The 54,195-nt window shown below is 66.1% G+C and carries 60 protein-coding genes; 34 read left to right on the plus strand and 26 right to left on the minus strand.

Annotated features, from left to right (window positions below):
- From NLR35_RS23985 to flaF, 3 genes are all read left to right on the plus strand, one after another.
- A partial coding sequence (locus NLR35_RS23985) for a flagellin (RefSeq protein WP_257169005.1) occupies positions 1–319 on the plus strand: 319 nt, incomplete at its 5' end.
- Positions 320–551: 232 nt separating this feature from the next.
- Positions 552–2,120 (plus strand): flagellin, encoded by a 1,569-nt coding sequence (locus NLR35_RS23990; protein WP_257169006.1) that lies wholly within the window; start codon positions 552–554, stop codon positions 2,118–2,120.
- Positions 2,121–2,497: 377 nt separating this feature from the next.
- Positions 2,498–2,863 (plus strand): flagellar biosynthesis regulator FlaF, encoded by a 366-nt coding sequence (gene flaF / locus NLR35_RS23995; protein WP_257169007.1) that lies wholly within the window; start codon positions 2,498–2,500, stop codon positions 2,861–2,863.
- 484 nt (positions 2,864–3,347) lie between these two features.
- Here the strand turns inward: flaF and NLR35_RS24000 are convergent, their stop codons facing one another.
- The 4 genes from NLR35_RS24000 to NLR35_RS24015 form a co-directional block, all read right to left on the minus strand.
- Positions 3,348–3,734 carry a hypothetical protein gene (locus NLR35_RS24000; protein ID WP_257169008.1) on the minus strand — a complete coding sequence of 129 codons (387 nt, stop codon included), beginning with the start codon at positions 3,732–3,734 and terminating at the stop codon, positions 3,348–3,350.
- A gap of 221 nt (positions 3,735–3,955) precedes the next feature.
- The gene (locus NLR35_RS24005) at positions 3,956–4,441 is read right to left on the minus strand and encodes a hypothetical protein (RefSeq protein WP_257169009.1); all 486 of its coding nucleotides are present in this window, start codon (positions 4,439–4,441) and stop codon (positions 3,956–3,958) included.
- A 55-nt stretch (positions 4,442–4,496) separates the two neighbouring features.
- Positions 4,497–4,907, minus strand: a complete 411-nt coding sequence (gene flgJ, locus NLR35_RS24010; RefSeq protein WP_257169010.1) for a flagellar assembly peptidoglycan hydrolase FlgJ — start codon at positions 4,905–4,907, stop codon at positions 4,497–4,499.
- Positions 4,907–6,031 carry a flagellar basal body P-ring protein FlgI gene (locus tag NLR35_RS24015; RefSeq protein ID WP_257169011.1) on the minus strand — a complete coding sequence of 375 codons (1,125 nt, stop codon included), beginning with the start codon at positions 6,029–6,031 and terminating at the stop codon, positions 4,907–4,909. Before NLR35_RS24015 ends, flgJ begins: the two co-directional genes overlap by 1 nt.
- 271 nt (positions 6,032–6,302) lie before the next feature.
- On the opposite strand from NLR35_RS24015, the gene NLR35_RS24020 reads away from it, so the two are divergent.
- A complete protein-coding gene (locus tag NLR35_RS24020) occupies positions 6,303–6,716 on the plus strand; it encodes a flagellar assembly protein FliX (RefSeq protein ID WP_257169012.1) in 414 nt (137 codons plus the stop codon).
- A 93-nt stretch (positions 6,717–6,809) separates the two neighbouring features.
- Here the strand turns inward: NLR35_RS24020 and NLR35_RS24025 are convergent, their stop codons facing one another.
- A complete protein-coding gene (locus NLR35_RS24025) occupies positions 6,810–7,184 on the minus strand; it encodes a helix-turn-helix domain-containing protein (RefSeq protein ID WP_257169013.1) in 375 nt (124 codons plus the stop codon).
- Between the two features lie 145 nt (positions 7,185–7,329).
- Here NLR35_RS24025 and NLR35_RS24030 point away from each other — a divergent pair, with 145 nt between their 5' ends.
- The 5 genes from NLR35_RS24030 (at position 7,330) to NLR35_RS24050 (ending at position 13,024) form a co-directional block, all read left to right on the plus strand.
- Positions 7,330–7,941 (plus strand): NAD(P)-dependent oxidoreductase, encoded by a 612-nt coding sequence (locus tag NLR35_RS24030; protein WP_257169014.1) that lies wholly within the window; start codon positions 7,330–7,332, stop codon positions 7,939–7,941.
- A gap of 237 nt (positions 7,942–8,178) precedes the next feature.
- Positions 8,179–8,544 (plus strand): RNA polymerase-binding protein DksA, encoded by a 366-nt coding sequence (dksA, locus tag NLR35_RS24035; RefSeq protein ID WP_170323279.1) that lies wholly within the window; start codon positions 8,179–8,181, stop codon positions 8,542–8,544.
- A 277-nt stretch (positions 8,545–8,821) separates the two neighbouring features.
- Entirely contained in the window at positions 8,822–10,894 is a 2,073-nt protein-coding gene (locus NLR35_RS24040; protein WP_257169015.1) for a sensor histidine kinase, read from the plus strand.
- Positions 10,895–11,041: 147 nt separating this feature from the next.
- On the plus strand, positions 11,042–12,070 hold the full coding sequence (locus tag NLR35_RS24045; protein ID WP_257169016.1) for an aldehyde reductase: 1,029 nt from the start codon (positions 11,042–11,044) through the stop codon (positions 12,068–12,070).
- 162 nt (positions 12,071–12,232) lie between these two features.
- Positions 12,233–13,024, plus strand: a complete 792-nt coding sequence (locus NLR35_RS24050; RefSeq protein ID WP_257169017.1) for a 2-keto-4-pentenoate hydratase — start codon at positions 12,233–12,235, stop codon at positions 13,022–13,024.
- A gap of 119 nt (positions 13,025–13,143) precedes the next feature.
- Here NLR35_RS24050 and NLR35_RS24055 read toward each other — a convergent pair whose 3' ends face one another.
- The 6 genes from NLR35_RS24055 to flgF all read right to left on the minus strand — a co-directional run bounded on the left by NLR35_RS24055 (position 13,144) and on the right by flgF (position 17,642).
- Entirely contained in the window at positions 13,144–13,440 is a 297-nt protein-coding gene (locus NLR35_RS24055; RefSeq protein WP_257169018.1) for a helix-turn-helix transcriptional regulator, read from the minus strand.
- A complete protein-coding gene (locus tag NLR35_RS24060; protein ID WP_257169019.1) occupies positions 13,437–13,817 on the minus strand; it encodes a type II toxin-antitoxin system RelE/ParE family toxin in 381 nt (126 codons plus the stop codon). The genes NLR35_RS24055 and NLR35_RS24060 overlap by 4 nt, the downstream gene beginning before the upstream one ends.
- Before the next feature lie 375 nt (positions 13,818–14,192).
- A complete protein-coding gene (flgH, locus tag NLR35_RS24065) occupies positions 14,193–14,972 on the minus strand; it encodes a flagellar basal body L-ring protein FlgH (RefSeq protein ID WP_257169020.1) in 780 nt (259 codons plus the stop codon).
- 5 nt (positions 14,973–14,977) lie between these two features.
- Entirely contained in the window at positions 14,978–16,045 is a 1,068-nt protein-coding gene (gene flgA, locus NLR35_RS24070) for a flagellar basal body P-ring formation chaperone FlgA (protein ID WP_257169021.1), read from the minus strand.
- A gap of 18 nt (positions 16,046–16,063) precedes the next feature.
- Positions 16,064–16,852, minus strand: coding sequence for a flagellar basal-body rod protein FlgG (gene flgG, locus NLR35_RS24075; protein WP_257169022.1), 789 nt, complete (start codon positions 16,850–16,852; stop codon positions 16,064–16,066).
- A gap of 25 nt (positions 16,853–16,877) precedes the next feature.
- Complete coding sequence (gene flgF, locus NLR35_RS24080) at positions 16,878–17,642, minus strand: flagellar basal-body rod protein FlgF (RefSeq protein WP_257169023.1); 765 nt, start codon at positions 17,640–17,642, stop codon at positions 16,878–16,880.
- 377 nt (positions 17,643–18,019) lie between these two features.
- On the opposite strand from flgF, the gene fliL reads away from it, so the two are divergent.
- From fliL to NLR35_RS24105, 5 genes are all read left to right on the plus strand, one after another.
- On the plus strand, positions 18,020–18,514 hold the full coding sequence (gene fliL, locus NLR35_RS24085; RefSeq protein WP_257169024.1) for a flagellar basal body-associated protein FliL: 495 nt from the start codon (positions 18,020–18,022) through the stop codon (positions 18,512–18,514).
- Between the two features lie 19 nt (positions 18,515–18,533).
- On the plus strand, positions 18,534–19,736 hold the full coding sequence (fliM, locus tag NLR35_RS24090) for a flagellar motor switch protein FliM (RefSeq protein WP_257169025.1): 1,203 nt from the start codon (positions 18,534–18,536) through the stop codon (positions 19,734–19,736).
- Positions 19,733–20,218, plus strand: a complete 486-nt coding sequence (locus NLR35_RS24095) for a DUF6468 domain-containing protein (RefSeq protein ID WP_257169026.1) — start codon at positions 19,733–19,735, stop codon at positions 20,216–20,218. Before fliM ends, NLR35_RS24095 begins: the two co-directional genes overlap by 4 nt.
- Positions 20,215–20,985, plus strand: coding sequence for a MotE family protein (locus tag NLR35_RS24100; RefSeq protein ID WP_257169027.1), 771 nt, complete (start codon positions 20,215–20,217; stop codon positions 20,983–20,985). The genes NLR35_RS24095 and NLR35_RS24100 overlap by 4 nt, the downstream gene beginning before the upstream one ends.
- Positions 20,986–21,089: 104 nt before the next feature.
- Positions 21,090–24,842 (plus strand): tetratricopeptide repeat protein, encoded by a 3,753-nt coding sequence (locus tag NLR35_RS24105; RefSeq protein WP_257169028.1) that lies wholly within the window; start codon positions 21,090–21,092, stop codon positions 24,840–24,842.
- 299 nt (positions 24,843–25,141) lie between these two features.
- On the opposite strand, the gene fliP is transcribed toward NLR35_RS24105, so the two are convergent.
- Together fliP and NLR35_RS24115 are read right to left on the minus strand one after the other, a co-directional pair.
- The gene (gene fliP, locus NLR35_RS24110; protein ID WP_006614450.1) at positions 25,142–25,897 is read right to left on the minus strand and encodes a flagellar type III secretion system pore protein FliP; all 756 of its coding nucleotides are present in this window, start codon (positions 25,895–25,897) and stop codon (positions 25,142–25,144) included.
- Positions 25,894–26,931, minus strand: a complete 1,038-nt coding sequence (locus NLR35_RS24115) for a flagellar biosynthetic protein FliO (RefSeq protein ID WP_257169029.1) — start codon at positions 26,929–26,931, stop codon at positions 25,894–25,896. Before NLR35_RS24115 ends, fliP begins: the two co-directional genes overlap by 4 nt.
- A 357-nt stretch (positions 26,932–27,288) precedes the next feature.
- On the opposite strand from NLR35_RS24115, the gene flgB reads away from it, so the two are divergent.
- The 10 genes from flgB to NLR35_RS24165 all read left to right on the plus strand — a co-directional run bounded on the left by flgB (position 27,289) and on the right by NLR35_RS24165 (position 36,484).
- Positions 27,289–27,696, plus strand: a complete 408-nt coding sequence (gene flgB / locus NLR35_RS24120) for a flagellar basal body rod protein FlgB (protein ID WP_257169030.1) — start codon at positions 27,289–27,291, stop codon at positions 27,694–27,696.
- A 29-nt stretch (positions 27,697–27,725) separates the two neighbouring features.
- Positions 27,726–28,151, plus strand: a complete 426-nt coding sequence (gene flgC / locus NLR35_RS24125; protein ID WP_006614994.1) for a flagellar basal body rod protein FlgC — start codon at positions 27,726–27,728, stop codon at positions 28,149–28,151.
- 16 nt (positions 28,152–28,167) lie between these two features.
- Positions 28,168–28,524: a flagellar hook-basal body complex protein FliE gene (gene fliE, locus NLR35_RS24130; protein WP_257169031.1), complete on the plus strand. Its 357-nt coding sequence runs from the start codon at positions 28,168–28,170 to the stop codon at positions 28,522–28,524.
- Between the two features lie 140 nt (positions 28,525–28,664).
- Complete coding sequence (fliQ, locus tag NLR35_RS24135) at positions 28,665–28,928, plus strand: flagellar biosynthesis protein FliQ (protein WP_257169032.1); 264 nt, start codon at positions 28,665–28,667, stop codon at positions 28,926–28,928.
- Positions 28,929–29,161: 233 nt separating this feature from the next.
- Positions 29,162–29,929, plus strand: coding sequence for a flagellar biosynthetic protein FliR (gene fliR / locus NLR35_RS24140; RefSeq protein ID WP_257169033.1), 768 nt, complete (start codon positions 29,162–29,164; stop codon positions 29,927–29,929).
- A gap of 14 nt (positions 29,930–29,943) precedes the next feature.
- Positions 29,944–31,023, plus strand: a complete 1,080-nt coding sequence (gene flhB / locus NLR35_RS24145; protein WP_257169034.1) for a flagellar biosynthesis protein FlhB — start codon at positions 29,944–29,946, stop codon at positions 31,021–31,023.
- A 155-nt stretch (positions 31,024–31,178) separates the two neighbouring features.
- Positions 31,179–33,749 (plus strand): cell cycle histidine kinase CckA, encoded by a 2,571-nt coding sequence (cckA, locus tag NLR35_RS24150; RefSeq protein ID WP_257169035.1) that lies wholly within the window; start codon positions 31,179–31,181, stop codon positions 33,747–33,749.
- Between the two features lie 155 nt (positions 33,750–33,904).
- Positions 33,905–34,873: a Tim44 domain-containing protein gene (locus NLR35_RS24155; RefSeq protein WP_257169182.1), complete on the plus strand. Its 969-nt coding sequence runs from the start codon at positions 33,905–33,907 to the stop codon at positions 34,871–34,873.
- Between the two features lie 161 nt (positions 34,874–35,034).
- Positions 35,035–35,721, plus strand: coding sequence for a lectin (locus NLR35_RS24160; RefSeq protein WP_257169036.1), 687 nt, complete (start codon positions 35,035–35,037; stop codon positions 35,719–35,721).
- Between the two features lie 58 nt (positions 35,722–35,779).
- Complete coding sequence (locus tag NLR35_RS24165; protein WP_257169037.1) at positions 35,780–36,484, plus strand: glutathione S-transferase; 705 nt, start codon at positions 35,780–35,782, stop codon at positions 36,482–36,484.
- A gap of 272 nt (positions 36,485–36,756) precedes the next feature.
- Here the strand turns inward: NLR35_RS24165 and NLR35_RS24170 are convergent, their stop codons facing one another.
- The 3 genes from NLR35_RS24170 to NLR35_RS24180 all read right to left on the minus strand — a co-directional run bounded on the left by NLR35_RS24170 (position 36,757) and on the right by NLR35_RS24180 (position 38,065).
- A complete protein-coding gene (locus NLR35_RS24170) occupies positions 36,757–36,969 on the minus strand; it encodes a hypothetical protein (protein ID WP_257169038.1) in 213 nt (70 codons plus the stop codon).
- Positions 36,970–37,131: 162 nt separating this feature from the next.
- Positions 37,132–37,611 (minus strand): hypothetical protein, encoded by a 480-nt coding sequence (locus NLR35_RS24175; protein ID WP_257169039.1) that lies wholly within the window; start codon positions 37,609–37,611, stop codon positions 37,132–37,134.
- A gap of 136 nt (positions 37,612–37,747) precedes the next feature.
- Positions 37,748–38,065: a hypothetical protein gene (locus tag NLR35_RS24180; RefSeq protein ID WP_257169040.1), complete on the minus strand. Its 318-nt coding sequence runs from the start codon at positions 38,063–38,065 to the stop codon at positions 37,748–37,750.
- A gap of 108 nt (positions 38,066–38,173) precedes the next feature.
- Between NLR35_RS24180 and NLR35_RS24185 the strand changes: the two genes are divergently transcribed.
- The 5 genes from NLR35_RS24185 (at position 38,174) to NLR35_RS24205 (ending at position 41,824) form a co-directional block, all read left to right on the plus strand.
- On the plus strand, positions 38,174–38,512 hold the full coding sequence (locus NLR35_RS24185; RefSeq protein ID WP_257169041.1) for a hypothetical protein: 339 nt from the start codon (positions 38,174–38,176) through the stop codon (positions 38,510–38,512).
- Positions 38,509–38,793 carry a type II toxin-antitoxin system RelE/ParE family toxin gene (locus tag NLR35_RS24190; RefSeq protein WP_257169042.1) on the plus strand — a complete coding sequence of 95 codons (285 nt, stop codon included), beginning with the start codon at positions 38,509–38,511 and terminating at the stop codon, positions 38,791–38,793. Before NLR35_RS24185 ends, NLR35_RS24190 begins: the two co-directional genes overlap by 4 nt.
- A 195-nt stretch (positions 38,794–38,988) precedes the next feature.
- Positions 38,989–40,644, plus strand: coding sequence for a fumarate hydratase (locus NLR35_RS24195; RefSeq protein WP_257169043.1), 1,656 nt, complete (start codon positions 38,989–38,991; stop codon positions 40,642–40,644).
- A gap of 40 nt (positions 40,645–40,684) precedes the next feature.
- Positions 40,685–41,128, plus strand: coding sequence for a MaoC family dehydratase (locus NLR35_RS24200; RefSeq protein WP_257169044.1), 444 nt, complete (start codon positions 40,685–40,687; stop codon positions 41,126–41,128).
- Between the two features lie 27 nt (positions 41,129–41,155).
- Positions 41,156–41,824 (plus strand): DUF429 domain-containing protein, encoded by a 669-nt coding sequence (locus tag NLR35_RS24205; RefSeq protein ID WP_257169045.1) that lies wholly within the window; start codon positions 41,156–41,158, stop codon positions 41,822–41,824.
- A 989-nt stretch (positions 41,825–42,813) separates the two neighbouring features.
- On the opposite strand, the gene NLR35_RS24210 is transcribed toward NLR35_RS24205, so the two are convergent.
- The 5 genes from NLR35_RS24210 to NLR35_RS24230 form a co-directional block, all read right to left on the minus strand.
- Positions 42,814–43,110: a hypothetical protein gene (locus tag NLR35_RS24210; protein WP_012028651.1), complete on the minus strand. Its 297-nt coding sequence runs from the start codon at positions 43,108–43,110 to the stop codon at positions 42,814–42,816.
- Positions 43,111–43,249: 139 nt separating this feature from the next.
- Positions 43,250–43,798, minus strand: a complete 549-nt coding sequence (locus tag NLR35_RS24215) for a septation protein IspZ (RefSeq protein ID WP_257169046.1) — start codon at positions 43,796–43,798, stop codon at positions 43,250–43,252.
- Positions 43,799–43,852: 54 nt separating this feature from the next.
- Positions 43,853–44,437, minus strand: a complete 585-nt coding sequence (locus NLR35_RS24220; RefSeq protein ID WP_257169047.1) for a hypothetical protein — start codon at positions 44,435–44,437, stop codon at positions 43,853–43,855.
- Between the two features lie 230 nt (positions 44,438–44,667).
- On the minus strand, positions 44,668–45,261 hold the full coding sequence (locus NLR35_RS24225) for a septation protein IspZ (RefSeq protein ID WP_257169048.1): 594 nt from the start codon (positions 45,259–45,261) through the stop codon (positions 44,668–44,670).
- 63 nt (positions 45,262–45,324) lie between these two features.
- A complete protein-coding gene (locus tag NLR35_RS24230; protein ID WP_257169049.1) occupies positions 45,325–46,731 on the minus strand; it encodes a carotenoid oxygenase family protein in 1,407 nt (468 codons plus the stop codon).
- A 109-nt stretch (positions 46,732–46,840) separates the two neighbouring features.
- Here NLR35_RS24230 and NLR35_RS24235 point away from each other — a divergent pair, with 109 nt between their 5' ends.
- Together NLR35_RS24235 and NLR35_RS24240 are read left to right on the plus strand one after the other, a co-directional pair.
- Positions 46,841–47,563 carry a TetR/AcrR family transcriptional regulator gene (locus NLR35_RS24235; RefSeq protein WP_257169183.1) on the plus strand — a complete coding sequence of 241 codons (723 nt, stop codon included), beginning with the start codon at positions 46,841–46,843 and terminating at the stop codon, positions 47,561–47,563.
- 45 nt (positions 47,564–47,608) lie between these two features.
- Positions 47,609–48,328 (plus strand): DUF6321 domain-containing protein, encoded by a 720-nt coding sequence (locus tag NLR35_RS24240; RefSeq protein ID WP_257169050.1) that lies wholly within the window; start codon positions 47,609–47,611, stop codon positions 48,326–48,328.
- On the opposite strand, the gene NLR35_RS24245 is transcribed toward NLR35_RS24240, so the two are convergent.
- A complete protein-coding gene (locus tag NLR35_RS24245) occupies positions 48,325–48,951 on the minus strand; it encodes a hypothetical protein (RefSeq protein ID WP_257169051.1) in 627 nt (208 codons plus the stop codon). The genes NLR35_RS24240 and NLR35_RS24245 overlap by 4 nt on opposite strands.
- A 145-nt stretch (positions 48,952–49,096) precedes the next feature.
- Here NLR35_RS24245 and NLR35_RS24250 point away from each other — a divergent pair, with 145 nt between their 5' ends.
- Positions 49,097–49,792, plus strand: a complete 696-nt coding sequence (locus tag NLR35_RS24250) for an SET domain-containing protein-lysine N-methyltransferase (RefSeq protein ID WP_257169052.1) — start codon at positions 49,097–49,099, stop codon at positions 49,790–49,792.
- Positions 49,793–49,818: 26 nt separating this feature from the next.
- Here NLR35_RS24250 and NLR35_RS24255 read toward each other — a convergent pair whose 3' ends face one another.
- The 3 genes from NLR35_RS24255 to NLR35_RS24265 form a co-directional block, all read right to left on the minus strand.
- A complete protein-coding gene (locus NLR35_RS24255) occupies positions 49,819–50,436 on the minus strand; it encodes a bifunctional 2-polyprenyl-6-hydroxyphenol methylase/3-demethylubiquinol 3-O-methyltransferase UbiG (RefSeq protein WP_257169053.1) in 618 nt (205 codons plus the stop codon).
- Between the two features lie 123 nt (positions 50,437–50,559).
- Complete coding sequence (locus NLR35_RS24260; protein ID WP_257169054.1) at positions 50,560–50,958, minus strand: hypothetical protein; 399 nt, start codon at positions 50,956–50,958, stop codon at positions 50,560–50,562.
- A gap of 27 nt (positions 50,959–50,985) precedes the next feature.
- On the minus strand, positions 50,986–51,210 hold the full coding sequence (locus tag NLR35_RS24265; RefSeq protein WP_257169055.1) for a hypothetical protein: 225 nt from the start codon (positions 51,208–51,210) through the stop codon (positions 50,986–50,988).
- A 104-nt stretch (positions 51,211–51,314) separates the two neighbouring features.
- Between NLR35_RS24265 and NLR35_RS24270 the strand changes: the two genes are divergently transcribed.
- Both NLR35_RS24270 and NLR35_RS24275 read left to right on the plus strand, forming a co-directional pair.
- Positions 51,315–52,130 (plus strand): helix-turn-helix domain-containing protein, encoded by an 816-nt coding sequence (locus NLR35_RS24270; protein ID WP_257169184.1) that lies wholly within the window; start codon positions 51,315–51,317, stop codon positions 52,128–52,130.
- Between the two features lie 80 nt (positions 52,131–52,210).
- Complete coding sequence (locus NLR35_RS24275; protein ID WP_257169056.1) at positions 52,211–52,873, plus strand: DsbA family oxidoreductase; 663 nt, start codon at positions 52,211–52,213, stop codon at positions 52,871–52,873.
- On the opposite strand, the gene NLR35_RS24280 is transcribed toward NLR35_RS24275, so the two are convergent.
- Positions 52,851–54,011, minus strand: a complete 1,161-nt coding sequence (locus NLR35_RS24280) for a GNAT family N-acetyltransferase (RefSeq protein WP_257169057.1) — start codon at positions 54,009–54,011, stop codon at positions 52,851–52,853. The genes NLR35_RS24275 and NLR35_RS24280 overlap by 23 nt on opposite strands.
- Positions 54,012–54,195 lie beyond the last annotated feature (184 nt).

Here is a 54,195-nt window from a genome sequence, read left to right on the forward strand (position 1 = left end):
CTCGAACCTGACCTCGGGCACCGACTTCCTCGACAACAACTCGGCGAACAAGGTGATCACGCTGCTGAACAGCGCCAGCTCGACGCTGCGCTCGGAAGCCTCGACCTTGGGTTCGAACCTGTCGGTGGTGCAGATCCGTCAGGACTTCAACAAGAACCTGATCAACGTTCTGCAGACCGGTTCGTCGAACCTGACCTTGGCCGACACCAACGAGGAAGCGGCGAACAGCCAGGCGCTGTCGACCCGCCAGTCGATCGCGGTGTCCGCGCTGTCGCTCGCCAACCAGTCGCAGGCCAGCGTGCTGCAGCTGCTCCGCTAAGGCTAAGGCGTTCTCAAACAAACATCGGAAGGCGGCGGGGGAAACCCCCGCCGCTTTTTTTGCGCCTGGTTCAAGGCCTTGGCCCGTATCAATACTGGTTGGAGAGCAGGGGGGAGACCGCGGCCACCGCCGTAACCAGGCGTTAAGCAAGAAATTTAAAGTGCCATTAACCATGTTTTAAAAGTACCTGTTCTAGAACCGCCTGGTGAATAACTAGGAAGGTTTCACAAACATGTCCGGTATCGTTCTTTCGGCTTCGGTTCGCCAAAACCTGCTGGCGCTGCAAAACACTGCATCGCTGCTGGCCACGACTCAAAACAACCTGGCCACCGGCAACAAGGTCAACACGGCGCTCGATAACCCCACCGAATTCTTCACCGCGCAATCGCTCAACAACCGCGCGAGCGATATTGCGAATCTGCTCGACAGCATCGGCAACGGCGTCCAGGTTCTGCAGGCGGCGAATACCGGTCTGACCTCGCTCCAGAAGCTGGTCGACAGCGCAAAGTCGATCGCGAGCCAGGTCCTCCAGGCGCCCACAGGTTACACGACCAAGTCGAGCGTCACCTCCGCCGTCATTCCGGGCGCCACAGCCAACAACCTGCTGGGCAGCTCGTCGAACAAGTTCGTGGTCGGCAGCGCCGTCAATAACGACAACACCACGCCGGTCGCCATCACCGGCACGACAAGGTTGTCGGGTACGCCGGGCTCGAGCTCGAACGATCTGGCGAGCAGCGTCACGACGGGCGACACCCTGGTGGTCAACGGCGTGGTCTTCACCTTCGTCGCCGGCTCGGTCTCGGCCGGAACCAATATCGGCGTCGGCGACACGGTCAGCAATCTGCTTGCCGCGATCGACTCGGTGACGGGCGCAACTGCGACGCCCTCCTCGGTAACCGGCGGCCAGATATCGGTTGCCACGGGTACGGCACAGGATCTGACGATATCGGGTACGGCCCTGGCCAAGCTCGGATTGACGGCCGGAACGACCACACGCAACCCGCCTGCATTGTCAGGACAGACACTCACCATCGCCTCGACAGGAGGCGGCGTCGCCACGAACATCACATTCGGCACGGGCGCTTCGCAGATATCGACTCTGGCGCAGCTGAACACTGCACTCGCCACGAACAATCTGCAGGCGAGCCTGAGCACGACCGGGCAACTGACGATCCTCACCACCAACGAGGCAGCGTCGTCGACGATCGGCGCAGTGGCCGGCTCCTCGACAGCGGCAAGCCAGGCGTTCAACGGCGTGACGGCGTCCACCCCGGTGGCGGACACCAACTCGCAGACGACCCGCGCAGGCTTGATCGCGCAGTACAACAACGTGCTGGCGCAGATCAACACCACGGCGCAGGACGCATCGTTCAACGGCATCAACCTGCTGAACGGCGACACGCTGAAGCTGACCTTCAACGAGACCGGCCGGTCGACCCTGAACATCACCGGCGTGACGTTCAACAGCACCGGCCTCGGCCTCTCGGCGCTGGTGGTCGGAACCGACTTCCTCGACAGCAACTCCGCCAACAAGGTGCTCACCACCTTGAACAGCGCCTCGACCTCGATCCGCTCCGAAGCATCGTCGCTCGGTTCGAATCTATCGATCGTGCAGATCCGTCAGGACTTCAACAAGAACCTGATCAACGTGCTGCAGACCGGCTCGTCGAACCTCACTCTGGCCGACACCAACGAAGAGGCCGCCAACAGCCAGGCGCTGTCGACCCGCCAGTCGATCGCAGTCTCCGCGCTGGCGCTGGCCAACCAGTCGCAGGCGAGCGTGCTGCAGCTGCTGCGCTAAGCGCTGCGGCGACGATCCCAACTCTTGCGAAGCGGCGGGCCTTGCCCGCCGCTTTTGCTTTTGCTCGTAGGCTCATGCTTTGCTGGCGCCGCGGGCGTATCCGTTCGCGGCCGAGATCCCTTCGCCTGTTGCGCGAACGCGTCTTATAGACGCTCCGTCGATCGTCATACGCGGCGAATGCGCGTCGACTTTTTTTCGAACAATTTGAATCGGTGCGTTCGCACCATGTTAAGAGATCTCGCAGGCACGGTTGTTTTCGGTATCTGCTGATATCGAGAGGCGAAATCCGCTAACAGCTGCTAACCATATTTTAAAGGCACGCAACGTACAAAATCCGTGCAGTTTGTTGGTGTCCCAGCGTCAGTCCGGAGTACTTGATGTCATATGCCGCTCAAGCCTATGCACGCACGTCGCAAACGACGGCATCACCACGGGAGATCGAAGCGCAAGCATTGTTGAAGGCGGCACGGCAGCTGCAGGAAGTCCAGGCCAATTGGAATGGTCCCGATCGCAGCATGTACAAGGCGCTGCTGTTCAATCGCCGCCTGTGGACGATCTTCATGAGCGCCATGGAAGCGGAGGACAATCCGAACCCGCTCGACATCCGGCAGAACATTGCCAATATCGGCGTCTTCGTCATGAAGCAGACGATCGAGATGCAGATGGACCCGGATCCGGCGAAGCTGAAGTCGCTGATCGATATCAACTGCCACATTGCTGCGGGCCTCTCCGGCCGCAGCTGATCGACGGACGGGGCAGGGGCGGCATCGCCGTGGCTGAGATCACCAGCATCCTGTCCGCCTCCAGGAAGTCGAACGTGCTCGGCACGGCGCACAGCACCAGCAGAATGTCGACGTCGATCCGGCGCTCTGTCGGACCAGCCGGCGCGGCTAACATGCCACCGAGAGGCCCTTCATGCGGACGATCTCCGAAATGGAGGGCTTGTGGGCCAAGGTTCGCCAAGCGAGCGACGGCGTGAGCAAGTCTCCGGACGTGCTGATCAAGGACGGCGCGTTCAGAGCTGGGATACGACGTTCACGCTGGGGGGCGAGGAGCCCGGCCCGGGTCAAGAACGTGGTGACTGACGCTGCTCCCGGTGAGAGCCGTCTCGGCGTCTCTTACGCGCCCCGGACGAGCTCGAGGGACATCGCGGCCTCATCATGACTGCACCGCCCATCGGGCGGCGCGCAGGTGGGCGTGGCGTGCGCGCACGCCCCGAGGCTCGTGTCAGGCGGTCCGGTCGGTCGGCATCACCCGCGGCGTATCTTCCTTTTGCAGATCCTTCTGCATATCGAGCGTATTGAAGTAGGCCCGACGGCGAAGCACGGCTTCGTCCGGATATTGCGCCACGACCTGGTCGTTCCTGCGGTTGACCACCTGGAACACCATCGCTGCCGCTGCCCGGTCGTAATAGGCCTGGTGCGACACGAACAGCTCGTTGGCGGCATGCGCCGGCACGTCGTTGCGCACCGGGACGCCGCTGTCGGCGGCGGTCACGGTCTGGCTTGGAGGCAGGTCCGTGGGAACAGCGCTCGCCACCGCCTGACTCGACGGTTGGATCAACGGGGCCGCCGCAGGCGCCCCTACTGGTCTCACGCTGAAATCGGAACTCATGGCAGCCTCCTCATGGCCATCGAGTCAATTCCCAACCCTATCCCGTTGCAACTATGCCGATGACCAATCAACGTTATGTTAGGAAATAGAATGAACGTCGCGTTGTGTGGCGCGCCGGCCTTTTAAGCTTATTCGAGTGTTAAACGGCGAAAGCCGCGCGGCCCCTTGGGGCGGCACGGCTCTCAAACGTGGAGTGGAGGGCGGCTCGGCGCCGCCGAAGGTCAGAGTGTGCGGCTGACCGCGAGCGGGGTGAGGTGGCGCGCGCCGGGCGCGGCGCGGCGGCCGCCGGCGGTATAGGTGCTCGGGATGTTCTTGCGCTGCACCTCGGCATTGACGCCGCGCACGATCTTTTCCGAGATCGCATGCGCCGTGGCGAGGACGGTCAGGTTGACCTGCAGCATCGCCCTGAACGTGTCATGGTGGCGGTGGAGAGTCGCGAGCAGCTCCGGCGCGGTCTGCTTCATGAAATTCTGGCTGGCCTTGAGGCGGCCGACGGTGGTGACGTAGTGACGCGAGAGCTCGGTCTTCTTCGGACCGAACGCCATGCCTTCGGCCAGCTTGCCGGCGCGGACCAGCTCGGTCTCCTGCTCGATGACCGCGATCAGCTCGCTCATGACGCTGACCATCTCATCTGCGAGCGTGCGCGCCTCCGCCGCGCTCGCGGCGGCCGTGTAGGTGGTCTTCTTCGCCGGGCCCTGTGCGCTCATTCGAAACTCCTGTCGGCGTGGGGCGCTGCGACCCCCGCGATGTCTACGCTTACGGTTACGGTCTGGCTGTGCCGGCGCTGCTGGCTGAGTTGCTGCCGGAGTTGCTGTTCTTGGCTTGCTGCAGGATCAGGGTACGGAAGACGTCGTTGGAGATGCCGACGCCGCCCGCCTTGGCGAAGTTCTTCGAATATTGTTCGGTCAGCATCGAGCGCCAGACGCCGGTGCCCGGCGTATCGCCGAACGGGCCCTCGCCCTTCACGCCGCTCGTCATCTGCGAGAACATCGAGTTGAGGAACATCGCTTCGAAGTCGGTCGCGGTGGCCTTGGCCTTGGCCTGGGCCTTGGGGGAGACCTTGGTCAGGGCTTCCGAGAGCTCGATATCGGTGCGCGGCGTCGTCCTGGCGGCGGCAGACGGCATGCTGAGTGGCACGCGGCCGGCATAGGAGTCGACGAAGGAGGTGGCCATCACATCACCTCGATGTCGGCTTCGATCGCGCCGGCGGCCTTGATGGCCTGCAGGATGCTGATCAGGTCGCGCGGGCCGATGCCGAGTCCGTTGAGGCCGTCGACGAGCTGCTGCAGGGACACGCCGTCCCTGACGATCGCGAACTTCTTGCCGTCCTCCTGGACGCCGACGCTGGTGCGCGGCGTGACCACGGTGCGGCCGCGCGACAGCGGGTTGGGCTGGCTGACCTGCGGGCTTTCGGAGATCGTGACGGTGAGGTTGCCCTGCGCCACCGCGACGGTGGCGACGCGAACGTCGCGGCCCATCACGATGATGCCGGAGCGCTCGTCGATGACGATCTTGGCCGCCAGATCAGGATCGACCTGCAACTGCTCGATCTCGGTCAGGAAGGCGACGACATTGCCTTTGAACTCCGCGGGGACGCTGAGCTGCACCGTCGAGGGGTCGATCGGCTCGGCCGTCTTGACGCCGAGGAAATCGTTGATGGCGGCTGCGATCCGCTTCGCCGTGGTGAAGTCGGCGTTGCGCAGCGCCAGCCGCACGTTCGGCAGCCGGTTCAGCGCGAACTCGATCTCGCGCTCGATGATGGCGCCGTTGGCGATGCGGCCGACGGTCGGCACGCCGCGCACGATCTTGGCGGCCTCGCCCTCAGCCTGGAAGCCGGAGATCGCGAGCGACCCTTGCGCGACCGCATAGACGTTGCCGTCGGCGCCGAGCAGGGGGGTGACGAGCAGCGTGCCGCCCTGCAGGTTCTTGGCGTCGCCGAGCGCGGACACCGTGACGTCCATGCGCGTGCCCTGCGTGGCGAACGGCGGCAGGTTGCCGGTGACCATGACGGCGGCGACGTTGCCGGTGCGGATGGTGGCGCCGCGGATGTTGACGCCCATGCGCTCGAGCATCGCCTGCAGCGACTGCTTGGTGAACGGAATGTTGTTCAGCGTATCGCCGGTGCCGTTGAGGCCGACCACGAGGCCGTAGCCGATCAACTGGTTCTGGCGCACGCCTTCGATATTGGCGAGATCCTTGATCCGCGACGTCGCATGTGCGGACATGACAGTAGAGGCCAGCGCCAGCATGGCGGCGCAAGCGGCCTGAAACAGGCGCGTAAATCGGACGCGTCGCATCCTATGCTCCCCTCGAACTCTGCAAGTGATCAGGTGGCCACTCCCATGACCGCATGATCGGCGTTAACTATGCGAGGGCCGTGCCAGAGCGATGCTCCCGGCTAACTCATTGAAAGAGTGTGAAATCGATCTCGCGACTTGTTGCCATTCCGGGTGAGCCCGGAGGAACGAAGCTGCCGCCCCGGCAGAATTTGCCGGGCCATTTACGCACCGTTAACCACGACGCAGCCAATCTCCGCACCGACACGCGAGAGCCTGCGGGGAGCCACCGATGCGCATCTACGGACCGAACGGCACGACGCTGAACACGTCGACCAGCTCCACGCGGAAGACGTCGTCAGGCGGCTTCAAGCTGCCTGACGCCGGGACGACGCAGGAGACACGCGCGACCCTTGCACCGAAGCAGACCGCGAACATCGATGCGCTGCTGGCGCTGCAGGGCATCGAGGAGGATCCGGCCGAGCGCCGCAAGCGCTCGGTCCAGCGCGGCAAGCGCGCGCTCGACGTGCTCGATGACCTCAAGCTGTCTCTGTTGTCCGGCAAGCTCGACAGGACAATGGCGCTGCGGCTGCGCGACGCGGCGGCCGACCTGAAGCAGGCGTCGGGCGAGCCGGGACTGGATGCGATCCTCTCGGAGATCGAACTGCGCGTCGAGGTCGAGCTCGCCAAGGCCGGGCAGGGCTGAAGCGACCAAAGCGCGATGAGATCATCGCGCTTTGGGTCGTTGTCGGCGCATGATCTTGTCGGAAAACCGCTGCGCACTTTTCCGGATCATGCTCTAGGCTGCTTTCGACGTCGCCTGCGCATCGTAGCGCCGCTGGGCGGCCATGACGTCCTTCAGATGCTGCTCGGCCCAGTCGCGCAGGGGATCGACTGCCGCGGCCAAGGTCAATCCAAGCGATGTGATCGAATATTCAACCGTCACAGGAACGGTCGCGATCGCGCGCCGCCGCACCAGCCCGTCGCGCTCGAGGCTCTTCAACACCTGTGAGAGCATCTTCTGCGAGATGCCTTCGATCGAGCGGCGCAACTGATTGAAACGCAACGGCTCGTTGCGCAAGAGGATGAGGATCAGCACGGCCCATTTGTCGCCGACGCGATCGAGGATCTGTCGGGTGGGGCACAGGGCCGAATAGACGTTCGGGGCTCGCATCGGTTACTCCGGCGTGACCTGGTGATCTCAAAGTGCGCTCTTAACACCAGCATTCGTTCCGCTATCTAGTTACTATCGGATACCAAGAGGGCCTCGTCCAGAGCCTCCGGTCCGAGCGAACGATCGCTAACGAAGGAGTTGCAGCATGAAGATCGCCGTTGCCGGCGCCTCGGGCCGGGCCGGGTCGCGTATTACCGCCGAGCTCGCCAATCGCGGCCATCAGGTCACCGGCATCGTCCGGAATCCCGACAAGATCGAAAAGCACGCCAACGTCACGGCCGTGCAGGGCGATGCCAAAGACCGCGCCGCGCTCGCGAAGCTGTGGGCCGGCCATGACGTTGCGATCAGCTCGATCCACTTCCTCGCGAGCGATGCCGAGGCGCTGATCGGCGCCGCCAAAGATTCAGGCGTATCTCGTTACCTCGTGGTCGGGGGCGCCGGCTCGCTCGAGGTCGCGCCCGGCGTGCGGCTGGTGACGACGCCGAACTTTCCGGCCATCTACAAGGCCGAAGCGGAGAAGGGCGCGGCGTTCCTCGACCGCCTGCGCCAGGAGAAGGATCTCGACTGGACCTTCCTGTCGCCGTCCGCGATGATCGATTTCGGCGCCCGAACAGCCAAGTTCCGCCTCGGAACGGACCAGTTGCTGGTCGACGCCGAGGGCAAGAGCTTCATCACCTTCGAGGACTTCGCCGTGGCGATGGCCGACGAAATCGAGCGTCCGGCGCATCGGCGGGCCCGTTTCACGGTCGGTTACTGAGGTAGCCCCAAGGACCCTGGCGCGCCCCGCCGGCCGGCCGCAATTTGGGCTGGACAACGGCAGGACGGCGGGGCGCCCGTGTCGATGGAAATATTGTCTGTCACAAGACGCCGCTATATAACGCGGCCGCGAACGGGCGTATTCCGTCCGCCGGTGCCGAGACCGGCGCCAGCACGTACAGATGGGCTGACCTTGGAAAAGTTGAAGAACTACAAACCTTCCGAAAAAGAGCCTTTCATGAACGAACGCCAGCGCGACTACTTCCGCGCCAAGCTGCTGGCATGGAAGGAGGAGATTCTGCGCGAATCGAAGCTCACCCTGCAGGCTCTGCAGGAGGAGAACGTGAACCATCCCGATCTCGCCGACCGTGCGTCGTCGGAGACGGACCGGGCGATCGAGCTTCGCGCCCGCGACCGCCAGCGCAAGCTGATCTCCAAGATCGACGCCGCGCTCCAGCGCATCGAAGACAACACCTACGGCTATTGCGAGGAGACCGGCGAGCCGATTTCGCTGAAGCGGCTCGAAGCCCGTCCGATCGCGACGCTCTCGGTGGAGGCGCAGGAACGCCACGAAAAGCGTGAAAAGGTCTACCGCGACGAATAGGTCGCGGTACTGACCCGACGAGCAGGAATTGCGGCCGCCTGCCGGGTGCGGCCGCAGTTGCCATATATGGTTGTCGCCACGCCATGGGCCGCGTGTCGAATAGACGATGCACTGTATGGCTGGGCGACAGCTGGGGTGCGGACAACGTCTCTGTCGTTCTTTCTTCCCGCCGCCAAGGAACTTTTCCGCACGTCCGGAATTGATCGCGGTTCCTTCTTGGAACGAGCCGCGGGGGACCATGCGGGAACTGGACATACCGGAAAGCGTGGGCGGAGGCTTGCTGGCCACGCTCCAACGCTCCTATGGCGGTTTGAGCATCAAGGGACGCCTCTTGTTGCTCGCCGGCATTCTGTTCCTGCCCTGCGTCGGGCTGATTGCCTATGTCATCGTCTCGATGGCTCAATCCGCCGACGTCTCGATCCGCCGGGGCCTGTCCTATGCGGCCCAGACGATTTCGGGCGCGGTCGATGCCGAAGTCCGGCGCTACATCGCGCTGGCCGAGGTGCTGGGGACGTCTCCCGATCTGAACGCAGACAATCTGGCTGACTTCGAGGCCGAGGCACGCCGGGTCGGCCTGGTGACCGGCGACTCCTGGATCATCGTCTCCGATGCCGACGGGCGCTTGCTGCTCAATACCCTGGCCGCCCCCGGCAAGCCGCTCGGCCAGCGCACGTCGGAAGGCCTGCGCTCGCAGCACCGCGCCTTCGAAACCGGGCGGCCCTCCATTTCGGACGTGTTCACCGGTCCCAATTCGGGTGAGTGGGTCGCCACCGTCGACATTCCCGTCTTCAAGGACGGCAAGCCATTCCGCTGCCTGTCGATCGCCATGCCGGCCGCGAACTACACGCGGCTGCTCGCCCAGCAGGACTTGCCGGCCGACTGGCTGGTCGGCATCATCGATGCCAACGGGCGGTACATTTCGCGCATCCCCAAGAACGCGACGACGACGGGGCAGCCTGCATCGGCCGGCTGGCGGGCGAACGCGAAGGTGGACGGCATCGCCGAATTCCCCTCGATCGAGGGCGACCGCATCATCAACGCCAATGCGCATCCGCAGCTGAGCGGCTGGACCGTGGGCGTCGGCATCAAGCAGGGCGCCTTCGCGCAGGCCATCTCTTCAACGGTCAAGACGGCCACCATTGCGGCGACGACCATCTGCGCGCTGGCGCTGCTGCTGGCCGCCGGAATCGCGGCCAGCATCGCCCGGCCGCTCGACAGCATCGCGGTCAAGAGTGCGGTCCCCGGCGCGGCGGCGCCGTCCGATCCGCCGGAGGTGCGTGCGCTGAACGCACGCCTTGCGGCTGCCGAGCAGGCCCAGGCCGAGAGCTCGCGCATCATCCAGGATAATTTCCGCCTGCTCGCCAAGGCCAAGGATGACGCCTCGCGCACCGCCGAGCAGCTCAAGCTGGCCGCCAAATACGGACGGCTTGGCACCTTCACCTGGGACGGCAGGACCGGCGCCAGCCACTGGTCCGATGAGATCGAGGAGCTCTATGGCCTTGCGCCGGAGACGTTCCCCGGGACCTATGATGCATGGCTGGCACTTGTGCACCCCGAGGACCAAGCGCGTGCCGACCGGGACAACAAGCAGGCGCTGATCACCGGGGAGCTCGATTCAGAATGGCGGGTGCCGCTGCCCGACGGCTCGATCCGGTGGATCGAGGCGCGCGCCCGCATGCTGGGCGGCGAAGGCGGCAGCGATCCGTACATGATCGGCGTCAACATCGACGTCACCGCGGCCAAGGAGGCCGACCGCAAGCGCGAGCTCTTGGTGCACGAGCTCGCCCATCGCGTGAAGAACAGCCTCGCCGTGGTGCAATCGCTGGCGCATCAGCTGCTGCCGCGGCACGACGCCAAGGTCCGCGACTTCACCTCGCGGCTGCATGCGCTGGCGACGGTGCACACCAGCCTGGCCGAGAACGACTGGCAGGGCGCCGATCTCGCCGCGCTGATCAGGAGCCAGGTGGCGCCGTTCGCCAGCGCGCCGGATCAGCTGTTGCTGAGCGGCCCGACCATCCTGGTTCCGGTCGAGCTGACCACGCAGCTTGCGCTCGTCATCCACGAGATGGCCTGCAATGCCAGCAAATATGGCGCGCTCACCACCCCCGACGGCCGTGTCGAGGTGGGCTGGTCGCTTGGGCCGGACGCACTCCATGTGCGCTGGCAGGAAACCGGCGGACCGGCGGCGCAGGAGCCGCCGGTGGTGGGCTTCGGCAGCCGGCTATTGACCCGCACGGTCAGGCATCTGCAGCGCACCTTCTCCGAGACCGGGCTGACATGCCAGTTCGAACTACCCTGGCTGGAGAACCGCGGGGAGGGCGCTGCTGCGGCGCTCAGCGAAGCGAACTGATCGGCCGGCAATCAGCGGGCAGCCAGACTGCAGAGGTCCGGGCGTCGAGCTCGAACCATCCTGACATGGCCCCGCCATCACGCTCTGCCATGCTTTGACCAGCGGCCAAGAGGTGGGCTCACAACGCGGGCTCAAAGGGTGCGTGCGATGAGCGAGGTTCTGGTCACCGGCGGCTCCGGCTTCATCGGAACGCGCGTCATCCTGCAACTGCTTGACGCTGGCCACCGCGTCCGCGCCACCCTGCGCAGCCTCGATCGGCAGAGCGAGGTCCAGGCCATGCTTGCGGGGGGCGGCGCGGCTGATGCCGGCGCGGTCTCGTTCCATGCCGCCGACCTGACCCGCGATGACGGCTGGTCAGCCGCGACGCGGGGCTGCGACCATGTCCTCCACGTCGCCTCGCCGTTGCCGGATTACGTTCCGAAGGACGAGAACGAACTGATCGTGCCGGCGCGCGACGGCACCTTGCGGGTGCTGCGGGCGGCACGCGACGCCGGGGTCAAGCGTGTGGTCCTGACCTCGTCCTTCTCCGCCGTCGCCTACGGCCATCGGCAGCGCGCAACACCGTTCGACGAGGCCGATTGGACCGATCTCGACGGTCCCGACGTGCAGCCCTACCCGAAGTCCAAGACCCTGGCGGAACGTGCCGCCTGGGAGTTTCTCGCCCGCGAGGGCGGCGCGCTCGAGCTTGCGACCATCTGCCCGGTCGCCGTGCTCGGCCCGGTCCTGGGTCCGGATTTCTCGCCGTCGATCGCGCTCGTGCAGGCGCTGATGCAGGGCCGGGCGCCGCTCGCGCCGAAGATTCATCTCGGCCTTGTCGATGTCCGCGACGTCGCCGACCTGCATCTGCGGGCGATGACCGACCCCGCCGCGAGAGGCGAGCGGTTCCTGGCGGTGGCCGGGCCGCCTTTGTCGATCATCGAGATCGCGGCCGTGCTGCGGAGGCGGATGGGCGAAGCGGGGCGGCGCGCGCCGCGGCTGGAGATGCCGAACTGGCTGGCCCGGCTCGCGGCGCTCGGCGTTCCCCAGTTGCGCGACGTGAAGCCGCTGCTCGGACTGCGCCGCGCCGCCTTGAGCGACAAGGCGCGTCGGCTGCTCGGCTGGAATCCGCGACCGAATGATGAGATCATCACCGCGACCGCGGAGAGCCTGCTGAAGCTCGGCCTGGTGCGGCCGTGAGGCGGTTCAAGCACCGTCTGAACGGCGGGGCGGGCGCTTCCAACGCGTGCGAAGCGGCCGCGACAAAGGATGAGCGGGCAGCAAAAGCTGCGTCGTGACAGGCCGTTAACCATAAATTCTGAGAGGCCGCTTCGGGCGGCCGACAGCGGGAGTTGAACGATCATGGGAGCAGACGAGGTCCTGGCCGCCGCGCAATTGATCGTGGCCGCCCGCCGCGGGAGGACGCCGCTGGCGGCGCTGCCGTCTCACCTTCAGCCGAAGGATGAAGCCGCCGGCTATGAGATCCAGCATGAGGCTCACTGGCTGCTCGCCGAGCACGCCGGCGATTTCGCCGGCTACAAGATCGGCTGCACCAGCAAGGTGATGCAGGACTACATTGGCATCCCGCATCCCTGCGCCGGAGGCGTGTTTGCGGGCGGTGTGCACGCCTCGGGCGTGACGCTCCGGGCGGCCGACTTCGTTCGTGTCGGGGTCGAATGCGAGATCGCGGTGCGGCTCGCCAAGGACCTGCTGCCGCTCGACGCGCCGTTCACGATCGCCCATGTCGGTGACGCGATCGGCGACTGCCATGCCGCGATCGAGATCGTCGACGACCGCTACGTGCAATGGGAAACCATGGGCGCCCCGACCCTGGTGGCCGATGATTTCTTCGCCGCAGGCTGCGTGCTCGGCCCCGCCGTTCCGCGCGATGCGGCGGGAGACCTCGCGGCGGTGCAGGGCCGCGCCTTCGTGAACGATGCCCTGGCCGGGCAGGGCACCGGCGCCGACGTGCTCGGCCACCCGCTGCACGCGCTCGCCTGGCTCGCCAACCATCTCGCCTCGCGCGGCGACGGGCTCGAAGCCGGACAGCTGGTGCTGACCGGCAGCCTGGTCAAGACGGTCTGGCTCAAGCCCGGCGACCGGGTGCGAATGGAGCTGGCCGGGCTGGGCGTGGTCGAGGCGGCGTTTGGATAGGCCGGGCTGACCTAGGCCTGGCGCGTTGGACCGCATCACTCATGCTGGCTCGTCCAAGCGAGCCCGCCGCGGAACGTCTCCGATTGTGCCGGTGAGGCGGTCGTCCAGGCGAAGGCCAATCAGACGAGCTCCATGCGCAGATGACGTCCTACAGCTCTGGCAGCGCGCGCCAGCGTACCGAGGGTGACGGACTCATTCTCAGGGTCGAGCAACCGGTCGAGCTGAGCCCGGCTGGTCTCCATCCGTGCAGCCAGTTCAGTCTTGGAGAGGGCCTCGCGCTGCATCAGCTCTTCGAGCTGCCGGACGAGCACGCGCTTGATCGCCCTCGCCGTCACAGTCTCGTAGAGACCGTCCTCCTTCAGAAAATCGTCAAAGGCGGAGCCGACCTTGCCGCTCTTCTTCGGTGTCCGCGTCATGCAATGTCCTTCATCCGCTTGATGGCCAACTCGATATCGGGGGCCGGCGTCTTCTGGCTCTTCTTGATGAAGGCGTGCAGCAGGATCATCCGGCCGTCTTGCTCACAGAAGATCACGCGAGCAGTCCGGCCTTGCGCGAGGTTGCTTCGCACCTCCCAAAGACCTTCCCGCAGAGGCCGACAGAGAGGCAACCCGATTGGCCAGGCGAATTCGACATCTTTGATGTCCTCGCCGATCGCCCGGCGATCCTCCATCGATAACTCCTTGAGCCAATCGCGTACCGGCTCGCGGCCGGAAGGAAGGGCGTAGAAGAATGCCGGCAATCGCTTCATCGGATTGTACCATTTTTGGTACGCAACGCAATTAACGTTCAGCATGAGGGAGCACTAACGTCCAAGCGCCGCAGGAACAAATAGTGAACTTTGGGGTATCTCCCGTCAAGCGCGCTCGTGTAGGTAAAACGAACACGGCCTCCGGCAGGGGAGCTACCGGAGGCCGCGTATACATTACCCGCCGCGCCTAGGTTCGCATTGGGCAATGTGGGAGCTCGTTTTCGGGAGAAGGGCGGCGGCTGCGGGGGTCATGCGCCATGACCGGTGTCGCGCTCGGCTCATCCCTTGTCCGACCCTCCCGGAGGGGAGGGATTTCGTCGTGACTCTGGTCCTCGCTTCGATGGCCGACGGGGAGGCGTCAGCGGCCTGGTTGAGCGACCGGGCGAGAGGCCCGCCCGGTCCTTGACGTTGGAGTTCGCCTCAGAACGGCAGCAGGATGTCCATGACCTGCTGGCCGTAGCGCGGCTGCTGGACGTCGGAGATCTGGCCGCGGCCGCCATAGGAGATGCGGGCCTGGGCGATCTTGGTGCTGTCGATCGTGTTGTCGCTTTGAATGTCCTCGGGGCGCACGATGCCGGCCACGATCAGTTCGCGGATCTCGTAGTTGACCCGGATCTCCTGCTTGCCTTCGACGACCAGATTGCCGTTCGGCAGCACCTGGGTCACGACCGCGGCGACGCTGGTGGTCAAGGATTCCGAGCGCTGGATGGTGCCCTTGCCGTCGGAGGACGAGGTGCCGTCGGCGGTGAGGATGCGGCCGGGCAGGATGTTCTTGCCGGTGGCGCCGAGCGTCTTCGAGCCGACGAAGTCGGTGATCCCTGAGTCTTCCTTGTTGGTGCGGCTGCGCTGGGTCTCGTTGGCGAAGTTGGCCTTGTCGGAGATGCTGACCGTGACGGTCAGGAGGTCGCCGACCTGGCGGGCGCGCTGGTCCTTGAAGAAGGCGCGCGAGCCGTTGCGCCACAGCGAGTTCGGCGCATAAGACACCGTCTCGGGCTTGGGCATCGGCATCTGCACCGGCTTGTAGCCCGGTTGCGTGGTCGGATTGTCGATCTCGGTCAGCTTCGGCCGCTCGCCGATCTGGCTGATGCGGTCGATCGAGGAGCATCCGCCGGCAACCGACAGCACCGCGAAGGAGACCGAGATCAGCGCAACCCGCCGCAGACCCGACACGCCCTGACCATCAAACTTGAACTTCGACATGAAACTTACTCGGCTTTCGGGGTGGCGGAGGTGGGCAGGCGGCTGGCGACGGAGACGGGGGCGGCGAGGTCGGCTTCGGAGGTCTGCGCCGGCTTGGCGACGGCGATGTCGACGGAGACCTGGCCGCGTCCGGTGACGCGGCCGGTCACCGTGCGCTTGGACTGCAGGTTGAGCACGTTGACGATGTCGCCCTCGGTGCCTGACTCCAGCGCCTTGCCGCGCGTGGTGAGATAGATGCCGGCGGTCTGGTAGATTAGCGTCACGGCCTGGTCGCGCTGCACCAGGTCCGGTTTGGCCAGGTCGGTGGTCTTCAGCGCCTGGCCTGCACGCACCGGGCGGCGCATCTGCATGCCGACAGCGAACTCGCGCGAGGCCGGCTCGGCGCCGCCGAGTTCGGCGCGCGGCCGCCGCTCGACCTGCAGGTCGCCGGAACGGATCATCTCGTTGCGGTCGATGTTGCGCGTCAGCACGACAGCCTCGACGGTCTCGATCGCGAAACCGCTGTAGCGCAGCTTGGTGGGGTTGGCGCCGCTGGTATTGCCGAGTTCGAAGGTGATGTCGAAGCGGCCGCTGCGCGGATCGAAGCGGACGTTGGTTGGCGCCAGTGCGCCGCTGCTCGACGCGTCGAACTTCAGGTCCTGCACCGGCTGGTCGAAGCTGATGCTCAGGTTGGCCGCATCACCGAGACCGTTGCGGTGATCGAGCGCCTGGGCGACCGCCGTGCTGATCTCCTTGGCGTCGACGGCGCGCGCGAGCCGCGTGACCGCAACCTCCTTGATGTCGCGGACATCGACGCCGATGACCTGATGGCTGCGCAGCGTCGCGATCACCTGCGCGGCGGACAGGACGCCGGTGGTGCCGAGATCAGGGGCGCGGTAGACGGCGACGTTCGCCGCGACGCCGGCATTCTCGATCAGGTCCCCGACGCGCACGATGTCGCCGGTGACGTTGACGGAGGCGCGCAGCACGGGCGCCTTGATCTGGTCGTCGGCCTCGCCGGCGAAGGCCGAGAGCGCGGTCGAGGCGAGCAGGGCGGCTGCCAGCAGGAAGGGACGGGCGGAGCGGGTCATCATCGTGATCTCCCTCAATGCTCAGCGGAACAGCGCAGTCGTGGACTGCATCATCTGGTCGGCGGCGGAGATGACCTTGGCGTTCATCTCATAGGCGCGCTGGGCGGCGATCAGCTCGCTCATCTCGCTGACGACGTCGACATTGGCCTGCTCGAGGCTGCCCTGGGTGATGCTGCCGAGGCCGTCCTGGTTGGCGACGCCGTCCTGCGGCGGTCCGGAGGAGGGCGTGTCGGTGAACTGATTGTTGCCGACCGGCTGCAGGCCGGCCTTGTTGATGAAGCGGGTGACCTGGAGCTGGCCGATGATGTTCGAGGTGGTCGAGCCCGGCAGCGTCACCGAGACCTGGCCCTGCGCGTTGACGGTGATGCCCGAGGCGTTCTGCGGGATCGTGATGGTCGGCTGCACCGGGTTGCCCTGTGCGGTGACGATGCGGCCCTGGTTGTCCATCTGGAAGGTGCCGTCGCGGGTGTACTGGAAGGTGCCGTCCGGCATCAGCACCTTGAAGAAGCCTTCGCCCGTGATCGAGAGATCGAGGTCGTTGCCGGTCTGCGACAGCGTGCCCTGCGTCATCGAGCGCGGCGTGCCGACGGTCTTGACACCGCCGCCGATGTCGATGCCGACGGGCAGGATCGTGCCCTGGTCCGAGGATTGTGCGCCGACCCGGCGCTGGTGATCGTAGATCAGGTCCTGGAACGCCACCGTCTGCTTCTTGAAGCCGGTGGTGCGGAGGTTGGCGATGTTGTTGGAGATCACCTGGACGTTGAGTTCCTGGGCCGCCATTCCGGTCGCAGCGGTGTGAAGCGCCTGCATCTTACGTCTCCTTCAATCTCTGCGGTCAGGCCGGAACGTCGGCGAGTTTCTCGATCGCGCTCTTGCGCATGTCGCTCTGGACCTGCAGCATGTTGGCGACCTGGGTGTAGGCACGCATCACTTCGACCATCTTGCTCATCTCGCCGACCGCGCTGACGTTCGACTTCTCGATGTAGCCCTGCTGGACGGTCGACTTGGTGTCCTGCTGCGGCGTGGCGCCGCCGACGGCGGAGTAGAGGTTGTTGCCCTGCTTCTGGGCGGCTTGCGGATCGGCGAAGTTCACGATGCGCAGCTTGCCGCGGATCGAGTCGGTGCGGTTGACGCCCTCGACCACGGTCACGGTGCCGTCGGGCGAGATGTTGATGTCGTGGTCGGTCGGCTGGAACACGATCGGGCCGCCGGTGCCGAGCACGGGGTCGCCGGCCGCGGTGACGAGCTGGCCGATATTGTTCATGTGCAGATTGCCGTCGCGGGTGTAGCGCTCGCCGGCGGCGGTTTGCACCGTCAGGAAGCCGTCGCCCGTGACGGCGACATCGAGCGCATTGCCGGTGCGCTCCATCGAGCCTTGCGTGAAGTCGCGGTAGGTGCCGCGGTCCTGGACGTAGGACACCTTGCGGGCGGCGCCCGGAAAATTGTCTTCGTGCGCGCCGGAGGAGAGATACTCCTCGAACAGCTGCTGATCGGCCTTGAAGCCGTTGGTGTTGACGTTGGCAACGTTGTTGGCAACGACGTCGAGTTGTCGCTCCAGCACCATCTGCCGCGACAATCCGATGAGAAGCGCATTCTCCACCGGTCGATCTCCCCTCTTAACGAATCCCGGTCGCGGCACCTCTCCCAAGGCGGTCTCGATCGGGTCTTCTATGAACCGTTCAGCTCTCCCAAGCCGGCGGGTTCACAAGGGGTACAGCGAAAGCCGTGCCAACTCCGAAATGGTATGGATATCAACGGGTTGGATTTTTGCCGGGGTTCGAAACGCCCGGCAATAACGTCTCGCTAACCATAATTGCCCGGCAAGATTTTCCCACTCCCTTAACAAAAGAAAGCTTCCGTTAACCATTGTTACCGTAGCGTTCCCTCAACAAAGCGCAGATGCGCTGGGAGCGTTTGTTTCGCGTCATCAAGCTTTCTGGCGGCATCGGCTCGATTTTCCGGAAGGATCCGAAAGCTATGGCCGAGAACGAAGCCGGAGCAGCCGAAGGCGAGGAGCAAGTCGGCTCGCCCAAGAGCAAGCTCAAGCTGATCATCATGATCGTCGGTGCGCTGGCATTGCTCGGCATCGGCGGCGCGGCCTATTTCCTTTTCTTCAGCCACAAGAACGATGAGCATCACGCCGAGGCGGCGCCGGCGCCGAAGCCGCCGGCCTTCGTCGAGGTGCCGGACCTGCTGGTCAACCTGGTCGGCAATCCTGGCGACCGCGTGCAATATCTCAAGGTGAAGATCGTGCTGGAGGTGAAGGAGGAGAAGCAGGTCGAGACGATCAAGCCGACGCTGCCGCGCGTCACCGACATCTTCCAGACCTATCTGCGGGAGCTCCGGCCGAGCGATCTGAACGGTTCGGCGGGCCTGTTCAGGCTGAAGGAGGAGCTCACGAAGCGGGTCAACGTCGCGCTGGCGCCCAACCAGGTCAACGCGGTGTTGTTCAAGGAAATCGTGATTCAGTAAGGCACGGACGCGCAAGATCATGGCAGGCAACGATCAAGTCGACCAAGATGCGATAGCCGCGCAATGGGAGGCCTCGCTCGATTCGGAGGATCCCACAGAGGCCGCGGAAGCCGCAGCAGCCAACGAACTCACGGAATCGATGGCCCTGCAATGGGCTGCGATGGTCGAGGACGGCAGCCGCGATTTCGGCGCCACCAAGAACGGCGGCGAGCGGGTGCTGTCGCAGGAGGAGATCGACAATCTCCTCGGTTTCACCGCGGGCGAGGTCAATCTCGACGACCATTCCGGCATTCGCGCCATCATCGATTCGGCGATGGTGTCCTACGAGCGTCTGCCGATGCTCGAAATCGTCTTCGACCGCCTGGTGCGGCTGATGACGACCTCCTTGCGCAATTTCACCTCCGACAACGTCGAAGTCTCGCTCGACCGCATCACCTCGGTCCGCTTCGGCGACTACATGAATTCGATCCCGCTGCCGGCCGTGCTCAGCGTGTTCAAGGCTGAGGAGTGGGAGAATTTCGGCCTCGCCACCGTCGACTCGACGCTGATCTATTCGATCATCGACGTGCTGCTCGGCGGCCGCCGCGGCAACACCCAGCTGCGCGTCGAGGGCCGGCCCTACACGACGATCGAAACCAATCTCGTCAAGCGCCTGATCGAGGTGGTGCTGAGCGACGCCGAGCAGGCGTTCCGGCCGCTGTCGCCGGTGCGCTTCACCATCGACCGGCTCGAGACCAATCCGCGGTTCGCCGCGATCAGCCGGCCCGCCAATGCCGCGATCCTGGTGAAACTCCGGATCGACATGGAAGACCGCGGCGGCAATATCGAGCTGTTGCTGCCCTATGCGACGATCGAGCCGATCCGGCCGGTCCTGTTGCAGATGTTCATGGGCGAGAAGTTCGGCCGCGATCCCGTCTGGGAAGGCCACTTCGCCACCGAGATCGCGCAGGCCGAGATCGCCGTCGACGCGGTGTTGTACGAGGCCGACGTGCCGTTGAAGCAGCTGATGAAGCTGAAGGTCGGCGACACGCTGCCGCTCGATATCCGTCCCGATGCGCTGGTCGCGGTCCGCTGCGGCAGCACGATGCTGACGGAAGGGCGGATGGGCCGGGTCGGCGACCGCGTCGCGATCCGTGTCACCAAGAATTTGCGCAAGCCGAATACGACGCTTGCGATGTTTGAAGGCGCCGAAGGCCAGAACAAGTTGATGGAGGCCCAATGAACCACTCCCTCGGATTGATCATCGAAAGCCTGGTGGCGGTCCTTCTGGTGCTGACCATCGGCTACTGCATGCTGCTGAACTCGAGGCTGAAGCGGCTGAAGGCGGACGAGCATTCGCTGAAAGCCGTGATCGCCGAGCTGATCACCGCGACCGAGATCGCCGAGCGCGCGATCGGCGGGCTGAAGCTCGCGGTGCGCGACGTCAACGACAATCTCGGCAATCAGCTCGCCGCCGCGACGCAGATGTCGGACCAGCTGCGCAAGCAGCTCGCCGAGAGCGACGGCGTGGTCCGCCGTCTGTCGCGCATCGCCAGCGCCGCCCGCCCGATCACCGCGCCCGAGGCCGCCTCCGAGCCGGTCGCCGCGCCCGCGCCGGTGCCGGCGATCACGACCGAGCCGGTACGCGTCTCCGGCGCCAAGGCGGTTGCCGCCGCGGCGCAGGCATTCTCTGAACGTCGAAGGACCGGTGGCCTCGCCGCATGAATGCGTTCCGTAACATCCGCGTCATTCCCGTCGTCCTGATCGCGGTGGCTTGCCTCGCGGTCCTGAAGGTGGCTGGCCTCGTCATCGATGGCGGCTACGTGTTCGACTATGACCCGCAAGCCTCGAAGCGGTCCTGGGCTCAGGAGAACCTGGGTTATCCGGGCCGCGAGGACAATGACATCATCACCGGTTCGACCCACGGCGCTCCGAAGGAGAAGAAGGAGGAGGCGCCCAAGCCCGCCGCTCCCGACACCAAGCCCGACGGCGTCGTGATCAAGCCTGAGGAGAACCAGCAGCAGGTCTCGCCGGCGGAGAAGGCGATCCTCGAGCGATTGCAGTCGCGCCGGCAGGAGCTCGAATCGCGCCAGCGCGAGATCGACATCCGCGAGAGCCTGTTGCGCGCCGCTGAGCAGCGCATCCAGTCCAAGACCGAGGAGATGAAGGCGATCGAGAGCCGCATCTCCGGTGCGCAGGCCGCCAAGACTGAGGCCGACAACGCCCGCTTCAAGAGCATCGTCACGATGTACGAGGGCATGAAGCCGAAGGACGCCGCCAAGGTGTTCGACCGGCTCGACATGTCCGTGCTGATCGAGATCGCCTCGCAGATCGCGCCCCGCAAGATGTCGGACATCCTCGGCCTGATGACGCCGGAGGCGGCCGAGCGGCTCACCGTCGAGCTCGCCCGCCGGGCCGGCGCCGACAAGCCGGAGGCGAGCGCCGAGCTGCCGAAGATCGAAGGCAAGATCGTGCCCGTGAGAAGCAATTGAGCCGCATGTTTAATGCGCCCTTAAACGCCGAATCCTAAACTTCCGGCGTGGCGGGGCAGGCGTATCCGTCAGTCCTGCGGATGTCGAACTGGAAGCTTGTGACCATGGCGCGCACGTCTCCCCTCGGATTGCGGTCGAAGGCCCGTGCGCGCGTGCGCGCCGGCCTCGCTTTGCTGTCGGCGATCGTCATTGGTCTCGTGCTGTCGACGGTCGCTGCCAGTGCGGCGCCGGTTCCCGGCGAGGCCAGCCTGTCGGCCCAGAACGGCTATGCGCGGCTGGTCTTGAAGTTCGCCGAGGACGTGAGCGCCGACGTCACGACCGCAGGCTCGATCCTGCTGATCCGCTTCGATCGTCCCGCCAGCGTTCCGATCGACCGCTGGGTCGATGCGGCGCCCGACTACATCTCCTCGGCGCGCGGCGATCCCGACGGCTCGGCGCTGCGGCTGTCGCTGTCGCGCAAGGTGCGCGTCAACACCATGACCGCGGGCGAGCGCGTCTTCATCGATCTCTTGCCGGACAGCTGGACCGGAGCGCCGCCGCCGCTGCCGGCCGAGGTCGTGCGCGAGCTCGCCGAGCGTGCCCGAGCGGCCGAGAAGGCGCTGCGGCTGCAGCGCGCCGAGGCGGAATCGAAGAAGCGGCCGCCGATCCGCGTCCGCGCCCTGGTGCAGCCGACCTTCGTGCGCTTCGTGTTCGAGATCCCGGACGGCGTCGGCATCTCCTCGGTCATGAACGACCAGAAGATGTCGCTGTTCTTCTCGGCGCCGCTCAGCTTCGATCTCGCCGACGCCAAGATCGTGTCGCCGCCGAACGTCGCCGCGATCAACCAGCGCATCGACGGCACCAAGACCGTGCTCGAGATCGGCCTGATCGGCGAGGTCGACGTCCACGCCTTCCGCGAGGACAAGAACTACAACATCGACATCGCTTATCAGCAGCCCGACAAGAAGGTCGCGGCGGTCTCTTCCGATACGCTGCCCGGCGCCAAGGCGGCCGCCGCCGAGAAGCCCAATGGCGAGAAGCCGAACGGCGAAAAGCCCAAGGCCGCGGCGCAGCCTGAGATCGTCCAGCCGACCTCCGAGACCATTGCCAAGGAGATGAAGGCGGAGGCCAAGCCCGCGATCGCAGCGCCAGCGACCGAGCCCGCAGCCGAGCCCAAAGCGGATGCCGCGCCCGAGATGGCCAAAGCCGAGCCCGCCAAAGCTGAGCCCATGAAGGCCGAGGCTGCGAAGACCGAGATGGCCAAGGCAGAGACGGCCATGCCCGAGGCCATGAAGCCCGAGCCGGCCAAACCTGAAGCAGCCAAGCCCGAAGCCAAGCCTGAAGCAGCCAAGCCTGAAGCCAAGTCCGACTCCAAGCCGGAAGCCGCCAAGCCGGCGGAGAAGCCCGCCGAGAAGGCGGCGAATGGCGCCGCAACGCTGGAGGCGCTGCGTGACAGCGAGGGCCTGCGGCTCACCTTCGGCTTCGGCCAGGTCACGCCGGCAGCGCTGTTCCGCCGCGGCGACACGGTGTGGATGGTGTTCGATTCGACCAAGCCTGTCGACGTCGAGCCGATCCGCGCCAAGGGCGGCGCCATCATCGGCGAGGTCAACCGGATGCCGCTCGACAAGGGCCAGGCGATCCGCATCCGCCTCAACCGGCCGCAGATGCATTCGCTCGGCAGCGACGACGGCGGCCGCAGCTGGACCTTGTCGTTCGCCGACAAGGGCCTGACCAGTCAGCAGCCGCTGATGGTGATGCGCAACGTCACCGATCCCGCGCTCGCCAATGTGATGATCCCGCTCGCCAACCCCGGGGCCGGGATGCTGCACCGGCTGACCGATCCCGACGCCGGCGACACGCTGCTGGTCGTCACGGCGCCGCCGCCGATCCGGGGCTTCATCAAGCGCCAGGACTTCGTCGATCTGTCGCTGCTCGATTCGATTCACGGCATCGCGGTGCGTCCGAACTCGGACGACGTCGCCGTCGAGATCGCCCCCGACAAGGTGATCCTGGGCCGGCCGGGCGGTCTGACGCTGTCCTCCATCGGCTTCTCGCCGGAGCGGGCGCCGACCGCGGTCAGGCCGATGTTCGACATCGACGAGTGGCAGCAGAACCAGACCCAGCCCTTCGTGCCGCGCCAGGATCTGCTGATCAAGGCGGCGGCAAGCGCCGAGCCGGAGCGGCGCGCCCAGGCGCGGCTGGCGCTGGCGCGCTTCTACATGGCGCGCGGCATGTATCCGGAGGCGCGCGGCATCACCAATCTGATGATCTCGGACGACGATCCGCGTACCGACGAGACCGCGATGCTGATGATCCATGCGGTCGCCAGCATCCTGATGGGACGTCCGGATCAGGGCCTCAAGGATCTCGCCACCTCCTCGATCGGCAACAATTTCGACTCGCAGATGTGGAAGGGCCTCGCCTTTGCGCGGCAGGGCAAGTTCGCCGACGCCCGCGAGAAGCTGAAGAATGTCGAGTTCGCGATCGCCTCGCTGCCGCTCGACCTGCAGCGGGTCGTGATCGCGGATGCGATGAAGTCGGCGCTCGAGATCAAGGATTTTGCCGGCGCCGCCAAGCGCCGCGCCGAGCTCGACGTGATCGGCGTGTCCGCGGACATGAAGCCCGACGTGGCCGTGCTGCGCGGCCGGCTCGCCGAGGCGATGGCGCAGGAGAAGGATGCGCTCGACGAGTATCGCGTCGCCGTCAACTCCAACGATCGCATGGCCGCGGCCGAGGCCAAGCTGTTCGAGATCAAGCTCTTGCAGAAGCGCGGCGAGATCAAGCCGGCGGATGCGCTGAAGGAGCTCGAGACCCTGCAGGCGACCTGGCGCGGCGACGCCATCGAGGTCCAGACGCTGCAAATGATGGCGCAGGCCTACGAAGAAGCCGGGCGCTATGCGGATTCGCTCGAAGCGGCGCGCCAGGCCACGCGGCTGATGCCGAACTCCGACATGGCGCGCCAGGCCCAGGACGCGGCGCAGCGGCTGTTCTCGCAGCTGTTCCTGAGCGGCAAGGCGGACGAGCTGCCGCCGGTCGACGCGCTCAGCATCTTCTACGGCTTTCGCGAGCTGACCCCGATCGGCCGGCGCGGTGACGAGATGATCCGCAAGCTGGCCGACCGTCTCGTCGGCATCGACCTGCTCGACCAGGCCGCCGAGCTCCTCCAATACCAGGTCGACCACCGTCTCGAAGGCGCCGCGCGCGCCCAGGTCGCCGCGCGCCTCGCGATGGTCTACCTCACCAACCGCAAGCCCGACCGCGCGCTGGAAGCGCTGCGCACCACCCGCATTGCCGATCTCTCCGGCGAGCTGCGCCAGCAGCGCCTGCTGCTCGAGGCCCGCGCCAACAGCGACATCGGCCGCCACGATCTCGGCCTCGACATCATCACCAATGTCGCCGGCCGCGAGGCGATCCGGCTGCGCTCGGACATCTACTGGGCGTCGCGGCGCTGGCGCGAGTCGTCCGAGCAGATCGAGCTGTATTACGGCGACCGCTGGCGCGATTTCCGCCCGCTCAATCCGGCCGAGCGCGGCGACATCCTGCGCGCCGTCGTCGGCTATGCGCTGGCGGACGATGCCATCGGCCTGGCGCGCTTCCGCGAGAAATATGCACCGTTGATGACCGGCGAGGCCGACAAGCTCGCCTTCGACGTCGCCAGCAAGCCGGCCAGCGGCTCCAGCGCCGAGTTCGCCCAGATCGCCAAGATGGCGGCGGGTGTCGACACGCTCGACGGCTTCCTGCGCGACATGCGCGCGCGCTTCCCCGATGCGACCGGCAAGGGACCGGACGCCGGCAAGGATGCCGCCAGGGCCCCGTCGGAAGCGACCGGCACCTTGCCGCGCATCCAGGGCGTCAAGCAGGCGATCGCGGGCCGCTGAGCGCAGCGGAGAGCTGATCAGACGGCGAACTTCGGTCGATGCCTTGAACGTCGAGCGAACTACTTCTCCTCTCCCTGAGGAATTCGCCGCAGGCGGGCGTCTCGAAGGGCGAGGCCTCGGCCAGGGCCTCATGGTTCGAGACGCGCCTGCGGCGGTCCTCGCCATGAGGAGTTGGCACCCAAGGGGGTCCTGCACACGGACCATGAGCACGCCGAGAGGCGTGTTGATGGAGGGGGAAAGAGCGAGGCCAGCTTTGTCCGGACGCTTGCCTTGTCGCGATGCGACTGGTTGCGTCCGCCTTATCCCCCGTAGCTCTGCACCAGGCTTCCCGCCACCAGCGACCAGCCGTCGACCAGGACGAAGAAGATCAGCTTGAACGGCAGCGACACCACCACGGGCGGCAGCATCATCATGCCCATCGACATCAGCACCGAGGCGACGACGAGGTCGATGATCAGGAACGGCAGGAACAGCAGGAAGCCGATCTCGAAGGCGCGCTTGAGCTCGGAGATCATGAAGGCCGGCACCAGGATGCGCAGCGACAGGTCATCCGGCGTTGCCGGCGGCGCCTCGCCGGAGAGGTCCACGAACAGCTTGAGGTCCTTCTCGCGGACGTTCTTCTGCATGAAGCCGCGCAGCGGCACCGAGGCGCGCTGGAGCGCGTCCTCGACGGTGATCTGGTTCTCGATCAGCGGCCGGATGCCGTCATCATAGGACTTCTGCAGCACCGGGCCCATCACGAAGGCGGTCAGGAACATCGCCAGCGCGATGATGACCGTGTTGGGCGGCGCAGTCGCTGTGCCCATCGCCGTGCGCAGCAGCGACAGCACCACCACGATGCGCGTGAACGACGTCATCATGATCAGGATCGACGGTGCGATCGACAGCACCGTCAGCAGCGCGATCAGCTGGATCGCGCGCTCGGTCACGCCGCCACCGCCGGCACCGCCGAGATTGATACTGATGTCCTGCGCAGCCGCGCTCCCCGCGAACGCACCGGCGGCAATCAGGACAGCAATGAAGACAACTCTACGCGGGAGGCTGCGCGATCTCACTGAGACGACTTCGGACGTCCGAGCAGCGAGGCCATCTCGTCCTCCAGGTTCTCGAAGCTGGTCTTGGCCGGCGCGGCTGCGGCGGGCATCGGCTCGTTGCGGGCAGGGCGGAGCGTCGGCGGGCCCCCTGCGGGAGGAGCTTCGGCCGTCGGACGCCGCAACGCGGCCTCAAGGCGCTGCGCCATCTCCGCGAGATTGGCTTCGGCGCTCTGATCCACCGGCGCGGGCGGCGGCGGTGGAGGCGCGGGCGGGGCAGGTGGAACCGGCGCGGCCACCCGCTCGGGCTGCTCGATCCGTTCCGCCCGTTCGGCGGCGCGGACCGGCGGCAGCCGGGGGCCTTCGGGCGGGCGCGGGGCTTCGGCCTGGCGCTGCGGCTCTGCGGCCCGCAACGGGCGCGGCATCATCGGCTCGCCACGGGGCGCGCCGCGCTCGGGACGCGGCTCCATCCGCGGCTCGTCGCCGCTCCGCGGCTCTGGGCGGACCTCCGGACGGGGCCCGGGACGACGCGGCGGGATCGGCGGCTCGGGCGGGAAGGAGGGCTGCGGTTCGCGCCGCTCGGCGGCTGCCGGCGCGGTCCTGCGGACCTCGTCGATGAACGACGGACGCTGCGGCCGGGGCGGCAGTTCCGGAACCGCCGGCTCGGACAATTCCACGGGCTCCGGCTTCGGCTCGTTGTCGCTCCAGGCCGGGACCTCCGGCGCAGGCGCGATGCGCGCGGCCGGCGGCTCGGCATTGATGCCGGGCCGCTGCGGCAGCTGCTCGCGCGCCGGCATCGCGCGCACGATGTTCGATTCGACGACGATGTCGCTCGGGCCGCCGATCATCAGGAGATGCTCTATGTTATCACGACGCACCAGCACGAGGCGGCGGCGGCCGTCCACAGCGGCGGCATCGATCACCGCGAGCCGGGGCATGCGGCCGCGATTCGGGTTCGTGCCGAGGCGGTTGCCCGCGAATCGCCGAACCAGCCATGCGGCCAGGCCAATCAGTGCCAGCACGGCTACGAATGCAAAAAAGAACGTCAGCGCCTGCATCTCTGTCCCCGGCAAATACCGCGTCCTTTCGAAGTCTCTCCTGTGTCCAACGCGACAGCGTCAGTGAACGAGGCCTTCAGAACCGGAACCAACCCGTTAACGCAAAACGGCAGGAAGTGCCGCTTGGTATCTTAATAACCCATGAATCGGCCGGGCCAAAATGACTTCTTGGCCGCGTCCTCCGTCCCGAATTGATGCATGGCTGCACGCCGGGGCCGCCACTTTCCTAAGAAATCGTCAAAACCCCGGGATAGTCCCGGGGTGCAGCGCATCGTTTCTTAACTGTTCATTAACCATACGCACGGCAATTTCTACCTACCGAAAACGTCCGGTAGTCGGACACAACCGAGCGACGCCATGTCCATCAACGATCTTCCCGTGCTGTCGGCGTTGCGCACCAAGATGCAATGGCACCAGGAGCGACAGCGTGTGCTGTCGGAGAACGTATCCAATTCGGATACGCCCAACTTCAAGCCGAAGGATCTGGTCGAGCCGAAGTTCAATTCGACGGGACAGGCCGTGGGCGGCTTTGCCGCGCTCCCGCTGACGCGCACCAGCACCGCGCACATCGCGCCTTCGTCGGGCGACAGCGCGAGCTTCGACCAGAATCGCAAGGTCGGATTTCAGACGAGGCCCGCCGGCAACGCCGTCAGCCTCGAGGAGGAGATGCTCAAGGTCTCCGCCAACCAGATGGACTATGCGGCGGCGACTTCGCTCTACGGCAAGAGCCTGCATCTGTTGAAGACGGCGATCGGCAAGGGCTGAGCCGGAGTTAAGGACGGAGACCGACAAGCATGGCAAACGACTCCAGCGATTTCCTGCGCTCGATGAGCATCGCGACGTCAGGCCTGCGTGCGCAGGCCGGGCGGATGCGCGTCATTTCCGAAAACATCGCCAATGCCGATTCGACCGCCGCCAAGGCCGGCGGCGATCCGTATCGCCGCAAGGTCCCGACCTTCACCACGGCGCTCGACCGCGCGCTCGACGCCAAGGTCGTCGCGCTCGGCAAGGTGGTGCCCGATCAATCTTCGTTCCGCGTCAAATACGACCCCAGTAACCCGGCCGCGGACGCGTCCGGCAATGTCAAGTACCCCAACGTCAATCCGCTCATCGAGATGACCGACATGCGTGATGCACAGCGGTCCTACGAGGCGAATTTGAACATCATCGGCGCCACGCGCCGCATGATTCAACGCACACTCGACATTCTGAAGACCTAGGACAGGAACGAAAGTCATGGCCTCCCCAATTTCCGCAGCGAATGCCTATGCGAATTCCGCCCGCGTGCTCGACACCAGCGGTTCGGGCAATGCCTTCGGCGGCCTTGCGCGTGTGCGCGATGTTCTCGGCAACGGTGCCGGGGCCGACAAGGGTGGTCCGTCGTTCAGCTCGGTGCTGAAGGATGCGATCGGCAGCGTCGTGGAGAGCGGACGCAAGTCCGACAGCCAGGCGGTCGCGATGGCCTCGGGCAAGGCCAACGTGATGGATGTCGTCACCGCGGTCGCCGAGACCGACGTGGCGGTGTCGACCCTGGTCTCGGTGCGCGACCGCGTGATCCAGGCCTATGAAGACGTGATGAAGATGACGATCTGAGCTCGCTTCCGATCGGATCGGACGTGACGCGAGAGGGCACGCGTCACGTCACGCGAGGTGCGGTGCCGGCTGATGCCGGGGCCGGGTGTAGAGGCAAGGGCGCCTGATCAGGTGCCGACGACCATGAGGGGCGACAGGACATGACCGGAGCTGAAACGCTCGACGTGGCGCGCGACGCGATCTGGACCATCGTGCTGGTGTCCTCGCCGCTGATGGTGGTCGGGCTCGTGGTCGGCGTGGTGGTGTCGCTGTTCCAGGCGCTGACGCAGATCCAGGAGCAGACGCTGGTGTTCGTGCCGAAGATCATCGCGATCTTCGTCACGCTGCTGCTGGCGCTGCCGTTCATGGCCGATGCGCTGCATCAGCACATGATGCGGATCTCGTCGCGAATCATCGGCGGATGAGGCAATGTCCGGTGCGGCAGAGCCGTCCTTTGCAAGGGCGCTGCGACCGGTCGTGAGGGGCGGCGCGGGGGGGCGCTGCTGCTTTCGACCGGGCGCGAGCGGCCTTTGCGCTCGGCTCTTCTCTGATCGCCGCTCTCTGGTCGCCACTTCGCTGGTCGCCAATCGGGAGGCGATCGATTCGCAGGCCGGCCTGCCGCTCACCTTTGCGGCCGTCCGGGCCGGGACCGCCGACGATGCGCATCGACATCTCGTTTCTTCCGACGCTGGCGGCCGCGTTCATGCTGGCCTTCGCCCGCATCGGCGCGATGGTGATGCTGATGCCGGGGTTCGGCGAGGTCAACATCCCCGTCCGCATCAAGCTCGCCATCGCGCTGCTGCTGACGATGGTCGTGCTGCCGCTGCACCGTCAGGCCTATCAGATCGATCTGCAGGCGATCTCGCCGCTCGTCGTCATGATGGTGCACGAGATCCTGATCGGGATCGTGCTCGGCGCGACCGCGCGGGTGACGCTGTCGGCGCTGCAGGTCGCGGGCTCGGTGATCGCCCAGCAGATGGGGCTCGGCTTCGTCACCGCGGTCGATCCGACGCAAGGACAGCAGGGCGTCCTGATCGGCAACTTCCTCACCATGCTCGGCGTGACCTTGCTGTTCTCGACCGACAGCCATCATCTGGTGATTGCGGCGCTGAGCGACAGCTACAAGATCTTCGCGCCCGGCGAGTTGATTCCGAGCGGCGACGTCGCCTCGCTGGCGACCAAGGCGTTTGCCGGCGCCTTCAAGATCGGGCTGCAATTGTCGGCGCCGTTCCTGGTGTTCGGTCTCGTCTTCAACATCGGGCTGGGTGTGCTGGCGCGGCTGATGCCGCAGATGCAGGTGTATTTCGTCGGCGCGCCGCTCTCGATCCTGATCGGCTTTCTCATCTTCGCGGCGGTGCTGACGGCGATGATGGGCTCGTTTCTCGGCTATTTCGAAGGCGTCCTTCACGAGATGATGCCGCGGTGAGGGGAGCCTGACCGATGGCCGATGAGGGCGATTCCGAGGACAAAACAGAAGACCCGACGCAAAAACGTCTCGACCAGGCGCTCGAGCGCGGCGACGTCGTCAAGAGCCAGGAACTCAACACCTGGTTCGTGATCGCGGCCGCGACGCTCGTGATGTCGATGTTCTCGGGCTCGATCGGCGCCGCCGTGCTGGTGCCGATGCGCAATCTGATCGCCAATTCCTGGATGATCCACACCGACGGCGCCGGCCTGCTGGCGCTGGCGCGCAGCCTGTCGTTCACCGTGATCGCGGCCATCGGCGTGCCGATCCTGATGGTGATGCTGGCGGCGATCGCCGGAAACATGATGCAGCACCGCCTGGTGTGGTCGGGCGAGCCGCTGAAGCCGACCTTCAGCAAGATCTCGCCGCTCTCCGGCGCCAAGCGGCTGTTCGGCAAGCAGGCGGCTGCGAATTTCGCCAAGGGCGTCTTCAAGCTCGTGCTGCTCGGCACGGTCATGGTGATGATCCTGTGGCCGGAGCGGCTGCGCCTGGAATCGCTGCTGCATCTCGACGTCAGCGAACTGCTCGGCGTCACCATCTCGCTGACTAAGCATCTGATGGGCTCGGTGGTCGCATTGCTCGCGCTGGTCGCGATCGGCGACTATCTGTTCCAGTACCGCCAATGGTACGAGCGCCAGAAGATGTCGCTGCAGGAGATGAAGGAGGAGTTCAAGCAGTCGGAAGGCGATCCGCACGTCAAGGGCCGCATCCGCCAGATCCGCCAGCAGCGCATGAAGAAGCGCATGATGGCCGCGGTTCCCAAGGCCTCCGTGATCATCACCAACCCGACCCACTACTCGGTCGCGCTGTCCTACGAGCGCGGCATGTCGGCGCCGGTCTGCGTCGCCAAGGGCGTCGACAACATCGCCTTCAAGATCCGCGAGATCGCCAAGGCCCACGACATCCCGATCGTCGAGAACGTGCCGCTGGCGCGCGCGCTGTATGCAACCGTCGAGATCGATGAGGAGATCCCGGTGGAACATTATCACGCGGTGGCGGAGATCATCGGCTACGTGATGGGGCTGCGGCGCAACCTCTCGGGGCGGCCGCGATGACAACCGAGCAGGTCCCGGAACGGGCCGCAAAATACGGATAAATCATGGAATATCGGCTTGACGGGCTTGCGCTTGACCCGTCGATTCAGGCAGGTGGAAGCGGGAGCCGCGTGAACGGGCTGGGGCTCCTAGCCGACAGGTCGCGTCCTCACGCCATGAGCGTCGATAAAGACAACGAAGCATCACCGGACCAGGTGAGCCTGCCGGAGCGGCCGCGCCGCAGCGGCAGCATTCTGCTGATCCTGTTGGTGGCGTTCGGCCTCGTCGCGGTGGCGATCGCGCTGATGACGATCGGCCGCAACCAGGCGCAGCCCTATATCCTCGGCCTGCTGTCGCTGCTCGCCACCGTCGGCCTGTTCAACCTGTTCGCCTTTGCCGCCGGCATCGTCCGCTTCGCCGACAAGGCGGTCGATGATCCCGTGATGGGCGCGATCGCCGATCACGCCTTCGACGGCCTCGCCGTGACCGATGCGCGGGGCCATGTGGTCTATGCCAACGCCGCCTATCTCAGCATGACCGGCGCTGCGGGGCCGCAGGAGGCGCGCCCCGTCGAGCGCGTCTTCATCGGCAATCCCGACGTTTCGGAGGCCGTGTTCCGCCTGCTGAAGGCCGCGCGCGAGGGCAAGCGGCAGCAGGAGGAGGTGCGCATCACCGCAGCCGAGGGCGGCCAGGGCCGCTGGCTGCGCATGCGCGTCCGCCCGCTCGGTCAGACCAAGCGCTACGCCCGCTACGCCGTGTGGTCGATCGCCGACATCACCCGGGATCGCGAGCGCCAGGAGGACGTATTCCAGGAACTGCAGCATGCGATCGAGTATCTCGACCACGCGCCCTGCGGTTTCTTCTCGGTCAATCCCGAAGGCAGCCTCGTCTACGTCAATGCGACGCTCGCCAACTGGCTGGACTACGATCTCGCCGAGATCGGTTCCGGTGGGCTCAAGCTCGTCGACGTCGTCTCCGGAGACGGCGCTTCGCTGCTGACCTCGATCGTCGCGGTGCCCGGCGAGGTCCGCACCGAGGTGTTCGACATCGACCTGAAGATGCGCGGCGGCAAGACCATGCCGGCGCGGCTCTATCACAAGCTCGCCTTCGGCGCCGACGGCAAGCCCGGCGCCTCGCGCACCCTGGTCATCAGCCGCGCCCGCGACGAGCGCTCCGATCCGGAGCGCGCCGCCGAGGTGCGCTTCATGCGCTTCTTCGACCACACGCCGATGGCGATCGCGACCGTCGACCGCGGCGGCGCCGTGGTGCGCGCGAATGCGCGCTACGCCAAGCTGGCGCAGAGCGTCAGCGGCGACGTCGCCGCGGCGAAGTCGATCTTCCGCACCGTCAGCCAGCGCGACCGGCATCTCCTGATCGCCGCGATCAACCAAGCCTCCGAAGGCCAGGCGGACATTCCGCCGGTCGAGGTGATGCTGGAGGGCGCCAAGGAGCGCTTCGGCCAGTTCTTCGTCACCGCCGTCGACGAGGACGAACGCGAGACCGAAGCCGCCATCGTCTATCTGCTCGAGACCACCGAGCGGCGGGCGCTGGAGAACCAGATCAACCAGTCGCAGAAGATGGAGATGGTCGGCCAGCTCGCCGGCGGCATCGCCCACGACTTCAACAACGTGCTCTCGGCCATCATGATGGCCAACGACTTCCTGCTGAACGCGCACAAGCCGACCGACCCGTCGTTCCAGGACATCATGCAGATCAAGCAGAATGCGACGCGCGCCGCCACGCTCGTCCGCCAGCTGCTCGCGTTCTCGCGCCGCCAGACCCTGCGCCCGCAGGTGCTCGATCTCGGCGATGCGCTGTCGGATCTAACCATGCTGCTGCGCCGCCTCATCGGCGAGAAGGTCAAGCTCGATCTCGCCCATGGCCGCGACCTCTGGCCGGTCAAGGTCGACGTCTCGCAGTTCGAGCAGGTGATCGTGAACCTCGCGGTCAACGCCCGCGATGCGATGCCCGATGGCGGCAAGCTCTCGGTGCGCACCGCCAACGTCTCGGCCGAGGAAGCCGCGCAGGGCGGCTACAAGGGCATGCCGGTCGCCGACTACGTCAAGATCGAGATCAGCGATACCGGCACCGGAATTCCCGCTGAAATCCGCGAGAAGATCTTCGAGCCGTTCTTCTCGACCAAGGAGGTCGGCAAGGGCACCGGCCTTGGCCTGTCGACCGTCTACGGCATCATCAAGCAGACCGGCGGCTTCATCTACGTCGACAGCGAGCTCGGCAAGGGAACCTCGTTCCAGATCTTCCTGCCGCGCCATCACGTCGTGCCCGAGGTCCAGGCCGAGCCGCAGGCTGTCAACGGCGCCGCCAAGGAGGCCGCTCCCGCTGCCGAGGCGCCGAAGCCGCGCGCCGACCTGACCGGGCAGGGGACGATCCTGCTGGTCGAGGACGAGGAGGGCCTGCGGGCGCTGAACGCGCGCGGCCTGCGCTCGCGCGGCTACAGCGTCATCGAGGCTTCCAACGGCATCGAGGCCATGGAGGCGCTGGAGGAGTGCAACGGCGAGCTGGATCTCGTCGTGTCGGATGTCGTGATGCCGGAGATGGACGGGCCGACGCTGTTGAAGGTGATGCGGGAGAAGAATCCGGACATCAAGATCATCTTCGTCTCGGGCTATGCCGAGGATGCGTTCGAGAAGAGCCTGCCGGAGAACCAGCAGTTCGCCTTCCTGCCGAAACCCTTCACGCTCAGCCAGTTGGTGGCCGCGGTGAAGGAAACAATGGCGCCGCAATAGGTTACCGGAAGGGCCGGACAAGGCAGGCGAGCGGGTTCATCCCGCGACCCAGAGCCGCAGCCGCGCGGCTTCGTGCCGCCTTCCTTTTCGGTCCGGACTGCCCATCTTACGGGCATCCCCATTCCGGGGGCTTATGGGAAACGAAGATGAGCTTCATGCAGCGCAAAAGCGGCCTCCTCAAGGCGATGGCCGTGGCCCTTTCATTGGCGCTGCCGACGGTGCTCGCCGTCTCGGCGGCCGACGCCCGGATCGGCGGCGGCTCCAGCTCGGGCTCCCGCGGCACGCGTACCTTCTCCGCGCCGCCTCCGACCGCAACCGCGCCGGGATCGGCGTCGCAGTTCAACCGCACCATCACCCAGCCGGGCCAGCCCGGCGGCTTCAATCAGGCTGCGCCGTCGCGCGGCGGCCTGTTCGGCGGCCGCGCCGGTGGTCTCCTGGGCGGTCTCGCCGCCGGCTTCCTCGGCGCCGGTCTGTTCGGCATGCTGTTCGGCGGCGGCCTGTTCTCGGGCCTCGGCGGTTTCGCCTCGATCATCGGCCTGATCCTGCAGGTCCTGCTCGTGGTGCTGGTCGTGCGGTTCGCGATGGCCTGGTGGCAGCGCCGCAACCAGCCGGCCTACGCAGCCGGTCCGGCACCGGCTGATGGCCAGCAGAGCTTCCGTTCGGGCCTGAGCGGCCTCGGTGGCGGCTTCGGTGGTTTCGGTGGCGGCAGCAACCAGCCGCCGCTGCAGATCCAGCCGGCCGACTATGAGGCGTTCGAGCGGCTGCTCGGCGACATCCAGTCGGCCTGGTCGAACGAGGACGTCGGCCGCCTCCGCCTGCTGTCGACGCCCGAGATGGCCTCGTATTTCGAGCGCGATCTCGAGCAGAACCAGGCCCGCGGCGTGGTCAACAAGGTCACCGGCGTAAAGCTCTTGCAGGGCGATCTTTCGGAGGCCTGGCGCGAGAACGGCGCCGACTACGCCACGGTGGCGCTGCGGTTCACACTGGCCGACAAGACCATCGAGCGCGCCTCGGGCCGCGTGGTCGACGGCTCCGACCAGCCGCAGGAGGCCACGGAGGTCTGGACCTTCCTGCGTCACCCCGGCGCCGACTGGCAGCTGTCGGCGATCCAGCAGGTCGGCTGAGCGAACGGCAGGAATGATCATCAGGCGCCGCGGAGCCATCCGCGGCGCCTTTGCTTTGCCCTCGTGCCGGCGGAATAATGCGGGCGGAAATGGGTTCCACAGCGAGACACGACATCGCGCCCAAGCGATGCGCCGGCATCACGTCCACGAGGGAGGACACCATGACATCGATCCGCAGCTTCATGATCGCGAGCGCGCTGCTCGCCGGTACCTCGCTCGCGCCCGGCCTGATCGCGCCCGCGTCGGCCGACAGCGCCGACATGAGCTTCTTCCTGACCAGCAACGGCCCCGGCCAAGGCGGCAATCTCGGCGGCCTCGCCGGCGCAGACAAGCATTGCCAGAGCCTGGCGCAGGCGGCCGGCGCCGGCGCCAAAACCTGGCGCGCCTATCTCTCCACCCAGGCGGCCGACGGCCAGCCGGCGGTCAATGCGCGCGACCGTATCGGCAAGGGCCCGTGGCAGAACGCCAAGGGCGTTGTCATCGCCAAGGACGTCGCCGATCTGCACAGCTCCTCGAACAATCTCAGCAAGCAGACCGCGCTGAGCGAGAAGGGCGAGGTCGTCAACGGCCGCGGCGATACGCCGAACCGCCACGATGTGCTGACCGGCTCTCAGGCCGACGGAACCGCGTTCGCCGCCGGCGAGGACCGCACCTGCCGCAACTGGACCAGCGCGACGCAAGGCGCGGCCATGGTCGGCCATTCCGACCGCATCGGCCTGCGTGACGACGAGCCGTCGAGATCATGGAACAATTCGCATCCCTCGCGCGGCCCCGACGGCGGCTGTTCGCAGGCCGACTTGAAGAGCACCGGCGGCGACGGCCTGCTATACTGCTTCGCGGCGAACTAACGACCCGCGTCCCGTCTCCGTCGCACCACGTATGGGCGCATCGCATTGAGGGTGGCCCATGCGCTACGAGCTGTACTACTGGCCGATGATTCAGGGCCGCGGCGAATATGTCCGGCTCGCGCTGGAGGAGGCTGCGGCCAGCTATCGCGACGTCGCGCGGGAGGAGGGGATCGCGGCGATGACCGCGATGCTGGAGGCGGACAGCGCCACGCCGCCCTTCGCGCCGCCGTTCCTCAAAGCAGGGCGCCTCGTCATCGGCCAGACCGCCAACATTCTGTTGTTCCTCGGCGCCCGCCATGGCCTCGCGCCGAAGGCCGAGCCGGGCCAGTTCTGGGTGCACCAGCTGCAGCTCACGATCACCGACTTCGTCGTCGAGATCCACGACACCCATCACCCGCTCGGCCCGACGCTCTATTACGAGGACCAGCGCGCGCCCGCCAAGAAGCGGACCGCTGAGTTCTGGAGCGAGCGGGTGCCGAAATTCCTCGGCTATTTCGAGCAGCTCCTGGGCAGGAGCGGCGGCGCCTACGTCACCGGCCGACGGCTCACTTACGTCGACCTGTCACTATTCCAGATCATCGCCGGCCTGCGCTATGCGTTTCCGAACCGGATGGCCGCGTTCGAGCGCAACATCCCCGGCCTCGTCGCGCTGCACGACCGCGTGGCGGCGAGGCCGAACATCGCAGCCTATCTCGCAAGCCCCCGCCGCATCCCCTTCAACGAAGACGGCATCTTCCGCCACTACAAGGCGCTGGATGACTGAGAGCTGAGTGTGCTGACGCGTAGTTAGCAGCGTTCATTTAGTGCCTATGACGGCCCCTCCGCAGCAAGGTGCGCAGTGCGCTCCCTCTCCCCGTTCTTACGGGGAGAGGGTTGGGGTGAGGGGCAGCCGCGCGGGTCGTATCAGTCGGGGCCTGCGCACCGAGAGTGAAAACCAGATAAATCACCACCTCGCCGAGGGCTCAGCCCACACGTGTAGCGGCGCACGCTTGACGCGCCGCCGCTACACGAAGTTGGCCTGATGGTGTGGGGTCTTCAGGCGATGATGTCGACGCGCGTGCCCTGGCCGGGCGGCAGCGGTGGACGCGACGCCTGCTTCTCGGCCGCGTTTTCGTCGCCGGTCTTGTCCGGCTTCAACGACTGCGCCTGAGTGTCTTGCGCCTGTTGCGTCTGCTGCTTGTTCGTCTCGGTCGAGACCGGCGGCGGTGAGGGCGGCGGTGATGACGTCGAAACGCTCGAAACGGACATGGTCCAGCTCCTCGCTTGGTGTTGTGCCAAGCGTCGCCATGTCCAACGAAGGAAGAGTCAACCGGACCTGTCGAATTGTCTGCAACTGTGAGTGGCGGCCGCCAATAGTGAACGGGGCGCTGATCTGCCCCGAGAAACCGGTGGCACCCTGGTCCGCCCGGTCTATTGGTCCTTGCTGCGGGTGATCGTGATCGACGACTCGGTCTTGGTGCGGGCGCAGCGCATGTCGAGCCGGCGGTAGCGGCTCGGGACGTCGTCGCCGCGGAAGATGCCGAGCCGGCGGTAGCAGCGGCTGACGCCGCGCGCCATGTCGTCCTTCGGCAGGGTGAACACGATCGCCGCCGCGCTCGCCATCAGCTCGATGAACGCCGGCGGCGGCTTGCGGTCTGTTTTTCCGAACAGCTGGTTGGAGAAGTTCTTCGAGGAGCAGCCGAGCGTGAGCTCGCGCGCCTTGGGGTGAGCGAGATAGACCGTGCCGGCCGCGGTCTGGCCGATCTTGAGCCCGTCGATGCCGTTCTTCAGTTCCTTGGCGACGTCATCGCAGCGATCGGCGCTCGCCGCCTGCGGCAGCAGCGCGCTGCTCAACGTAACGAGAACAACAAATCCGGCCGCGCGGCCAAACGAGCAAAGAGTCGAATGCATTCCAAATACCCCCGCGCCATTGTCGCGTGTGCGCGAGGGTCATGCAAGCGTGATGCGTCACGGCCGCACAGGATCGCCGGCGGGTGTGACCGCATGTTGAAGACCGGCGGCAACTGTCAGCGGCAGCGCGAGCTGGTCAGAACCAGCAGCGGCCCGGATGCGACAGCGACACGCCGGCGGCGCGGCGCTCGCAATCGTTGCCGTAGGTCTGGAAGTTACAGCCGCACACCGGCATGTAGATGCGATTGCAGAGTGTCGGCTTGCGCCGGCACACGCCCATCATGTCGAACCGGCCGCACTGGCCGGCCGGAAATTCGCAATACAGACCGGCATTGCAGGGGATGCCGGCAAAGCCGCCGCATTCGCGCCCGGGACCGACCGCACCAGCGGAGCCGGGGAGCAGCGTGATCAGGGCAACGGCGATCGTCAGCGCACCAACGAGACCTCGTTTCATGACGCCTCCAGGACGAAAGTGGATAGTAAAACAATCTAAGGTTACATGATTTGATCTTCTCATGCAATCGATGCCGATCGTGGATCGATTTCGTAGATCGAGGGACTGTTGGAGACCGAGCCGGAGCAAGTGGCTCTCTCTGGTGACGCCGAGCTTCGCCATCACCTTTTCGGTGGTCTTCTTTTCGGGCACCGCAGAAACTGCTATATGTCGAACATGAGCAAGCCTCAGGTGAAAGATCTGCTGGAGCGTGTCCTCACGTGGCCTGCAGAGCGGCAGGATGATGCGGCTGAGATCCTGGCGTTGATGGAAGCGCAGGATCAGGCCGGCTACGGTCTGAGCGATGAGCAAGTCCGGGAAGTGCAGCGGCGCCGACGAGATCCGAACGCTTCTCATGTCACGCTGAACGAATTCAACGCCCGGATCGATCGTCTGCTCGGCGAATGAAGATCGTCATCCACGAGGCGGCCGTCGCCGATCTCGAAGCGATCTTTGCGTGGATCTCGCACGACAGTCCGAAGGCCGCAGCGGCGGTGGTCCGGCGCATCCGTACCCGCATCAATCATCTCGCGCGGCCGGGACTTGCGCGCATCGGGCGTCCTGGTCTCGCCCCTGGGACCAGAGAGCTCGTCGAGGGGCCCTACATCGTGGTTTATGAGATAGATGCGACGGCGCAACGGATCACCGTGTTGGCCATCGTCCATGGTGCGAGGGATCGCCAGGACTGAGGCAGCACCCGGCAGAGCCCGGGCAATTTTCACCTCACCCACGTCCTGCGATTCAGACCAAAGTAGGCATGGTGCTGCCCCGGTGCCGCCATGCCGAACCATATGTTGCGCCCCAACACCAGGGTGATATCAGACCTGTCAAGACCGCTTTGGGCGGCCATCTTTAGAACCCCAAAGAACCCGAAGAGCTTCGCCATGAACGCGCCCACCGCTTTCCCCGACCAGTCCAAGCCCGTCCCGCCCTACAAGCACACGCCGCTGTTTCCGCTGGGGCCGGACACCACGCCCTACAAGAAGATCACGGCCGAGGGCATCAGGGTCGAGAAGGTGCTCGGTCGCGACATGCTGGTTGTCTCTCGCGAGGCGCTGCGGACCTTGTCGGAAGCCGCGTTCGGCGAGATCAACCACTTCCTGCGCCCCGGCCATCTGAAGCAGCTGCGCAGCATCCTGGAGGATTCGGAGGCCAGCCCGAACGACAAGTTCGTCGCGCTCGACTTCCTGAAGAACGCCAACATCTCCGCCGGCGGCGTGCTGCCGATGTGCCAGGATACCGGCACCGCGATCATCATGGGCAAGAAGGGCTGCAACGTCATCACCGACGGTGACGACGAGGCGGCGCTCTCCGAAGGCGCGCGCGACGCTTATCTGCGCCGCAACCTGCGCTACTCGCAGGTCGCGCCGCTGTCGATGTACGAGGAGAAGAACACCGCCAACAACATGCCGGCGCAGACCGAGATCTACGCCGAGGGCGAGGACGCCTACAAATTCATGTTCATGGCCAAGGGCGGCGGCTCGGCCAACAAGAGCTTCCTGTTCCAGGCGACGCCGTCGGTGCTGACCAAGGACCGGCTGCTGGCGTTTCTGAAGGAGAAGATCCTGACGCTCGGCACCGCGGCGTGCCCGCCTTATCACCTCGCCATCGTGATCGGCGGCACCTCGGCCGAGCTGTGCATGAAGACGGTGAAGCTCGCCTCGGCCCGTTATCTCGACGCGCTGCCGACGCAGGGCTCGGCGGACGGCAACGCCTTCCGCGATCTCGAGATGGAGCAGGAAATCCACAAGATGACGCAGTCGCTCGGCGTCGGCGCGCAGTTCGGCGGCAAGTATTTCTGCCATGACGTCCGCGTCATCCGCATGCCGCGCCACGGCGCGTCGCTGCCGATCGGGCTCGGCGTCTCCTGCTCGGCCGACCGCCAGGTGCTCGGCAAGATCACCAAGGACGGCGTCTATCTCGAGGAGCTCGAACATCATCCGGCGCAGTATCTGCCGGAGGTCGAGCAGGCGCTCGGCGGCGAGGTCGTGAAGATCGACTTGAACCAGCCGATGAAGGACATCCTCGCCACGCTGTCGAAGAACCCGATCAAGACCCGGCTGTCGCTGACCGGCACCATGATTGTCGCCCGTGACGCCGCGCATGCCAAGCTGCGTGAGCGCCTCGACCGCGGCGAGCCGCTGCCGGACTACTTCAAGAACCATCCGGTGTACTACGCCGGCCCGGCCAAGACCCCGGACGGCTACGCCTCCGGCGCGTTCGGCCCGACCACCGCGGGCCGCATGGATTCCTTCGTCGAACAGTTCCAGGCCGCCGGCGGCTCGATGGTGATGGTCGCCAAGGGCAACCGTGCGCCGGCGGTGCGCGAGGCCTGCAAGAAGCACGGCGGCTTCTATCTCGGCTCGGTGGGCGGTGCGGCGGCGAATCTCGCCGAGCATTGCATCAAGAAGGTCGAGGTGCTCGAATATCCCGAACTCGGCATGGAAGCGATCTGGCGCATCGAGGTCGTGGACTTCCCGGCGTTCATCATCATCGACGACAAGGGCAACGACTTTTTCAAGGAGCTGAACCTCGGTTGAGCTCCCGCCGAATGGGATCGCCACGGATTCGAGGAGCCGCATGGTCGAGTGGTTCGATGACCTCAAGATCGGGATGACGTTCAAGAGCGGCGAGACGACGGTGTCGCGCGAGGACATCAAGCGCTTCGCCGCCGAGTTCGATCCTCAGCCGTTTCACCTCGACGAGGCGGCTGCGGAGAAGACGATCTTCAAGGGACTCGCCGCCTCCGGATGGCACACCGCCGCGATCGCGATGCGGCTCGCGGCGGAGACGCGTCCTTTCGGCCCGCATCCGCTGTTGGGCGCAGGCGTCGACGAACTGCGCTGGATGAAGCCGGTGCGGCCCGGCGACACGCTTCGTCTTGAGGGCGAGGTTGTCGATCTCATTCCTTCGCAGACCAAGCCGCAAGGGATCGTGCGGATCAAATGGACCGCCTACAATCAGCACGATGAGCCCGTCTATACCTTCAATCCGATCGGGATCGTGCCGCGACGCCCCACCTGAGCCGGAAAGTCACAGTGTCCTGACGAGATGTTTCTCGGGCTTGATGGATTCCGCAACGGCTGGGTCGTGGTCTCCATTGACGGGGACCGCCGCGCAATCAGCTTTTCCGCCGACATCTCCACCGCCCTCGCGTCTCCCTTCACCCGCGCCGCCATCGACATTCCCATCGGCATGACCGACGACGGCACCCGCGCCTGCGACCAGCTCGCGCGCGACAGGCTCGCGCCGCATCGCTCCCGCGTGTTCACCGGTGCGCGCCGCTGGCTGTGGGAGGACTACACCGACCCCGACCTTGCCAATGAAGAGGCCACGCGGCGCGGACAAAAGCGCGCCTCGCGCCAGCTCTGGCATCTCGGCCGCAAGATCATGGAGGTCGATGCCTTCGTCCGCGCGCATCGCGGGCTCGACATCCGCGAGGTTCATCCCGAGCTTGTATTCCTGCGTCTCCACGGCGCGCCGTTGCCGTCGAAGAAGACGGAGCAGGGGGCCAGTTTGCGACGCGAGCTGTTGGTTGCCGCGGGGGTCACCGAGATCCATGACTGGATTGGCATCGCGCGTCGCGGCACCGGCGCCAAACCCGACGACGTCCTCGACGCCTGCGCCGTCGCGCTTGCCGCCCGTGTACCTGTCGGCTGCGTCCCCGAGGGCGATCCTCTCCGCGACGCCCATGGTGTGCCGATGCAGATCTGGTTCTGAGCGCGGCATGCTGGCCAGACGTTGTGTTTAGCCCTGACGGCCGCGCCAAACTCCGCCGTCATTCCGGGACGACGCGCGCAGCGCGCCGAGCCCGGAATGACGGCGGAACGAGTGTCGCGTCACGCGCGGCCGCGTGGGGCAGGGGCGGGGTCGTCTTTGTTATTCCGTTAAAGATAATTCTATTGCTATTTTTCGGAATTCATGGTTTTCTCCCGCCATCCCGCTCCACTTGCGAAGGGGCGTTGCGCGCGATCGTCACGACACGCGGGGCGGGGAGCGATGGCTGCGAGGAGCCGCAGCGTGTCCTGAAGGGGATGCGCGGACGAACGGCTTGGCGCGGACGTGAAGTCGCAGCGGCCTGACACCCCGAAGCTGGTGTCCAGCATGACGCGCGGGAGCGCGTCGTGCGACATGGTGGCCAACACGCCGGCGCACCAGGGCGACTGCGTATAAACGTGAGACCATCGCGCAGGGAAGGCCGGGCGTTTCTCGGCTGCACCTGTGGTACCTGCCGCCTGCATTTTTCTTAGCAGGCGGGCCGCAGGCGTCAGCCGACGCCTGGCCTTCCCTGCGCCCTTCGCATGTTCGAGGGGCATGACGATGCATGAACCCTGGGCGTCATCAGCCGCGGGAATGCGAACGCGTGTCCGGGCTGTTTGAGATGTGAAGCGGGACGGCCGCAATCAAACGCGGTGTCGTCCCGGCCCCGAGCCGGGACCCATACGCTGCGGTGGTCATGATGGACGAAAAGCGGATGACCAGCGTGCCTCACACTGCTCCCTGGGGGTATGGGTCCCGGCTCGAGGCCGGGACGACAGCGGAGCAAATTGATGCAGCGCGGAAGCGTAGGGTGGGCAAAGCGGACGCCCGAAAGGGCGGCCACGTGCTCACCGTGTGTCGGAGCATTCGGGGCGAATGGTGGGCACGGCGCGCATACCGTCTCGCCTTCGATCAGGCGACAGGGGCGTGCCTTTGCAACCTACAAAGTATCAGCCGCGCGCGCCGGTGAACGGGAAGCTGCCCATGAAGCCGATGCCCATCTCGCCGGAGATGGTGTCGCCGGCGACCTTGCCCTTGAAGTCGAGGGTCAGCGGCATCGGGCTGGTGATCGAGACCTTCCAGGCGACGTCGTCGCCGTTGACGGTGCCGTCGAAGATCTCGGCGGAATCGCCCTCGGCGGCCTGGGTGCCGGTCAGCGTCGAGCCGGAGCTTGTCAGGCTCAAGGTCGCGCTGCGCTCGCCCATCGGCGTGTTCAAGGTCAGATTCCAGTTGCCGTCCACTGCCATCGATCGTTCTCCTGGCGTTGCCATCCCGGGCCCCGAAGCAGCCTTCGAGGGTGCCTTCGGGCGCCCCTATAGCGCATCTTCGATGATAAGCCCAATACGGCGATCAGGCCCTTGCCCAAGCCTTTGCTCAAGCCTTTGCTCAAGCTCTCGCCGCGCGCAGGCGGCTGGCGATGATGAAGCGGAAGGCGATGAACTGCACGCCGAAAGCGGCGACCTTCGCGGCCGCGGTGAACGTCATGTAGATGACCCAGAGCTTGATGTCGCCGGTCATCGCCACGCCGATCGTGCCGAGGCCGAGGACGAACATCAGCGCCGCCCAGGCATAGCCGGCGCCCGTGACGTATTCAGGAATCGTCTCCGCCACCAGGGGCGGAACGTAGCGCAGCATCCAGCCGCGCTTGAGCATGATCACGCCGATGGCGAAGTGGCCGATCGCGGGCTTGGCGAACATGAAGCGGGGATCGTTGGTCAGCAGCGTCACGCTCCCGAGCACCACGACCAGAGCGATGCTGGCATAGGCCATGAAGCCGAGGCTATGGCCCTTGATTCGGGCCCACACCACCTGGACGATGGCGACACCGACCGCAGCCGAGGTGGCCAGCACGACGTCGTCGGTGGCGATGTAGAGGATGAAGAAGACGGCGGCAGAGAGGAAATCGGCCGTCAGCTTCGTAAACACGTCTTTCACGCACGTCTCCCTAGGGCCAAACCGTCCAAGGCCAAACCATCCAAGGCCAAACCGTCACGAATCCTGGCTGGACATTGCGGCAGCAGTCTGCGCGGCCATGTCTTTCGTTCTACGATACTCAGGATACCAGCGCGTGAAATAAAGTGCACTGTTGCGGGCGGCCAAGGCAATGGCGAGACCGGTCCAATAGGGCAGGCCGGGCACGTAAAGCGTCATCAGGTTGCCGATGATCATCAGCAGCGCCGACGCCGTCCATGCGCCGGTAATGACGTAATTGGCGCGCAGAAAGCCCGGAATGGCCGCGGTCTCCGGGGGCACGGCCTCGATCGCATATTGCAGCGTGAAGGGCTTGCGCAGCAGCATCGAACCGAGCGACAGCGCGAAAATGCCGCAGTCGACCGCAAGCCGCACCGCCGAGGCACTCATGTGGGGCTCGATGAGCTGGAGGTAGGCTGCTACGGCCGCGAACACGATCGCCGAGCCGAGCCCGAGAATCTTGACCGACCGGCCCTTGATGATGTCCAGCGCCACCACTGTGAGGCACAGCGCGGTCGCCACCGCGAGGCTGAGCGTGGCCGAGACTACCATCATCAGCGCAGCGTAGACGCCGTAGGGCGCGAGGATGAGGAAGATCGTCATCGGCGGCTCCTCCCGAGCCAATCTTTACAATGGAAAGATATGTACGGGACGGAGCGCGCCGGGTCAAGCTAATCTTGACGGTGTCAAAATGTTGTGAGGCGCGGGATATATTGAATTTGTTTCAATTGGTTACAAACATTTCGGACGCCGGCCCGGCGACCGCCCGCCCGGCGCTCTGCCTTGGCCGGTCCAAGTCAAAGGCTCCGGCGCGGTATGATCGCGGTCGATCCCTAGAGCAGCTGGATGCTGAGCAGCCCAGGGCGGCCACCGGCGGCGATCCGGGCCGCGCGAATGCGACGTCGGACGAGCACACGAAAGGTGACGAACTGGATCGCGAAGGCTGCGATCTTGGCGCCGACCGCCACGACCGAGATGTACAGCGCCCACAGCTTCAGATCGCCGGTCAGGGCGACGGCGATCGTGCCAAGGCCGAGGGCGAACATCAGCGCGGCCCAGGCATAGCCGGCGACGGTGACCGCGCCCGGAATGTTGTCGGTCACGATCGCCGGCACATAGCGCAGCATCCAGCCGCGCTTAAGCATGATGAGCCCGACCGCGAAATGGCCGATCGCGGGCTTGGCGAACATGAAGCGCGGATCGTCGGTCATCAGCGTGATCGCACCAAGCACGACCACCAGCGCAAGGCTGGCCTGGGTCATGAAATTGAGCGGCCGGCCCTGCATCCGCGCGTGGATGAGCTGTCCGATCGCCACCGCAATCGCGAGCGCGCTTCCCAGCGCCGCGCTGCCGGTGGCGAGATAGAGCACGAAGAAGACGATGGCCGAGAGGAAGTCGGTGCACAGCTCGATCAAGGCGTGTCGCATGGATGTCTCCGATGTGGTCGGCGATGGCGGGTGTTTCGCGCAGATGGCCGTCGCGGCGCCGTATCAGGCCGCGCCGACCCAGTTGCCGTGGAAGCCGTCGGGCACGCGGTGGCCGAGATGCACCAGCGCGACGGGCCCGCCGCCGATGTCGGTGGCTTCGAACACCGCGAGGTCGGAGGTGTTCGTCCCGGCGCGCCAGACCACGGTGAGCAGCCAGCCGTCGGCCTCGGCGGCGTCATGGCTGCGCGGCACGAACACCGGCTCGGACAGGCTGTCGCCGTCCGGCAGCCAATAGGTGCCGCGGCGAGTCCCGGCGCCGTCGACATGAGCGAGGCCGGAGAGGGCGCCGAACAGCGGGCCACGCGGATTGGCGCAGGCGTACCAGCCATGGCCGCTCACGAGCCCGGCACGGCGATCGTCGATGCGCGGGAATTCGCCGGTGAGGTCGTCCAGATAGGTTTGCGTAAAGCGGTCGCTGTTCTCAGTGAGATCGAAGCTCCAACGGCACAGCCGCGCGCGCGACTTGTTCGGATCGGTGGGGCGGCCATCGGGATGCGGAAACAGCGGCGGCTCGTCGAACTGCATCACGTCGGCGACGATGCGGCCGCCATCGTCCCAGGCGTTCATGATGTGAAAGACGTAGCAAGCGTCACCGCGAAACCAGACGATGTCCTTGATGTCGCCGCTCCGCTTCATCACACCAACATAGGCGCCCTTGTCGGGCTCCCAGGCATAAGGCGGCTTGCCGGACATCGCGCGCTGCATGCTGCCGGTGAGCGGGAGGATTGGAAACAACACGTGGTTGGCGGTGACGATGAAGTCATGCACCATGCTGGCATAGGGCGCCTCGAAGCGCGTGAGGCGCGTCAGTTGTCCGGCGGCGTCGATCGTGCCGTAGGACAGCGCCGGCGTCAGCGGGCCTGCCGCGTTGTAGCCGAAGAACAGGAGCTCGCCGGTGACCGGGTCGGTCTTCGGATGCGCGGTGAAGGCGCCGCGCAGGCGCCCGCCGAAATCCTGATAGCCTGTCGTCGCGAGCGTGACCGGCTCGATCTCGGTCGGCAGATGCGCCTCCTCGAGCGCGAGCAGCTTGCCCGCGTGCGCAATGATGTTGGTGTTGGCGACGCCGCCATCTGTGACGTCGGAAGGCGCGTCGGGCAGTTTGCGCCCGAAGCCGCCGAACAGCGCGCGGCCGGCCTTGCGCTCGGCCTCGAATTTCGGCGTGCGGACCCAGCGATTGCGATAGGAGGCGCGGCCGTTCTCGAGATGGAAGGCGTGCAGCATACCGTCGCCGACGAACCAGTGCGCGCCGGGCGAATCAAACTGCGGATTGGGGCCGTTGCGATAGAGCGTGCCATTGAGCTCGCGCGGCAGCTCGCCGGTGATCGTCAGGACCGGCGCGTCGCATTCGAACGGGATCGGCGCGAGGTTGTTGCGGGTCTGTCGTGCCGTGATCTCAGAGCCGTCGCTCATGGCCGTTCCTCCGGTTTATCTTTACGATGTAAAGATAAACCTAGCGGGCGGTTGCGGGCCGGTCAAGTCGAATCTTTACGCTGTCAAAATTGTCTGTATAAGGAAGCTCATGACGACCAAGACAGAACAGGTTCGCGCACAGCCGCGGCGCGCCGCGGCATCGGGCGTGAGAGCGCGGCCGCGCACGGCAGGCAGGCCCGCAGGCGAAGCGGCGACGCCTTATCATCACGGCGCGCTGCGCGATGCCTTGCTGGAGGCCGCCGAACGCGTGCTGGAGCGCGATGGGTTGGCTGGCCTCACCTTGCGTGCCGTGGCGCGCGAGGCGGGCGTGTCGCACGCCGCGCCGACGCATCATTTCAAGGATCTCACCGGCCTCGTCAGCGAGCTCGCCGCGATCGGCTTTACGCGCTTCAACGTGGCGATGAAGGCGGCGGGCGAGCAGCCGGGCACGCCGATCGAGCGCGCGATGGCGCGGGCGCATGCCTATGTGGCCTATGCGCAGGCCAATCCCGGCATGTACGGGCTGATGTTCCGCACCGAGCGGCTCGACTATTCGCGGCCGTCGTTGCACGACGCGGCGGAGGCCTCGTTCGCCGGTCTGGCGGGCTCGGTGGCGGCGCGCAGCGAGGGGCAGGCCGGCGGCGAGCAGCTGTCGATCGATCAGGCTGCGGCGATCGCGCGCGCATGGTCCCTGGTCCATGGCTATACGATGCTGCTGCTCGACGGCCGGCTCACCGACATCCTGCGCCGCTCGCCCGCGGGCACGACGGCCGATTCGCTGCTCGATGCGATGTTGCGGGCGACCGTGCCGAAGCTGCCGCCAGGCGCGTAGGTCGTCGCACCGGAAACCGGGCGGGGGATCATGCGTTGATCACGCATGGCACGATCTCCCCGCGCTCCCTGGAGCAAGGCCAACCCGCGCAAGCGCGCCGGCAAGGCCTCCACCCATCTGACATCAGCCGAGAAGGCCACCGCCAAGGCCCGCGCCCGCCGCGCCGGCCGGCCCTATCCCAATCTGGTCGACAACATGAGCGTTGCGGCCAAGAAGGCGGGCAAGACGAAGACGAGCGGCCGCAAGCGGTCGGCTGCGAAGACCAAGACGCAGAAGGCCAAGACAAAGAAGGCGACAACCAAGAAGGCCGCAAGCAACACGGCCCGCAGCAAGACCCGCGCGGCATCATCGGCCAAGAAGCGCTCCGCCAAGCGCACAACACCGCGCAAGGCGAAGCAGCGCAAGACTGCGGGACGCCAGCGCGAGAAGGATCCACGCGGCGGCCTGACCGCGGCGGGACGCCGGGCGTTCGCCGAGCGCGACGGCGCGCATCTGAGGCCGGGCGTCACCAAGAAGGTCTCGGAGATGACCCCGCAGGAGATGCGGCGCAAAGGCAGCTGGGCAGTACGCTTCTACGGCCGCGATCCGCTGCCGCCGCTGGTCGACGCCAAGGGACAGCCGACGCGGCTGGCGCTGTCGGCCCATGCCTGGGGCGAGCCGGTGCCGCGGACGGTCGCCGCCGCTCGAAAGATTGCCGCGAAGGGCGAGCGGCTGCTCGCGCGCTACCATCGCATCAAGGACAGCAGTGCGCGCGGCAGGAGCTAGGGCAAGGCGAGATCGGTGGCGCGGCCGCGGGTGCCGATCACCTTCACCTTGTCCTTGCCGCAGGCGAAGCCGCGTGCGCTCTCATCGGCCGCCTGCCGCGCCAGCTCGTTGGCGTTCGGATTGGCGGCTGCATCGACATAGGCGACGTGGCACACCGGTCCCGGCGGCAACCGCGTCACCACCAGCAGCGGCTTGTCCTTCGGCCCCTTCTTGCCCTGGTCGTCATTGTCGGCGATCTGCCAGCGCTGGATGATCGCGAACGGCTTGCCGTCGGCCATGCGCCATTCGATGGTCTTGCCTGCGGAGTTGAAGGGGCCGAACCAGGTCTGCGCGGCAGGCTCCTTGGCGGCGGCGCCGACGGTGCGGCCGACAGAGACGGTCTGACGAAGATCGCCTTCGTTGACCAGCACGATCAGGCCGTCCTTGCCCGGGCAGCTCTGGGTCGAGCTGTCGTTGTCCGGCTTGCCGATCGTGCGGCAGTCTTTTTCGGCGGCGGAGGTGTAGGCGCTGGCGATGGGCTCTGCGCCAGCAGGATTGAGGCACGTCCAGCAGAGCAGGAGCGCCACACCGATTCGGACCGTCGCGTCATGACTGAAGGATCCATGACTGAAGGATTCGGACATGCGGGGGCCCGTGATTGCCGGAACTCGTCGCGTGCAAGGCGCTGCAAACTGGGGACGGCGCGAAACCGGACAGGGAAACACCTGACAGCGCCACGAAATTATCCTAGAACGACGGCCTCGCGAGGTCCATCTCTTCTCATCGATCATGCCTGTCATCCCGCAGACCAAACCCTATCGCATCGGCCGCTCCAAGACGGGGCTCGGCCTGTTCGCTACCCAGCCGATCAAGAAGGGCAGCAAGATCATCCGCTACTTCGGACCGCTGTTGGATTCGAAGAAGGCGGAGGACGACGCGATCGAGAACAAATATCTGTTCGAGCTCGACAACCGCTGGACCATCGATGGCTCGATCCGCGAGAACGTCGCCCGCTACATCAATCATTCCTGCAAGCCGAACGCCGAATCCGACGTCAAGCCGCGCAAGAAGAAGATCTTCATCCGCGCCATCAAGAACATCGAGCCGGGCGAGGAGATCAACTACGACTACGGCACCGACTACTTCAAAGCCTATCTGAAGCCGATCGGCTGCAAATGCGCCGCCTGCGAGAAGAAGCGGGCCAAGAAGAAGGTCGAAGCGCGCGCCGAGCGGGCCAAGCAGAAGGCCAAGGACGAGCGCAAGGCCGCGAAGAAGGCCAAGACGACGTCCGACAAGCTCGCCAAGGGCAAGCAGCCCGCCAAGGCCAAGACCAGCAAGACCAGCGCGAAATCAGATCGCGCCGCGGCCAAGAGCCGTGGGCCTACGGCCGGCAAGCGTGGCAAGACCAAGTCCAGCCCCGTCAAGTCCAGCCGTGCCAGCTCGAGCCGTGTCAAGACGCTGACCAGCCGCGCCAAGGCGGCCTGATCCGGCCAGCTCGCGTCCAGCGCCACTCAGCTCGGCCTGCTGAAGGCAAGGGTTGTCCAGGTCACACCTGCAGCGCGGTTCTCGGAGGTCAGCGAGGAGCCGTGGCGGTTGAGTTCGAGGCTGAGCCCGAGCTGCCGCGCCGGCGCGATCACCGTCTCGGCATCGATCTCGAACATCCGCCGGCCGTGCGGCACCGGCCCGTGCCGCAATGTCATGATCAGCAGGCCGCCGGGAGCGACCCGCGCAGCGATGTTGGGCAACGCGCGCCGCCGTTCCGTCTCATCGAGATGCATGAAGACGGCGGTCATCATCACCAGATCGAACGGCTCATCGCGAGATGCCAGGACTGCGAGCTCCGGAAGGCTGTCGTCGATCCAGGTGATCGCAGGCGACGCATGCAGCTGCATGGCGCGGAGGCGCAGCGCATCGGTCGGCTCGACCGCGACCACGCGATGTCCGAGGCTCGCGAACCAGGCCGCATCCCGTCCTGTGCCTGCGCCGATGTCGAGCACGCGAGCGGGCGCTTTCGGCAGCAGATGCAACACCGCGGCATGGGCCTGCTCCGACGGGATGCTCTCGTAGCGCACGAACAGGCTATCGGCCTCGGCCGCGTAACCTTCCGTCCCGCTGACATCAGGCGGCATCGCTGCGATCTCCTGTCGGTCTGCAACGCGGCAGAGAATGCGATCGCCGGGGATGTCAGATCAAGCGCGGTGCGAGCGCCGGGCCGCTCGATCGCGACGGCCGGCGCTCCCCACCGATCGCTGTCAGGCCGCCACTGCGCCGGTGCTCCGGCGCAAGCCCATATATTGCAGCTCGGCGAACACGCCGGTCCCCACCGCCTGGGCCGCGACGAAGATCTCGCCCAGCACGTTCGGCGTGACCAGCCCGGAGAACAGCAGCGCGACGCTGCCGACGGTCCAGGCCGCATTGCCGGCGATGACCAGCAGAATCAGCGGCTTCGGCGCCAGCGCGCGCGAGCCGAGCCAGCCGACGAAGCCGGCATAGACGATCAGGAACAGTCCGGTCTCACGCAGCAGCGCATCAGGCAGTTGCAGGAGCGCCGCCAGCGGCGACGCGTCGAAGGTCAGCGCAAGTCCGGCGACGCCGCTGAACACGGCGTCGGCGATCAGGGCGCGGCGGAGCAGGGTGGACGAAGCGATCATGTCGGTCTCCTTCGGTTTGAGGGCGGTTCAACGGAACCAGGCGAGGAGACGACGGCGCAGGCGCCTCGGGCACAGCGAGCGTGCGGCCCGGGTCTCGATCTCGGTGACCTGCGCGACGACGAGGCTGCCCGTGGCGTGCAGCAGCGGCTCCGGCAGGTTGAGCGAGCGCGCCAGCAGCGTTGTCACGAGGTCCGCCAGCCAGCGGCCGACTGTGGTGAAGCCGAAGGTCTCGGGACTGCGCTGCCTGCTCATGGTCATCTCCTGTGGTGGGGAGGATGGCCGGCCGCGGGAGGCATTTCGATTACCTGTGAGGTCATGGAGGCCCTGACGTCTGCGTGATAGGTCTTCCGCTCATGATGACCCAGCTCGCTTCGGCGCGCGCCGACCGCGCCAAATCCGTTCATGTCGGCGAGCATCTGCGGCAATGGCGGCAGCGCCGGCATCTGTCGCAGCTCGATCTGGCGCTCGATGCCGAGATCTCGGCGCGGCATCTGAGCTTCGTGGAGACCGGCCGCGCCGCGCCGTCGCGCGACATGGTCCTCAGACTGGCGGAGCGGTTGGACGTGCCCCTGCGTGAACGCAACGTGCTGCTGGTCGCCGCGGGCTACGCGCCGGCGTTCCAGCAGCGACCGCTGGAGGATCCGGCGCTGAAGCCGGCCCGAGAGGCGATGATGCTCGTGCTCAAGGCGCACGAGCCGAACCCGGCATTGGCCGTCGACCGGCACTGGAACCTGGTGGCGGCCAACCGGATGATCGCGCCGCTGCTGACGGGCGTCCCGGAGCGGCTGCTGGCGCCGCCGCTCAACGTGCTGCGCGTGGCGCTGCATCCGGAAGGTCTGGCGACGCGCACCGTGAACCTCGCCGAATGGAGCGGACATCTGTTGGAGCGCCTGCACCGGCAGTGCGAGGCGACGGCGGATGCCGAACTGCTGAAGCTCTATGAGGAGCTGAAATCCTATCCGATCCCGGCCCGCTCGGCGCCGCTATCGGCCGACAGCGTCGCGATCCCCTTGCGGCTCCGCGTCGGCACCGACGTGCTCAGCTTCTTCTCGACAACGATGGTGTTCGGCACGCCCGTCGACATCACGCTGTCGGAGCTGGCGCTGGAGACCTTCTTCCCGGCCGACGACCTCACCGCCGTCAGGCTGAAGGAGATGGTTACCTCGCTGTGACTCCGGCTTGTGCCGGCGTGGCCCAGGCTTATCTTGGGCGGGACGACAAGGGAAGCTCAAGAGAAGCTGGAGCGACGCGCATGAGCCTGAAGCCTCTGATCATCGACGTTGTCTCCGACGTCGTCTGTCCCTGGTGCTACATCGGCAAGCATCGCATCGAGGAGGCGCTGAAGCTGGTGCCGGACGTGCCGGTCGAGCTGAACTTCCGGCCCTTCTTCCTCAATCCCTGGGTGCCGCGCGAAGGCATCAGCCGCGAGCAGTATCTGACGACCAAGTTCGGTTCGGTCGAGGCCTACAAGGGCATCGCGGGCCGCGTAGTGGCGGCGGCGGAGGAGGAGGGGCTGAGCTATCGCCCTGACAAGGTCGCACGCCAGCCCAACACGACCGATTGCCACCGCCTGATCCTCTGGGCCGGCCAGATCGGCAAGGCGCCCGAGATGAAGCAGCGGCTGATGGAATTGTATTTCCGCGACGGCGGCGATCTCACGGACACGGAGGTGCTGGTGCAGGCCGCGGCGGATTGCGGGCTCGATCCGGCCGTCGTGCGCACGATGCTGGCGAGCGATGAGGATGTGGCGCGGGTGTCGGCGCAGGCGCAGGAGGCGGCCGAGAAGGGCATCTCCGGCGTGCCGACCTACGTGTTCGCGCAGAAATACGCCGTCTCCGGTGCGCAGGATCCGCAGATGCTGGCGCGCGCGATCCGCCAGGTGTCGGCGGAGGTCAACGCCGACGCTGCGGAGTAGCTGTCCGCGTGTTGCTGGCGGCGCGGATCAGATGGACCGCGCGTCGCGCGAGCGCCAGGCCTTCGCGGCGCGCGATGAGCGCGGACCGGATGAGTTCGACGATTGGATCGCGCGGATACAGCGGCATCAGCACGTCGCCGATCGCGAGCCGGCCGCGCCAGATCGGATTGATCATGGGATGGTCCGGACCGGCGGTGGAATCGGCAGAGCTGATCGAGGGATCGCTGCAGAGATGACGCGTCAGGTCCAAAGTGAGTTGGACGCCGGGCGAATATTTCGCGAAGCGCTCGTCGACGCCGAGCTTGAAGAAGAAGGCGCGGCCCTGGTGGCGCAGCACGACGCCGGCGGCGACCGTGGCGTCGCCTGCGGCTAGGCTGATGATCTCGCAGGCCCCGTGCTCGGCAAGCTCCGGTGCGGCGCGCCGGATGAAAGCCGCGTCGCCATCGTGCTGAATCAGCGCGGTGCCGCGATGACCTTTCCAGCCGCTGGCCTCGATCGCCAGGAAGGTCTCGAGTGTGGCGGCAACCTCTTGCGGCGAGCGGGCGACCGTGAAGCGGACGTCGCCATGCTCGGCGAGCCGATGGCGCAGGCGGCGCAGCTCCTTCAGCTTCTTGGCGCCGAGCGCGTCGTGCAGCACCGCCTCGCCATCGCCGGTGGCATCGAGGCAGGCGCGCTCATAGGATTGCAGCGGGCGCGGGCGCAGGCCGTCGCGGCGGAGCACGTTTTCGAAGGCCTGCATCACCGGACCTGCGATCGACATGTCGCGCAGCAGGAGCGCACGAGCGGGCGTCTGTCTGGCTGCGTCGACCAGACCCGCCGCAGCCCGTTCCGCATCATTGCCATCGAGCAGCGGCGTGCACAGCGTGCCGTAGGGATGACCGCTGGCAAGCGCCGGTAGCGGCAGCTTGCAGGCCTTCCAGAGCGAGGTGACCGGCATCAGTCCGACGAGCCGGGATGGCTGCTCGTCGCTCCAGGCGCACAGCGCCGAGTTGCCGGTGCGACCGCGTGCGGAGGCGTTCACCGCGCGCTCCCAACCGGGCAGGTAGTAGCCGTTCGGCTCCACGGCGCGGTCAGCCAGGTCCTGCCAGGCTTGCGGCAGGACGGTGTCCAGAGGGACCAGTCGCTTGGCAGGCGGCATGCCCGCTTCGGCGAGTCGCTGCTCCCCAGCTATCGATGGCGGATGTGCAAATGAACGATCGATGATCTCGGCCACGTCTCGACGGTCCCCTTGCTGCGCTGTGGTCACGCAACCCGGTCGAATGGTAGTGCAAAGCTCACAAGATAGGCCTTGCCGATCGGCTCAAATTGGCGCGGCCGGCTTA

The sequence above is a fragment of the Bradyrhizobium sp. SRS-191 genome, from assembly GCF_024586915.1.
Classification (GTDB): Bacteria; Pseudomonadota; Alphaproteobacteria; order Rhizobiales; family Xanthobacteraceae; genus Bradyrhizobium.

Excerpts from the sequence above, each read along its gene's own strand:
- NLR35_RS23990 (WP_257169006.1), top strand. The coding sequence starts at position 552 with ATGTCCGGTATCGTTCTTTCGGCTTCGGTTCGCCAAAACCTGCTGGCG.
- flaF (WP_257169007.1), top strand. The coding sequence starts at position 2,498 with ATGTCATATGCCGCTCAAGCCTATGCACGCACGTCGCAAACGACGGCA.
- NLR35_RS24000 (WP_257169008.1), bottom strand. The coding sequence starts at position 3,734 with ATGAGTTCCGATTTCAGCGTGAGACCAGTAGGGGCGCCTGCGGCGGCC.
- NLR35_RS24005 (WP_257169009.1), bottom strand. The coding sequence starts at position 4,441 with ATGAGCGCACAGGGCCCGGCGAAGAAGACCACCTACACGGCCGCCGCG.
- flgJ (WP_257169010.1), bottom strand. The coding sequence starts at position 4,907 with ATGGCCACCTCCTTCGTCGACTCCTATGCCGGCCGCGTGCCACTCAGC.
- NLR35_RS24015 (WP_257169011.1), bottom strand. The coding sequence starts at position 6,031 with ATGCGACGCGTCCGATTTACGCGCCTGTTTCAGGCCGCTTGCGCCGCC.
- NLR35_RS24020 (WP_257169012.1), top strand. The coding sequence starts at position 6,303 with ATGCGCATCTACGGACCGAACGGCACGACGCTGAACACGTCGACCAGC.
- NLR35_RS24025 (WP_257169013.1), bottom strand. The coding sequence starts at position 7,184 with ATGCGAGCCCCGAACGTCTATTCGGCCCTGTGCCCCACCCGACAGATC.
- NLR35_RS24030 (WP_257169014.1), top strand. The coding sequence starts at position 7,330 with ATGAAGATCGCCGTTGCCGGCGCCTCGGGCCGGGCCGGGTCGCGTATT.
- dksA (WP_170323279.1), top strand. The coding sequence starts at position 8,179 with ATGAACGAACGCCAGCGCGACTACTTCCGCGCCAAGCTGCTGGCATGG.
- NLR35_RS24045 (WP_257169016.1), top strand. The coding sequence starts at position 11,042 with ATGAGCGAGGTTCTGGTCACCGGCGGCTCCGGCTTCATCGGAACGCGC.
- NLR35_RS24050 (WP_257169017.1), top strand. The coding sequence starts at position 12,233 with ATGGGAGCAGACGAGGTCCTGGCCGCCGCGCAATTGATCGTGGCCGCC.
- NLR35_RS24055 (WP_257169018.1), bottom strand. The coding sequence starts at position 13,440 with ATGACGCGGACACCGAAGAAGAGCGGCAAGGTCGGCTCCGCCTTTGAC.
- NLR35_RS24060 (WP_257169019.1), bottom strand. The coding sequence starts at position 13,817 with ATGCTGAACGTTAATTGCGTTGCGTACCAAAAATGGTACAATCCGATG.
- flgH (WP_257169020.1), bottom strand. The coding sequence starts at position 14,972 with ATGTCGAAGTTCAAGTTTGATGGTCAGGGCGTGTCGGGTCTGCGGCGG.
- flgA (WP_257169021.1), bottom strand. The coding sequence starts at position 16,045 with ATGATGACCCGCTCCGCCCGTCCCTTCCTGCTGGCAGCCGCCCTGCTC.
- flgG (WP_257169022.1), bottom strand. The coding sequence starts at position 16,852 with ATGCAGGCGCTTCACACCGCTGCGACCGGAATGGCGGCCCAGGAACTC.
- fliL (WP_257169024.1), top strand. The coding sequence starts at position 18,020 with ATGGCCGAGAACGAAGCCGGAGCAGCCGAAGGCGAGGAGCAAGTCGGC.
- fliM (WP_257169025.1), top strand. The coding sequence starts at position 18,534 with ATGGCAGGCAACGATCAAGTCGACCAAGATGCGATAGCCGCGCAATGG.
- NLR35_RS24095 (WP_257169026.1), top strand. The coding sequence starts at position 19,733 with ATGAACCACTCCCTCGGATTGATCATCGAAAGCCTGGTGGCGGTCCTT.
- NLR35_RS24100 (WP_257169027.1), top strand. The coding sequence starts at position 20,215 with ATGAATGCGTTCCGTAACATCCGCGTCATTCCCGTCGTCCTGATCGCG.
- NLR35_RS24105 (WP_257169028.1), top strand. The coding sequence starts at position 21,090 with ATGGCGCGCACGTCTCCCCTCGGATTGCGGTCGAAGGCCCGTGCGCGC.
- NLR35_RS24115 (WP_257169029.1), bottom strand. The coding sequence starts at position 26,931 with ATGCAGGCGCTGACGTTCTTTTTTGCATTCGTAGCCGTGCTGGCACTG.
- flgB (WP_257169030.1), top strand. The coding sequence starts at position 27,289 with ATGTCCATCAACGATCTTCCCGTGCTGTCGGCGTTGCGCACCAAGATG.
- flgC (WP_006614994.1), top strand. The coding sequence starts at position 27,726 with ATGGCAAACGACTCCAGCGATTTCCTGCGCTCGATGAGCATCGCGACG.
- fliE (WP_257169031.1), top strand. The coding sequence starts at position 28,168 with ATGGCCTCCCCAATTTCCGCAGCGAATGCCTATGCGAATTCCGCCCGC.
- fliQ (WP_257169032.1), top strand. The coding sequence starts at position 28,665 with ATGACCGGAGCTGAAACGCTCGACGTGGCGCGCGACGCGATCTGGACC.
- fliR (WP_257169033.1), top strand. The coding sequence starts at position 29,162 with ATGCGCATCGACATCTCGTTTCTTCCGACGCTGGCGGCCGCGTTCATG.
- flhB (WP_257169034.1), top strand. The coding sequence starts at position 29,944 with ATGGCCGATGAGGGCGATTCCGAGGACAAAACAGAAGACCCGACGCAA.
- cckA (WP_257169035.1), top strand. The coding sequence starts at position 31,179 with ATGAGCGTCGATAAAGACAACGAAGCATCACCGGACCAGGTGAGCCTG.
- NLR35_RS24155 (WP_257169182.1), top strand. The coding sequence starts at position 33,905 with ATGCAGCGCAAAAGCGGCCTCCTCAAGGCGATGGCCGTGGCCCTTTCA.
- NLR35_RS24160 (WP_257169036.1), top strand. The coding sequence starts at position 35,035 with ATGACATCGATCCGCAGCTTCATGATCGCGAGCGCGCTGCTCGCCGGT.
- NLR35_RS24165 (WP_257169037.1), top strand. The coding sequence starts at position 35,780 with ATGCGCTACGAGCTGTACTACTGGCCGATGATTCAGGGCCGCGGCGAA.
- NLR35_RS24170 (WP_257169038.1), bottom strand. The coding sequence starts at position 36,969 with ATGTCCGTTTCGAGCGTTTCGACGTCATCACCGCCGCCCTCACCGCCG.
- NLR35_RS24175 (WP_257169039.1), bottom strand. The coding sequence starts at position 37,611 with ATGCATTCGACTCTTTGCTCGTTTGGCCGCGCGGCCGGATTTGTTGTT.
- NLR35_RS24180 (WP_257169040.1), bottom strand. The coding sequence starts at position 38,065 with ATGAAACGAGGTCTCGTTGGTGCGCTGACGATCGCCGTTGCCCTGATC.
- NLR35_RS24190 (WP_257169042.1), top strand. The coding sequence starts at position 38,509 with ATGAAGATCGTCATCCACGAGGCGGCCGTCGCCGATCTCGAAGCGATC.
- NLR35_RS24195 (WP_257169043.1), top strand. The coding sequence starts at position 38,989 with ATGAACGCGCCCACCGCTTTCCCCGACCAGTCCAAGCCCGTCCCGCCC.
- NLR35_RS24200 (WP_257169044.1), top strand. The coding sequence starts at position 40,685 with ATGGTCGAGTGGTTCGATGACCTCAAGATCGGGATGACGTTCAAGAGC.
- NLR35_RS24205 (WP_257169045.1), top strand. The coding sequence starts at position 41,156 with ATGTTTCTCGGGCTTGATGGATTCCGCAACGGCTGGGTCGTGGTCTCC.
- NLR35_RS24210 (WP_012028651.1), bottom strand. The coding sequence starts at position 43,110 with ATGGCAGTGGACGGCAACTGGAATCTGACCTTGAACACGCCGATGGGC.
- NLR35_RS24220 (WP_257169047.1), bottom strand. The coding sequence starts at position 44,437 with ATGACGATCTTCCTCATCCTCGCGCCCTACGGCGTCTACGCTGCGCTG.
- NLR35_RS24225 (WP_257169048.1), bottom strand. The coding sequence starts at position 45,261 with ATGCGACACGCCTTGATCGAGCTGTGCACCGACTTCCTCTCGGCCATC.
- NLR35_RS24230 (WP_257169049.1), bottom strand. The coding sequence starts at position 46,731 with ATGAGCGACGGCTCTGAGATCACGGCACGACAGACCCGCAACAACCTC.
- NLR35_RS24235 (WP_257169183.1), top strand. The coding sequence starts at position 46,841 with ATGACGACCAAGACAGAACAGGTTCGCGCACAGCCGCGGCGCGCCGCG.
- NLR35_RS24240 (WP_257169050.1), top strand. The coding sequence starts at position 47,609 with ATGGCACGATCTCCCCGCGCTCCCTGGAGCAAGGCCAACCCGCGCAAG.
- NLR35_RS24245 (WP_257169051.1), bottom strand. The coding sequence starts at position 48,951 with ATGTCCGAATCCTTCAGTCATGGATCCTTCAGTCATGACGCGACGGTC.
- NLR35_RS24250 (WP_257169052.1), top strand. The coding sequence starts at position 49,097 with ATGCCTGTCATCCCGCAGACCAAACCCTATCGCATCGGCCGCTCCAAG.
- NLR35_RS24255 (WP_257169053.1), bottom strand. The coding sequence starts at position 50,436 with ATGCCGCCTGATGTCAGCGGGACGGAAGGTTACGCGGCCGAGGCCGAT.
- NLR35_RS24260 (WP_257169054.1), bottom strand. The coding sequence starts at position 50,958 with ATGATCGCTTCGTCCACCCTGCTCCGCCGCGCCCTGATCGCCGACGCC.
- NLR35_RS24265 (WP_257169055.1), bottom strand. The coding sequence starts at position 51,210 with ATGAGCAGGCAGCGCAGTCCCGAGACCTTCGGCTTCACCACAGTCGGC.
- NLR35_RS24270 (WP_257169184.1), top strand. The coding sequence starts at position 51,315 with ATGACCCAGCTCGCTTCGGCGCGCGCCGACCGCGCCAAATCCGTTCAT.
- NLR35_RS24275 (WP_257169056.1), top strand. The coding sequence starts at position 52,211 with ATGAGCCTGAAGCCTCTGATCATCGACGTTGTCTCCGACGTCGTCTGT.
- NLR35_RS24280 (WP_257169057.1), bottom strand. The coding sequence starts at position 54,011 with ATGCCGCCTGCCAAGCGACTGGTCCCTCTGGACACCGTCCTGCCGCAA.